Below are 57,478 nucleotides of genomic sequence, written 5' to 3' on the forward strand. Positions count from 1 at the left end.
AAGGAGGCAGCCGACGAGCGCGAAGTGCCCGAGGTGGTTGGTGCCGAACTGCAGCTCGAATCCATCGGCGGTCCGCTGCCGGTTCGGGGGGGTCATCACGCCGGCGTTGTTGATGAGGACGTGGATGGGCTGACCCTCCGCGCGGAGGGTCTCGCCAAGGGCGGCGACCGATTCCAAGGAGGAGAGGTCGAGGTTGCGCAGCGAGACCTTCGCGTTCGGCACTCTCGCCCGGATCTCCGCGATCGCGCTCTCGCCCTTGCCGAGGTTGCGGACAGGCATGATCACCTCCGCGCCGGCCGCGGCCAGTCGCGTGGCCATCACCAGGCCCATCCCGTCGCTCGCGCCTGTGACGATCGCACGCTTTCCGGACAGGTTCGGAACCGTGATGTCGATTGTTCTGCGTGGCACTGTTCTGCTCCTCTTTCGTCGGTGAATCCACGGTCTCCTGCGCCGCTGGGGTCATCCAGGGACTTCTGATCCACGGTTCGGGCGGCCCCCTTAAACCGGAGGGTGGGACCAGCGATCCGTGGTTGCCGTCGGGCACGGACGGTAGAAACGGAGCAGCATCGCGAGAAGAGGGAAGGCCATGATCGATCGCGCAGGGCTGGCGGAGTTCCTCCGAAGTCGTCGAGAAGCGCTGCAGCCTGAAGACGTGGGCCTCCCACGCGGTCCCCGTAGGAGGACCAACGGGCTACGTCGCGAGGAGGTCGCGGCACTGTGCCATATGTCGACTGACTATTACTCCCGCCTCGAGCGGGAACGCGGACCACAGCCGTCGAGCCAGATGCTCGCCTCGATGGCCCAGGGCCTGCACCTCTCGCTCGACGAACGAGACCATCTGTTCCGCCTCGCGGGACACAACCCGCCCGCCCGCGGCGGAGCCACCGAGCACATCAGCCCCGGCCTGCTGCGCATTCTCGACCGCCTGAACGACACTCCCGCGGAAATCGTCACCGAACTCGGCGAGACCCTGCGGCAGACCCCGATGGGCATCGCGCTCACCGGCGACACGACCAAGTACACCGGACCCGCCCGCAGCACGGGGTACCGGTGGTTCACCGATCCAGCCGCCCGGCAGCTCTACGCGCCGGAAGAACATCCGTTCCTCACCCGGATGTACGCCTCGGGGCTGCGCGAGATCGTCACCCTCCGCGGCCCCGAATCCCGAGCCGCGCATCTCGCGGACCTACTCCTCGCCCGTAGCGAGGAGTTCCGGCGAGTATGGGACGCCCACGAGATCGGGATACGCCCCCATGAGGTCAAGCACTTCGTCCACCCCGAAGTCGGAGCCCTGGAACTGACGTGCCAACGACTGGTCGACCCCGGCCAAGCCCACTCGCTACTCGTCTACACCGCCATTCCCGGCAGCGAGAGCCACGACAAGCTGGACCTCCTGTCCGTCATCGGAACACAGGCTCTTGGCTGAGGGACACACCCCCGCGGGTCGGCGACCCCCGGGAGGACCGCGTCAGGCTGTGATGCCGGCCAGACGGGGGATAACGCGGTCTCCGAGTCGCGCGGCGAACCCCACGGGGTCGGGGGTCTGCGGCGCGAGCTGGACGTGGTCAATGCCGATCGCGGCATAGCGTTCCATCTCGGCCAGGAACGCGTCAGTGTCGGCGAGGGGGTCGGGACCGCCGAGGATGGTCTTCTGGATGGTCGAGTAGTCGCGGCCCTCAATTTCGCAGTGCTGGGCGAGCACGTCGAGCTTGCTTTTCACGACCTCGGGTCCCATCGCGAAGATGTTGCACGCGTCGGCGTACTTCGCGACCAGCCGAAGGGTCTTCTTCTCGCCGGCCCCGCCGATGAGGATCGGAGGCCGGGGCCGCTGCAGCGGCTGAGGGACGTTGATGGTCTCAGCCAGTCGGTAGTGGGCACCGTCGTAAGGCCCGTCGTTCTCGCTCCACATCTGCCGCACGATCTGGATTGTCTCTTCCAGCCGTTCGAACCTCTCCGCCAGCGGCGGGTACGGCACGCCGAGACCTTCGTGCTCGCGGTCGTACCAGGCCGCTCCGATACCGAACATCGCGCGGCCGCCGGAGAGCACGTCGAGCGTGGTGACGATCTTGGCGAGCAGACCGGGGTGACGGTAGGTGACGCCGGAGACCAGCAGGCCGAGGCGGAGGTTGCGGGTCTGTCCCGCGACGAAGCCGAGGCAGGCGTAGCCCTCCAGCATCGGCGCGGCGGCACCGCGTGGTCTTCTTCTGGATACTCTCCGGGCTCGACGAAACGGGAGCCAGGGAGCGTGAGTCCATGGATAGGCCAGGCGAGCCTGGCAGGACCACGTGCCGCGACAACCAGGAGGCATAGATGCACCACCCGGATCCGCTGCACGCGGCACGCCTGCTCGCATACGGGTCTGTGTCCACGCGACTGGCCATGCTGAGTGATCGCAAGCTCGGTGATCTCGTGGCCGCGGCAACCTCTCCGGGGTCCGGCATCGGTGGCCGGTCAGCGGAACTGGACGTTCATGGGACCCGGGTATTCGTCAAGCGTGTTCCCCTGACGGACGTCGAGACGCGGCCGGGGAACACGCGATCGACAGCCAATGTCTTCGGTCTGCCGACTTTCTACCAGTACGGGGTCGGGTCGGCCGGGTTCGGGGCCTGGCGCGAGCTGGCTGTTCACGTCATGACCACCAACTGGGTTCTCGCGAACGAGTACGAAGGCTTTCCGCTGATGTACCACTGGCGGGTCATACCGGATTCCCCTCCCGAAGGATTCGCCGACGAGTTCGGCGGCATCGATGGAGCCGTCGCGTACTGGGAGGGCTCACCGGCCGTACGCGAACGGCTGGAGGCCATCGGCCGGTCCTCGCTCAGCCTCGTGCTGTTCCTGGAATATCTCCCGCAAACGTTGGCGGCATGGCTGGCCGACCGCCACGGCGCGGACGTCGCAGCACAGGTGTGGGCACACGAGGCCCTAGCGCGGGGAACCACCTTCATGAGCTCCCGCGGGCTGGTTCATTTCGACGCCCATTTCCAGAACGTGCTCACCGACGGGCGACTGCTCTACTTCGCGGACTTCGGACTCGCCCTGAGCTCCCAGTTCGACCTTTCCACGGACGAGACCGAATTCCTCAACTGCCATCTCACCTACGATCGCCACTACACGGCGAACCATCTGCTCCGCTTCCACCTCCCTGGCGGTGTGCGCGAAGAGACGCGCCACGAGGCGTTCCTTCGCGGGTGGATCGCGGACGACGCCAACCATGAGGGCGTCGCGCCGGCACTCGCCGCGATCATCAGTCGCCATGCCGGAAATGCCCTCGTCCTGAACGAGTTCCATCGTCGCCTGATCACCGAAACCAAGCGGACGCGTTATCCGGTCGACGCGCTTGTATGAGGCCGGATAGCGGGCTTCGCTCTGCCCGGAGATTCACTGCGGAGGTTCGGGCTCAAGGGTGAGCGTCCCGGTAGGCCGCCCAGATCGCCGGGCCGAGTCGTCCTTTGTCGGGCACCTCCAGGCCATGGGTGCGGGCCCAGACGCGGACATCGGCAGTGGACGGTTCCTGTGCCGGTGCCGCGGTTTCCGCAGCCGGAGGATGGTCGGTGGCCGCGTAGGCGGCGGCCAGGAACCGGTAGGTCCACTCCTCGGCCAGCTGCCGGGTTTCGCAGAACACGATTGGCACGCCAGGAAAGGCCACCTGCAGTTCGGCGATCCCGTCGGCGACCACCGATGGGCGGACGTGCTCCAGTTTGAACACCTGGCTGTAGCGGTCTTCGATCACCACCGCCGCGTGCGGGAGTGCGGCGAGCTCGGTCAGCTGGTACTTCAGGCGGGTGTTGAGCAGGGATGACACCAGGTCGTTCAGGCTCTTGCGCTCGACCGCCGCAGTCAGCCGTCCGCCAGCCTCGACGCCGTAGTCGCCGCAGGCCAGCCGCCGTTTGACCAGCTCGACCTGCTGGCGGGGGAACTTGTAGGCATAGCGTTCGCCGCTGTCCACGACGATGGGCAGCGCGGTGATGCCCGCGGCGCGGGCAGTCGGTGTCGAGACGTTGGGCCGGGCCTGTTTGCGGACCCGGGCGGTCTGCCAGAAGATCGCATCCCGGCCGCGTGCCTTGGTGAAGACGATCTGCGATCGGTTCTCCCTCGCCCGATCCAAGACCAGATCGATCGCCGCGCCCCGCCGTACACACGAGCGAACCGGCACCCGCTCGACCACCTCCGGCTCCTCCGGCCACTCCGTTGGCTCGACGGGGAAGCAGTAGATCGCCTTCTCCCGAGGCCATGTCCCACCCGCCCGCAGGAACAACCCGTCGCCCAGCGGCAACCGGATCAGGTACGGCAGGCGTGACTCAGGGTCCGGGTTGCGGACGATGACCAGCTCAGGCACCCCACCAGTGTGCTCGATACCGCGTCACCGGTCGCGGATCTCCCCGGGAATGTACGCCGGTGCGCGACCAAGATGCCCGTCTTCCGCGTGGCAGGGCTATCCGTGTCCGGTCTTGTCCTGAGCTTGTCCTGTGCTGTCCATAGTTGCCCGTTGGACCTGGACCTCCAGCTCACGGCCATCTCAGTGTGGGGCTCAAGTACGACGCCGGACCGTCCGCGGATGTGCGGCCCGGCGGGGCTGACGTGACCTCACCTGGGGAGTGGACCTGTGACGCATCCCTACCTGAGCAAGCTCAAGGGGCCTGGGTTCTACGGGCCCATGGCGCGGTTGCTCGACATGCTCAACGGACGCCGGGACGGAGAGCTCGAAACCCCGATGCTGCCCGACCCGCGGCATATTCGCGTGGGGCCGACCGCGTGGCCCGCTCCCGGTATCGAGCTCGGCGCTCCGGAGACGGCCGAAGTCGATCCGCCCTACGACAGGCAGCAACTCGGCACCGGCCTGAGCGCGGACGATCAGGCGGGGCAGCGTGAGGACACCGGCGGCGCGGGACCTGACAACACGAACACTGACCCTGCGGAATCTCATGACGTGGTCCACGAAGACACGGAGAACGACGCCGAACCGGAAAGCGGTGCTCGGGATGACGCCGAGCCGGAAAGCACGGCTCCGATCACCAGAATCGAAAGCCCGGCCGACCTGCACATCCTCGTGGACGCCGCCTCTGTGAATGGCTCCGACTGCGGGCCTGCCGGAGACTTCGACCTGCGCACATTCTGGATCGGCTATCTGCGTTCCCGTGCTGACGAGCGGGCCACCAACGAGTGGATCGCCTGCCAGATTCGCTGCGACAAGCTCCGGGAAGATCTCGCCGAAATCCAGGGGGAAATCGAAGAGGCCGTGGCGAAAGAGGCCTTCCTCGAGTCTCAGCTCAACTTCATCAGAAAGCGGATCGAGATCCTGACTGACGACATCGCGCTGGGCGTGTTTCCCCCGCGCCGAGTCGGCGAGAACAGGCTGCCCGATGAACTCATCGTCCGGCGTCGGCAGCGAGAGCTCGCGAACGAACTGAAGAAAGCTCAGGGGCCTTTCAACGAGGTGCGCCGGAGTCTGAATAAATCGCGCGGCAAAATTCGGCGGCTGGCGGAGCAGATCAGAACCTGCCAGGAGGCATATCAGCTGCGCCTCCTCCGTATTTACGCGCACGCGCGAACACGCGAGAACGTCTACTGGCTCTATCTGACCAGGTCTCATCCGTACGGCGCCGCGCTGAATTACTACCGTCCCCCACCGCCCGAAGTGCCCAGCTGGGTGCTGGAACCGCAGCGAGCGGTCGAGAAGAGGGTGATTTGATGGAAGTCTCACTGAGCCAAACAAAGCCGCGTCGGCGTGCGGCTTCCTGGTGGCGCAAGCCTGGATGGTTCAGCTGGGGCCGTCGCTCCAAGCCCGGTGCCGGCTCGCAGGAAGTGCCGCTGTTCCAGGCTCCCCCCATCGATGCGGCCAGCCTGCACACCTACCTCGCGAAACTCATCGAGAGCCTGGCCCCGGATGGGGTGGACGAGGGCATCGGCCCAATCTTCGACACCTTCATCGACGCGTTGACCGACCAGCTGATCACCGAACTCCAGGTCAGCTACCAGCTCTATCTCGGACAATCCGCAGCGCTCGACAAGGCAGGCGCCGCGGTGGCCGATCTCGCGTGGTGGAGCGCAATTCACGAACACAACGTGCGGAACCTCCAGCAGATAAACCAGGCGACCGAAATCGTCGTGCGCCGCCTGCTCGGCGACGGCGCTTCAGATCGCTGAAAGGAGATCGAGAATGACGACAGACCCGCCGAATCCAGGCGAGCCGGAGCGGGGAATGCTCCCCAGCAGATTTCCCGAACGCCCGCCCCGGCGGGGCACGGGCTACGAGGATCCCGCCCTGCTCGCGGGCCGTTCACAGGCGACTCTCCGCTACTTGATCGCCATCTTCCTTGCCGCGCTGGCCGATCTCGGGCAGTTCCTCCCTGTCGTGGAGCGCGCGCAGCCGGAGCTGACGGACTGGCAGGCGGGCATCCTCGTCACCGGGTTCATCGCGATGGCGCTGTTCGTCACCCACATGGCCGGGGTCCTGTTCCGCGAGGTCAAGGCGAGGAACCCGATAGCCAGGCGGATGGCCGCGTACTTCTGCCTGATGGCCTGGGCGGGGCTTGGCCTGACCGCGTTCCTCGTGCGGCTCTGGGTGCCGCAGACGGCCGGGAGCTCTCCCCTGTTGCTGGACACCGCGCCAACGACCGACTCAGATCACGACACCGCTGTCGCGAGCGCCGTGTTCTTCTTGGCGCTCTACCTGGTCACCGGAATCGTCGCGATCATTGGCGCCTACCTGACCCACAATCCTTACCGCGCGGACGCGCGCGAGACGCTGCGGGCCCGGCGCAGGCGTACGCGGGAGGCCGCGAGTTCAGCGGCCAGTCTCGCGCTGGCCAATGAGCGAATGCTGGCCATCGGCACGCAGCAGGCGGCCAGCCTGGCGATCTACGAGCAGGCCCTGGAGTCGCGCCGTGCCTACGGGCGGCAGCTCAAAGAGCTGGCCAAGCTGCTCGTGGCGATCCGCGCGCAAGATCCGGTGGTCACCGGATCTCTGTTCCAGAACCGTCCCCCCACCGGCCCGTGACAAGGGGAAAAGGGAAATGAAGACGCCTCAGCTGCTGGCAGTGGCCGCCATATCGATGGTGGCTACCAGTTGCACGCAAAGTGTGGCTTCCCCCAACCCGGAGGCCGCCGGCTATCAGTGCGCCTACAACAAAAACGCGCCGGTCGCCCTAGTTATCGGAGCTCGGGCCAACAGCCCCGCGCCACAGTTACCCGAGAAAGCGCAAGAACTCGTCTCCGCTGCCGCGGACAACGGTCAGCTCGTCACAATCGTACGGATCGATGGAAACCCGAGGGTCGTCTTCAAGAAACAGCTCAAACACATCGCCCAAAATGACGAGGGCCGCAAGGACGAGTCAAACCGTTTCCTAGGGGATATCCGCTCGGTGCTGCTGCCTGGTGGCACGCCCCCTTCCCCGTGGGAGCCGGTGGGCGCGGTGCAGCCCGAGGCCGACGTTTTATCGGCGTTCCGGCTGGGTGTGCGTGCGGTGCCCGCGAAAGGCACGGTCATCGTGGTCGATTCAGGTGTGCAAACCGTGGAGCCGCTCGATTTCCGGGGGGATGGCATGCTGACCATAGAGCCGGCTGATCTGGTGGATTACGTCAAGCAACTCAAATTGTTGCCTGACGCCAGGGGACGCCAGGTGCTGTTCTCCGGCTTGGGCGACACTGCCCTCCCGCAAGCCAAACTCGAGGCGTACCGATCCAACATCGTGGCTCTCTGGCGGGGGATCGCGAAAGCGGGAGGCGCTTGCGTAGACGTCGATTCCCAGGCCACGACGTTGGACGCGCGGGCTGGAGTCCCATCGGTCAGCGTGGTCAATCCGCCACCTCTGCCGCCTCCGCCGACCCAGCCGCCCACGTGTTCCACGGTCGATCTGGCGGACAGCAACAATGTCGGCTTCCTGCCGGACCAGGATGTGTTCCGGAATCCGAGGGGTGCCAGGGCCACCTTGAAGGAGCTGGCCGCGGCTCTTCTCAGCGACCCTCGGCAGCATCTTCGCCTCACGGGAACGTCGGCCAACTTCGGTACCGAAGCCGGCCGGATCCAGCTCTCATATGCTCGCGCGAAAGCGGTGGAGAACGCCCTCGTCGACATGGGCGTGCCCAGGGAGAGGATCTCCTCAACGGGTGTGGGCACCCATTTCCCCGACTTCCAGGAGGACCACGGGCCCAACGGCGAGATGCTGTCCGCCGCGGCCGAGCAGAACCGCAAGGTCATCGCCGAACTGGTCTGCGAGCCCTGATGATCCCGCGCCGGATGCCGACGATCGGCTATGGGCCGTTCGCCCGGATGTCTGATTGGTATCAGGGGTGGCGGGATGGCCGGGCGGGCATTCCCGCCCGCCCTCCGCAGGGCGCTCCCCTCCGCCCGGTCAGCACAGGACACATGGACATGCTGGTCCATCGCGCGCAGGACGCGTTCCACCACGAGCACCTCCACCTGCTCGCGGCGTGGGATGAGGACCCCGGCCAGGGCAACGGCCGGGGCCTCGGCGCCGCCCAGATGAGGGCTTTGCGGATCTACGAACACACGAGCATGCGCATAGCCGCCTACCGCCGTTCGCTGGTGCGCTGGCACCGGCACGGCGTGTGGGTCAACGACGCCATGACGAAGGACCGGCTGGACCGGCCCAGCTGGGCGTTTCCGCTCCCTCCCGCCCTCTATGACGACCCGTCCCACACAGCTGCGGGCCCGGCCGGACCTGGATCGGGAAAGGTCACGCTACGCGGGCGCGTGATCTCTCTCAGGCCGGTGACCGTGTTCGGGTCCGCAGCTCCCCCCGCCGACGAGGTCCTCCCCACCCCCGGGCTCGCGCTCCGTCACTTCCGGCTGGAGCGCGCGGCGGACGGGGTGCGCGTGCGTGGCCTCGGATATGGTCACGGGCCTTACATCGATGGGCGGATCGCGCGGAACGCACTTTTGCGGCCAGGCGGGCACTTCGATGTGGGTGCGTTCCGCTACTGGCTGCTGGACGGCGGGGACGCCTTGCGGGAGATCCCGCTGGGCGCGGTGCCCGCGCGGGACGCCGACGATGTCACGCTGACCGCGCGCCGCTGCGACCTGGTCGTGTCCGAGGTGGACGCCAAGTTCAAGGACAAGCCCCGGCTGACGAGAATGTCGTTCGTTCAGCACGCCGGGGACCTGCTGGCGATCGTGGGGCCGTCGGGAGCCGGGAAAACGTCGCTGTTCTGGGCTCTGCTGGGAGAGCTGCCCATCTCCTCAGGGGAGGTCTACTTCCGCGGCCTGGATCTTCGTAAGCACAGCGACCAGATCCGCGAGCAGCTCGGCTTCGTGCCACAGCATGACGACGTGCACATGACGTTGAGCACCCGCAGCCTGCTGCGCTACGCCTACCGGCTCCGCGCCGCCGGACGCGCGGGCCGGGACGCGCGCATCGCCGAGGTCTGCCGACAGCTTCGCATCGAGAAGGAGCTCGACAAGCCGCCCAGCCAGCTGTCGGGCGGACAGCGGAAACGTGTGTCCATCGCCCTGGAGCTGCTGGCGGAGCCTTCGCTGCTCATGCTGGACGAGCCGACCTCGGGACTGGACGTCGGTCTGGATCGCGAGGTCATGGCGGCGCTGCGGGACTACGCGGCGGCGGACCACGCGGTGATCATCATCACGCACTGGCCCAACCATTTGTCCATGGCCCAGCAGGTGCTGGCGGTGGCCGAGGAGGGACGCCCCGTCTATTCCGGGCCCCCGGACGGATTGTGCCCTGCGCTGGGTGGAGCCGATCATGCCGACGTCATGGACGGCATTCGGGCCGACCCTCGGCCCAAGGCGGACGCGTACGCGGCGAGTTCGGCGGCGACGGCCCGTGCCGCGGCCCGGCAGGCCCGAGCGGGCTCCGCTGCCGCCGCCTTGGTCCGCCGGAAGCGCGGTGCGCCGGCGGTGCTCGCCCATCAGCTGCCGGTGCTGATCGCCAGGCAGGCCGCGCTCGTGGCGGCCCGCGGCACCACCAGGAGCCGCGAGACGCCGACGATCTCCGACTGGGTCAGGAGCGTATGGAGCCGCGTCTGGCTGTGGGCGGTGCCGTTCGGCGGCGCGGTGCTCACCGCGCTGGCGGGCGACGCGGCGGGACTGGGCGCGGGCGCGACGGCCAGCGCCGGGTCGCTGAACCTGCTCGTCACGTTCAGCATGCTGACGGGACAGGCGTTGACCTACAGCGACCTGGTCACCGAGTTTCCGATCCTCCGCCGCGAGCATCGGACCGGCGTGCGGACCGCATCGGTCACGCTGTCCAAGTGGCTGGTCTACGCGGTGATCGCCATGGCGCAAGCACTGGTGATCGTGTGGGGGTTCACCCGGATACGGCCAGGTCCGGTCCACTCCGTGATGTTCAGTCCCGCGGTCGAACTGTGGTGCGATCTCGGGGCGATGACGATCACGGCCATGTCGCTCGGGCTGCTGATCTCCGCGGCGGTGAAAACGCTGAAGCAGGCCGTCAATGTGGTCACGTTCATCACCATCGCGCAGATCGTGTTCAACGGGGTCACGAAGAACCTCTCGGATGAGCCGGTAGCGAGCGTGTTCGCCGCGTTGCTCCCCGCTCGCTGGGGCTTGGCCGCGGCCGCCGCCTCAATCGACCTGCGCGGAATGGGGCCCTCCGCCCCCGACGCGCTGTGGCGGCACACCACCGGCCAGTGGCTTTTCGACCTGGCCATGCTGGGCGTCATGTCCGCGGTCTTCCTCGCGATCGCGACAGTGTTGCTGCGGCACCGCCTCACCACGCCGGACCGATGAGTTTCCTGGTTTCCGCACCAGATAGGCAACAAGGCAACCATCCGGACGGTCTCCCCGGGCACCAAGATGACGCCAGAAAGCGATCTGGCGTGACAGGGCTGATTGCGGGAGTCCTGAAGGACGGGGCGGGTGCGCATGCGAGCGAACGATGTTGATCTCGACACCCTGAACACGATCAAGACTAGGCCGGATTTCGGCGCCGCGCTACGTCGGCTGATTCCGGAGGGCATGACGCTGCGGGCAATCGCAGACGACCTCATGAAGCGGGACATCGTCAACGGCCGGACGAAAACAGCCATCGACAATTGGCTCAAGGGGATATCCGTCCCCAAATCCCAGGCACTCGACGTGATCCTGGACACATACCACGTCACCGATCCTGAGCTTCGGACCGCATGGAAGAACGCCCGGCAACGCGCCTCTCGATGGAATCCGGTGCCCTGCCCCTTTCCAGGGTTCACGAGCTTCGCAGAGGCGGACGCCGAGCTATTCATGGGCCGGGCGAAACTCACGCAAGAGCTGGTCACGCGAATCACCGGACTGCGGGCGGCGGGCGGCGGGCTGATTCCAGTGGTGGGGCCGTCCGGGTCGGGGAAATCCTCCCTGCTGCACGCGGGTCTGATTCCCGCGCTCGGGCCTTCATGGACCGTGACATCCCACACGCCGAGCGAACAGTTGGTCGCGGAGCTGGCCAGGCTGCCCCGTGCGGCGGGAGGCAAGGCGTACGAAAATCTGCTGCTGATCATCGATCAGTTCGAGGACGTCTACGCCACCGGAATCGCGGACCCCAATCGGGCAACCCTCATCAACCGGCTCAGCGATATGGCCAGGGACGGGGCCGTGATCGCGCTGGGGGTGCGGTCTGACTTCCTGCCCCACCTGTTCTGGCCGGACGCGATGCTGCCTCTGCTGAACGGCCCGCTGTTCGGCATGGTGCCGATGAACCGGGACGAACTCCGCGAGGCGATCGTAGAGCCCGCCCGGAAGGCGGGACGCAGGATCCAGCCCGAACTGATCACCATGCTTCTCGACGAACTCGCGCATCCAACCAACACCGAGGCGGGGCACGAGGACGGCACGCTGCCGCTGCTGTCGCACGCGCTCCGCATGGCGTGGAACCGCAACCCCTCACCAGGGGAAGTGACCGTGACCGATTACCTCGCCGCCGGAGGTCTCGCCGGGGCGGTCAAGGACGCGGCCGACCAAGCCTACGATCAGCTGAACGCCGACCAGCAGGCCGTGATCCGGGATCTTTTCCTCCGCATGGTTCATGTCACGAGCGAAGGCCCGGTAGTCCGGCGCAGGCTCCTACTCAACGAGGTTCCCAGCTATCCGGGAGTGACCCCGGACGAACTCAAGGACGCCCTGGAGGAGTTCGTCGATCAGCGTTTCGTCACGCGGGACGACAAGGGCATGCAGATCAGCCATGACGCGCTGATCAGGGAGTGGCCGCGACTGCGGGCGTGGATCGACAGCGACCGGATCGGCCTGATCATCGCCCAGGACCTCGGCGTGGCCACGCAGAAATGGGCACAGCACGATCATGCGTCGGACGCGCTGTATCAGGGCGTCGTCCTGCGCGGCGCCCTGGAATGGGCGGAGGCGCGCGGCCATGCGCTCACCCCGCTGGAGCGGGAGTTCCTGCGCGCGAGCTCCCGCAAGGAGCGGTCGCGGCGGCGCGTTCTGCGTTCGGCGGTGGGCCTGCTCACCACCCTCTCCATCGTCGCCACCAGCGCGGGATGGTTCGCCTTCCGCGAGCGGAATGAGGCGATCGCGCAAGGCGCGCAGGCCAGCCACAAAGGCGCGCTCGCGGAGTCACAGCTGATGGCGACACGCGCCGGGGCCCTGTACGGCACGGATCTCGCGCTGGCGGCGCAGTTCAGCCTCGTCTCCCGGCAAATCGCCGACACCGAGGCTGCCAGATCTCGCGTGCTGGACGCGTCCGCCGCCCCGGCGGTGACGCGGATGGTGGGCCCTGACGGGCTCACCCACGCGGTCGCGCTCGGGCGCGGCCTGGTCGCCGCCGGCGGGGAAGACGGCAAGATCTGGCTGTGGGACCTGGCCCAACCCGGACGTCCGGTCCTGATCGGCACGCCCATCGACAACGGCACACCCAACGTGACCACCCTCGCCTTCGACCCCGCCAAGCGCTATCTGGCCAGCGGCAGCGGAGACGGAACGGTCCGGCTATGGGACCTCCAGGATCCAGCGCATCCCGTCGCCGCGGGAACGGCTCAGACCGGGTCACCGGTCAACTCGGTCGCGTTCGGCCCGCGCCTGCTCGCGGCCGCCGGCTCCGACGGCCAGGTACGGCTCTGGCCGCGGGATCGACTCGACCGGCCCATGACGCTGCGCAGACCGGCGAGTGGCATGCCGGCGGACGCGACGCGCGTCGCGCTGAACTCCGTCCGGTTCAGCCCGGACGGCCACACAGTGGCGGCGGTTGGGGAAGACGGGCTGGTCTGGCGCTGGGATATCTCCGGCGACCAGCCCGCCCAGGTCGGATCCGCCCTGGGCGGACCGGGCACAGCGCTCTGGTCGGTCGCGTTCAGCAAGGACGGGCGGATGCTCGCCGTAGGAGGGACGGACGACAAGATCTGGCTGTGGGATCTCACCGGCCCCACGCCGGCGCCCAGGCGCGAGCCGTTGACCGGTCCGACGAGTTGGGTGTACTCCGTGTCCTTCACCCCGGACGGCCGCGGCCTGATCGCCGGATCCGCCGACACGCACGTCTACATGTGGGACCTCGCGACCCGGCGGATCGTCGCCGAACTGCCCCACCCCGACGTCGTCACCTCCGTCGCGCAAGAGGTGAACGGCCGGCTGGCCTCGGGCGGCGCGGACGGCGTGGTGCGGCTCTGGTCGCTGCCCGGTCCCGTGCTGACCGGGTCGAGCCCGATCTTCACGCTCGCCTTCAACCCCAGCGGTGACTCACTCGCGGCCGCGTCCGGCGACACGAACGTGCGCCTGTGGCGGACGGCGAAGCCGGGAGAGCCGATCCGGCTCTGGGATCCCGCGACTGCCGGAAGCCCGGCTCAAGGGCCTGCGGCGCAAGGCCCGCCGCTGTCTGATCCGCATCTGGTGGGCACACTCGCCTACAGCTCGACCGGGTGGCTCGCGGCCGGCCGCGATGACGGGACCGTCGCGTTGTGGAACGCGAATCACCCCGGCGATCCGGTGGTCCCGGCGAGCGATCTGACCGGCATCATCGACGCGGTGGCCTTCAACGCGGAGGGCACGGTCCTGGCCGCGGGCAGCCGGAAGGGCGGCGTGCAACTGTGGGACGCCCGTGATCCCGCGAACATCCGGCTTCTCGGCAAGCTGGAGGCTCCGGCTGGGGTGATGTCCCTCGCCTTCACCCCGGACGGCCGTACTCTGGCCGCGGCGTCCCATCAGAGCATTCTCGTGTGGGATGTGCGGGATCCCGCGAAACCCGGAGCCATCGCCGTCGTGCCGAGCAACTCGAAGTACACCTTCAACCACGTGGCCTTCAGCGACGACGGGCGGGTGATGGCGGCACCGCTCAACCACTGGGTGCGGCTGTGGGACGTCACGGATCCCGGCTCTCCGCGCCAGTTCGGCAAGGACCTCTCCATCGGGCCCAAGGGGCAGGTGCAAGCCGTGGCGTTCGGCCCGGATCGCCTGCTCGCCGGGGCCGCCTCCGACGGAACCGTGCCGGTCTGGCAGGTGCCCGCCGGCGGGGCTCCCAGCACGATCGCGGTGCTGTCCGGACCGAGCGGCACCGTCTTCTCCGTGGCCTTCGCCCCGCGGGGCAGAGCGCTGGCCGCTGCGGGGATGGACGGCACCGTGCGGTTGTACAACCTCGATTTCGACGCCGTCACCGCGTACATCTGCGCGATCAGCGGTGATCCGATCACCGTGCGCGAATGGCAGGAGTACGTGTCGGACCCGTCGTCCCCCGACGCCCCCGGTCTGGCGTACAACCCGCCGTGCGGCCTGGGAGGCTGACGTTCGCTCACTCCGAGGACCCGCCCAGCTTCCGCCACATCCAGGTGGGCAGGTGGACCAGAGCCGTGGAGATGCCCGCCCGCATGTAGAGGTCGGTGAAACGGCCGACGGCGTCAGCCGCTGCCCGCCGGCTCGCGGCGAACATCTCCGCCGCGGCTCGGGTGTCGCCCGTCAGCTTGAGGGCCACGCCGTACTCCTGGCGGGTCTCGGCCGTGTGCGGATGCCCGGGACCGAGCACGGACAGCTGTCCGTCCAGCGCCTGGGCGAAAAGGCCACGCGCCGATTCCCAGTCGCCGGTCTGCTCGAACGTCTGTCCCAGCAGGAACATGGCGCGCAGGAGCAGGGGATGCCGGTCGCCCGCGTGCCGCCGGAGCAGCGCGATCGTGCGGGTGAGTTCAGCGCGTCCCCGCTCTGGCTCGCCGCGCGAGACCAGCGCGTATCCCAGGCCCACGGCCGCGCCCAGGGTCACCAGGTGATATTCGCCGTGGCTGCCGCGATACTCGTCGCGAAGCCGGCGGAGCGACCGCTCCGCGCGTTCCCAGCCGCCGTGATCGGGACGCAGGTCGGTCAGGTGCGGGGTGAGCAGCGCCTCGGCCAGGACCTCCTGGGCCTCCGAGCACCGGATGTGGTGCGGCAGATCCAGGTCCCGGTAGTGCCCGATCACGGACTCCGCCAGCGCACGGGCGCCGGGCGAGTCGCCGAGCGGCAGCCGTATCCGAGCCAGTTCCAGCCGCGCCTGCTGGAGCCCGTCCGCCTCGACCGAATGCCGGGCCAGCAGGTTCCGGGCCTCGCGTTCGGCCTCGCGGAGCCGCCCGCGCAGCCGCAGACCGCGCAGATGGGCCAGTGCGGTCGCGGTCTCGGGCGGGGCGCTGAGCAGTTCAGCCCAGTACGGCTCGGCTTCGGCGAACCGGCCCAGGGCGTCCAGGGACGCGGCGTGGATGAGCAGGGCCCGACGCGCGAGGTGGCCCCGCACGCGCGTGGCGCGGGCGATCGCCGTGTCGTAGGCGCCCGCCTCGTAGTGCGCGCGAGCCGCGGCCAGGACGAGGTCCGGATCTTCCGGCCGGACCTCGACCAGCCGGTCACGGTACCGCGCGGAGGTCACCACCTCCCCACCCGACTCGTAGTGGCCGGTGAGCAGCCGCAGGAGCGCTTCCGTCAGTTCAGCGGGTAGTTCGGCGCGTGCGGCCAAGACGTCCGCGTGCGGCACCAACTCGCTCCGCTCCGCATGATCGGTCTCGGCCGCCAGCGTGGTCAGCGCGCCCGCCATCGCGGGCGCGAGCTCGGCTTGGGGCTGAAGCGGCTGGAGGTAGCGCCGCGCCGCGTCCAGCACCAGCGGATGGATCTGCCAGGAGGCGCCCGTGCGGGTGGCGAGCAAGCGCCGCCGCAGACCTTCCAACGCGGTGGCCACCGTCGCATCGGGGCGCAGCGCACGGGCCGCCAGGTCGATCAAGCGGGCCGGCAGCGGGGCCGGCGCGACCGTCAGCGCGACCTCGAGGATGAGCCGCTGCGTGTCGTCCAGGGCGAGCACGGCGTCATGGAACATGGCTGTCACCGGCTCCAGCACCGTATGGTCGGTCGTCAGCCGGTCGGCGTAGTCCTGATAGGAAATCAGCCCTTGCCGATCGCGGAGCTCCAGCCCGGCCAGCGCGGCGGCGTAGGCGTTGCCGCCCAGGCGTCCCACGATCCGGTCCAGGGCCTCGATCTCGCCGGAATCCGTGGCGGGGCGGTAGCCGCTCAGCAGCAGGCGCCCGTCGGCCAAGGTCAGCGGGCCGACTTCGATGCTTTTGACAGCTCTCCCGTACGGATTCTCGCGCGTGGTCAGCCCGTAGGCGAGGCTACGCGAGATGAGCACGGTACGGATCTGCCGCTCGGCCGGGATGAGCAGCTGGTCGGCCACGTCCGGATCCAGATCGGGCGGAACGTCGTCGATCACCCACAGGCTCGGCTCCGGCTGGGCGGCGAGATGCTCGGCGAAGATGTGCGGCAGCCGGCTCTCACCGGCTCCGGCGTAGTCGAGTCCCAGCATGCCGGCGATCATCCGCAGCTCATCGGCGTATCTGGCGAGCACGTCCCGCTCGGTGGCGCCCGCCAGGCGCAGCCAGTAGACACCGCCCCGGAAGGCGGCGCCGTACTGCCAGGCGTACGCGGCGACCAGCGCGGTCTTTCCCATGCCCGCGGCTCCGGCCACAGCCGCGACAGGACCGCAGGTGGGTTCGGTGATCGCGAGATCGCTGCCGTGCAGGGCGCTGTGCAGCAGCCATTGTTCCCGGTAACGGCCGTGAAAGCCGGCCTGGCCCGGGGGCCTGCCGTACCAGCGCGGGCGGTCGTGAAAGGGGACGTCGCCGATGCGCCCGGAGATCGTGGCGACCCAGGACCGGATGCGATCCGCGAGCCGGCTCACGTCTTCCGCCGTGGTCGGCGCGAGCGCGAACCGGGCGTCCGAGACTTCCACCGGCAGAAGGTGATCGGTCTCCTCCTCGGGATTGATCACGATGATCCGGCCGACGGGGTTTCCCTCCCGCTGACCCGCGAGGAACGCCGACGTGAGTTCCCATTGGCAGGCTGGTCTGACCGCGTAGGCCGCCGAGTAGTACGCCACCAAAACCGTGGACGAACGCAGCGCCTCCTCGAGTCCGGCCGAGATGCTGGCGAAATACCCCAAGCCGTCTTCGTCGATGAAGACGCTGAGATCCTTTTCCAGCTCGCGGCAGAGCGCTCGAACGGGCTCCCGATCACAACCCGCCAGAGACATGAAGACGTCGTACGGCGGCTTACTGCCTTTTGGGGTCATAATCTATTTTAAGAGGATTTTTCGGTCTGCACGGTGGCGGTGGAAGGCCCACTATGGGTGGTCATCCGGCATTCGGTAATGAGTTGCGGCGAGTGCGGGAGGCCGCGAGCTTGTCACTGGCCGAACTGGGGAAATTGATCCACTACAGCAAGGGATATCTGAGCAAGATTGAATCCGGCGCCAGGCCGGCCAATCTTAAGCTGGCCTGGGCCTGCGACAACGCGCTGGGCGCGAACGGCGCGCTGGCCGCGCTCGTCGATCTCCAACCGGCCAGGGAGAATCCTAAAGATCCAAAGCCTTTCTCCGGGCTACCTCCGGATTCCGTCCACTTCACCGGACGGGCCGACGAGCTTCGGCGGGTCATTTCGATCCTCCGCCATGAGCAGAAAGCGTTGATTATCCCAAACATGGTGGTTGTGTCCGGTATGGCGGGCGTCGGCAAAACCGCGTTCGTGACCCGTGTGGCGTATCAGATCGAGCGGAGCTTCCCCGGCGGATTCCTGTTCCTCGACCTGCACGGCTACAGCCCGACAATTCCTCCGGTGACCCCCGCGGACGCCCTCGACCGGCTGCTTCGCCGCCTGGGCGTACCCGGCGAGCAGATCCCCGATCACGTCGACGACCGCGCCGCGCAGTACCGCGACCGTCTCATCGGAAAAAATATGATCATCGTGCTCGACAACGCCGGGAGCGCGGACCAGGTACGCCCCTTGCTGCCGGCCACGCCGGACTGCCGCGTGCTGATCACCAGCCGGGACCGCCTCACCTCGCTGGACGACGCGTGCCATCTCACCCTTGACACGCTCCCCACGGCCGAGGCCACGGCTCTGTTCCGTTCGGTGGCCGGTCAGGATGCGCCGGACCGGGAGGAGATGATCGGGAAGATCGTCGAAGCCTGCGGGCGCCTGCCCCTCGCTGTCCGCATCATCGCGGCTCGATGCCGCGGTGGCGGCACGCGGAGGCTGGCGGACCTGAGCGCTCGCGTCGCCGACCGGCACAGCCGGCTCGACGAGCTCGATGACGGCGAGCGCAGTGTCACGTCCGCTTTCACGGTCTCCCATGAGGGCCTGCCCGCCCGGCCCCGGCGCGTCTTCGCGCTGCTCGGCCTGCATCCTGCCGCGGATTGGGACGCGTACGCCGTAGCGGCCCTCGCCGACCTGAGCGTGCACGAGGCGGAACGCGACCTTGACCGGCTGCTCCGGGCCAACCTGGTGATCGAGGACTCGGCCGGCCGCTACCACTTTCACGATCTCGTCGGCCTCCATGCCCGCAGGCTCGCCCGATCGGCGATCCCCGAGCAGGAGCAACGGGCGGCGGTCCAACGGCTGCTCGTCTTCTCCCTGGCGACATTGGTCCAGGCTGACCGGGTCATCACACCCCATCGCTACCTGCCGCCCTCGGCCATCGTCGACAAGCCACCGGTGACCCCGGCCCTGACCGGGTATCGGCAGGCCCTGGCGTGGGCCGAGACGGAACGGACGAACCTGGTCGCGCTCTGCCGCGCGGCGGTCGAGCTGAACCTCGACGCCTTCTGCTGGGAGATCGCATACCTGCTGCGTGGCTATTTCTTCCTCACCAAGCAGTGGGACGACTGGATCCAGACGCATACCCTCGCGATCGTCGCGGCGAGACACTCGGGAAACCGGCACGCCGAGGCCAGGACCCTCAACAATCTGGGTCTCGCGCTGCTGGAGCGGGGCTCATTCGACGCCGCGGAACAGCACTACCAGAGCGCGCTGGAGATCTTCCGCGAGCTCGGCGACGAGTTCGGGGAGAGCAACGCGCTGGCCAACCATGCCGCCGTGCTCTACTACCGCGGTGACCACGGCGCGGCGCTGCTGGAGAACAAGCACGCCCTGGCCTTCTACGAACGGATGAAAATGCTCAGGAACGTGGCGATCACCCTGCGCAGTATCGCCTTGGTCGAGGTGGAGCTGGCGCGTTTCGCTGAGGCGATCGAGCACCTTCATCGGGCCCTGCGCGTGTTCACCGAACTCGGTCTCCATCTGGACGCCGCCATGGCGGAGAACTGCCTGGGCGAGACCTACCACCGCCTGGGCGACCTGAAGAACGCCCGGCGCTGGCATCTCCAGGGTCTTGAGCACAGCCAGTCCTGTGGCAGTTCGTACGAGGAGGCGCGCGCGCACGGGCAACTCGGCAACCTCGCCGCGGAACAGGGGGATCGCGACACCGCGACACACCACTGGGAGCGGGCATTGCGCCACTACGCGGCTCTCCAGGCCCCGGAGGCCGAGAAGATCCGTCGCCGTCTCTCCGCCGGCAACCGTTCGCTGGAAGCGGGGCCCGTCAGTCTGACGGGCCCCGTTCCGGGTGATCAGTAGCCGTCTGCTACCCGGCGTAAGTCTCGAACTCGGCGACCCTCGGTGCGCCGGTCGAGCTGGTGATCTTGAAGGTGATCTTGCTCAGTGAGGTGGAGGCGAAGGTGATGGTGCCCGCCCCGCTGCCGGATTTCAGGACGGCGCCGGTGGTGCCGTTGGTGACCTGCCAGGATCCGATGCTGCCCGCGGAGCCTGACGCCTCACGGATGATGATCCTGGACACGGTCTTGGCGGAATCCCACTTGATCGAGATGTCACCGGTCGAGCCGGCCGGTGACCAGTAGGTGCTCATGTTGCCGTCCCGCACGTTGCCGTAGCTCGTCCCGTCGGCCTTGCTGGAGCCGTCGGAGCCGGCCCCGATGCTGAGGTTGGTTCCGCTGGGCGGCGGGCTGGTCGACGGTGAAGGGCTGGCTGACGGTGAGGGGCTGGTGGGCGGCGTGGGGCTCGGTGTCTGTGGTGAGCAGCTGCCGTTCGACACCTGCAGGCCCTTGTTGGCCCCGGCGGTCTGGCGGACGATGTTCGGCACGCAGCTGGCCCCGTCGAGGCTGTAGGAGTACGGGACGCTGACGGAGGTGTTGGACTGCGGGTTGGGGCCGGCGGGGTTGTTCTCGCTGCCGGGGCTGGACCAGGTCACGTTGTCGAAGATGTTGCCGCTGACCTGCCAGTAGCCGGCCTCGCTGGTGTAGAAGGTGCCCAGGACGTCCTTGGAGTCCTTGAAGTAGTTGTTCTCCACCTTGGCGCGAGCCCCGGCTCGGGAATTGATGCCGGACTCGTGGAGGCTTACGTACGAGTTGTTGTAGATGTGAGCGATTCCGCCGCGCAGCAGGGGCGTACGAGAGTCGATGTTCTCGTACAGGTTGTGGTGGTACGTGATGAAGCCGTTCGAGCGGTCGCTCTCGCTGGACCCGACGAGCCCGCCGCGGCCGGAGTTGCGCAGGATGCTGTAGGACAGGGTCACGTACTGGGTGTCGTCCTTCATGTCGAAGAGGCCGTCGAAGCCCTCCGACTCTCCACCCGAGGCCTCCAGGGTGACGTGATCGACCCAGACGTTGCGGACGCCGCTCTCCATGCCGATAGCGTCGCCGCCGTTGGACGTGGGCGAACCCGACTTCTTGACGTTCCGGATGGTCACGTTCTGGATGATGATGTTCCTGGCTTCGCGGATGTGGATGCCCAGCTGGTCGAAGACGGCCCCGTTGCCGACCCCGATGATCGTGACGTTGCTGATTTGCTTGAGCTCGATCAGGCCGGCGGCGGTGTTGCAGCTCGTGCCCGACACCTTGGTGGTGTTGCCGTGATTGATGGTCCCCTCGACCTCGATGGTGATCGGGGTGCTGCTGCTGGCCCGACTGCACAGGGCCGCATGGATCGCGGTCCCCGTGGTGGCCCGCACCGTCTGCCCGCCCGCGCCGCCGGTGGTCCCGCCGTTGGCGGTCGCGTAGCCGGTGGCGCTGCCGGCCGCTGCCGACGCCTGGAACGCCGGTAAGGCCACACCGGCCGCGGCCGCGATGGCCGCCGTGGCCAGCGCCGCCTGGAGTCGCAATGCGACTGCTCGTCTCATCCTCGTCTCACCTTCGTCTTCGAATGCCGGGTGCGTTCTTCGCTGTCCGGTCGGCGCTGCGGGCCTGCTGCCGGGTGGCTATGCCGTGGAAGTGCTGAACACCCAGGTGGGTCAGGGGCACCTGGGGGATGGTCTTGGCGTGGGGCGGCGCGGAGACCGGTGCAGTAGTACGGAAAGCGCTTTCCGTTTAGCCGGACCATAACGGCGGCTGTCAAAAGGCGTCAATGGAAAGTGCGAATCCTGCAACAAACCTGCAACAGGCATCGCCGACGACCGTCAGCACCCGTCGAGAATGGGCCCGTTACATTCGGCCGAGGCTCCAGGTTCGGAGAATTCCGTCCTCGCCGGCCGTCACGACGATGGGGCGACCGGCGAACTCGGTCAGTGCCAGCGTGCCGGTCGCGCCGTTGGAACCCAGCGTCCCGATGGTCTCGCCGTCGTCGAGGTTCCAGATCCGTACGGTGATGTCGTCGCCCGCCGGGTTGTGAGCGACGACCGCGATGGGCACGTCGCCGAATTGGCCGGCGGTGAGGGCTGCGGTCCCCCGGTCGTCGGGGCTCCGGTCGCTGAAGTTCCACTGCTTCCTGCGCTTGCCGGTGGCCAGGTCATAGACGCGCAGGGTGGCGTCCAGGTGGGTGGAGACGAGGACGGGTCTGCCGTTCATCTGGCCGCAGGCCAGCAGCTCGATGCCGCCGATCTCGCCGGTACGGAACGAGCGCGTCAGCCTTCCCGTCGACAGGTTCCACACCCGGATTCGTTCCCCGCCATCTCCCGTGATGAGCACGTCGTCCTGACCGAGCCTGCCGAAGGTCAGGCCCCTGATGCCCTGGAAGTGCTCTTTGATCGTGGCGCCGATCTGCTTGCCGGTGGCGATGTCCCAGAGCCGTACAACGCTGTAGAGGTCGGTCAGGCCGTCGTACTTTTGCGAGACCGCGACCGCCCGGTCGCCGATCGAGACGGCGATGATCGGGGCGCTGGCCCGGTGCGAGGCGTGTTCCTCACCCGTCAGGGTCCACAGCCGCATCCTGCCGTCGGCGTGGCCGGAGGCCGTCACCGGCGTCCCGCTGACGACGCCGGACGCCATCGAGGTCACCGAGGCTCCCCCGTCGCCGAGCTCGGTCACCGCCGTGGCCGTGTTCATGTCCCATAACAGTGCCGTTCCCTTGGCCGTACCGCAGACGACGGTGCCCCCGGCGGCGGCGAGCGCGGTCGGCGCGCCGCTGCCCGCGGTCAGGGAGACAGGGTCCTTGACCTGCGCGCCGAAGGGCTCGGGCGAGGCGGCCGGGGTCGGCGAGGAGCTAGGGGACGCGGACTGGGAGGGATTGCTGGCCTGCGTCGTGCTCCCTGGCGGGTCGACCTGTTCGCCGCCCGGCGAGAAGAGACCACTTCCTGGCCGGAGAACGGCGAAAGCGGAGACCGCCGCCGCGGCGACCGCGGCGCCGCCACCGATCAGGACCCGGCGACTGATCTGCCTGGGCGAGCGTGGCGGCACCTCCGCGTCCAGCGCGGGAGGACGGCCCGCATCAGGCTCCGGGAACGCCCCGGCTGTCGGCCCCGTGCGCCTGATCAGCTGCCGCATCAGATCAGCCGCGACCGGCCGGGCCGCCGGATCCTTGGCCAGGCACGCCTGGATCGAGGCCACCAGATGAGAAGGCACACCGGACAAATCGGGAGAACCGCTCAGGACGCCGTTCACGATGGCGGGAACCGTGTCCCCCGGGAAAGGCTGGCGGCCGGTGGCGGCGAACACCATCGTCCCCGCCCAGCTGAACATATCGGACGCGGGTCCGACGCGCTCGCCCCTGAACTGCTCGGGCGACATGTAGGTGGGCGTGCCGATCGGCCCCGATGCCTGCGTGGTGGAGTCGAACGCCTTGGCGATGCCGAAATCAATCACGATCGGACCTTCCGGTCCTATCAGGATGTTGCCCGGCTTGAAGTCGCGATGCACGATCCCGGCCTCATGGATGGCGACCAGCGCCGCCAGCGTGGAGATCGCGAGCCGGTCCAGCGCACCGCCCGTGCGCGGCCCCGAAGACTGCACGTGCGCCTGCAGCGTGTCCCCCGGCACATACTCGCTCACGATGTACGGACGCTCGTCCAACATCCCGACATCCAGCACGACGGCCGTACAGAACGCACCCACCCTGCGCGCCGCCTCCACCTCGCGCAGGAACCCCTTCCGCACATCGGCATCACGGCTCAGATGACTGTGGATCAGCTTGACGGCGACCTCACGCCCGGCCTCACCGACCCCGTGGTAAACCACTCCCTGCCCACCGGAACCGAGCACACCGACAAGCCGGTAGCCGCCGATCCGCTCGGGATCACCCGGCCGGAGCGGGCGAACATCCGGCATCCGGCTCCCTCCCTCACTGCGTCGGCGATCCACACGATACTTCCGCAGACCCTCAACCGCCGAACCACCATCGTCGGCGGCCTGCCCCAAAGTCGAGCGCCAGGCCGGGGCACGTGGTCTGCGGATCAGCTGCCGCGTAGGTAGGACACGATCATCTCGCCGAGCATTCGGCGCTGCTTGGCGCGATGCTGGGGTGCGGTCATCTCGCGGCCGAACAGGGCTCCGAAGGTGTGCTGGTTGGCGACGCGGAAGACGCAGAAAGCGCTGATCATCATGTGGACGTCGATGGCGTCGGCCTCGGTGTCGAATTCGCCGCTGACGCGGCCCGCTTCCAGGATGCGGGTGATGAGGTCCAGGACCGGGGTGCCGAGGTTGGCGAGGACCTCGGATTTACGGATGTGCTCGCCTCGGTGAATGTTCTCGATGGCGACCAGTTTGATGAACTCGCGGTGGGCGTCATGGTGGTCGAAGGTGAGTTCGGCGAGGGTGCGGATGGCCGCGGTGGGGGCCAGGTGGGCCACGTCCACGGTTCGTTCGACCGTGCGGACTTCGGTGTACACCTTTTCCAGGACCGCGATGTAGAGCTGCTCCTTGCTGCCGAAATAGTAGTAGATCATGCGTTTGGTGGTGCGGGTCAGATCGGCGATCTCGTCTACCCGGGCTCCGGCGTAGCCGTCGCGCGCGAAGACCCGCTGAGCGACCTCCAGGATTTCGGCGCGGGTCCGGTCGGCGTCGCGTTGACGGGCCGCGCTGGGGCGAGTGCCAGGCGGAGAGGTCATGGCGCCCATCCTACTGAGGTGTCATCGATCCCCTGGAGTGCTGGACGGCCAGGCGGACGGGGGCGTTGACGGCGCCGTAGCCCTGGTAGCCGCCGACGCGCTGGACGAGTTCGAAGAAGACCCGGCCGATGGTGATCGTGTAGAGGTGCAGGAATTCGCCGTGGTCGTCGCGGTCGTACATGATGCCGAGGGCGCGATGGTCGAACGGGAGGTCGTAGCGGGCGTCGAGGTCGTCGTGGTAGTTGGCGGGAATCTCCAGGAGCAGGTCGGGGGGCAGGGCGCGGGCGGTGGCGACGAGGTCGTCGCAGGCCAGGGCGATGTGCTGGGTGGGGATGCCCTGGACCTGGGTGATGTTGAGGACCATGCGCACCGGGCCGGCGTTCATGGCGCGGCTGCGGAGCAGGCCGTATGGGTCGGGGACTTCGAGGCTCGGTTGCGGGCACAGGGCGAGGACGCTGCGGTAGAAGAGGACGGCCTCGTCGAAGTGGTGCCAGGGCTGGGTGAGGGCGACATGATCGATATGGGTGATATGCCCGGAACGCGGAACGGTGGTCGGAGGGCAGAAGACGATCTGGGTTCCGTCGGGGGCGGCGATGGCGTGTTCGCCGGGGAGGACGGTGGCCCGCAGCGTTCGGGCGCGCGTCAGGGCGGCATCCGGGTCGGGGCTGCCCAGGCCGATCGCCGCGAGCTCGGGTTCTCCGGAGGCGTCTGTCGTGCGCAGGACGATACGAGCGGCGCCCTGTTCCCAGCACTGAGCGTCCGTGCGGACAAAACCGAGCGCGGCCAGCAACTCGCCCAGCCGGGCCGGATCCGCGGCGGCCAGCTCGGCGAAGGCGAACCCGGTCGGGCCGACCGGTTCGGGAAGCCCCAGAGCGATCAGTGATCGCATCCCGTCCAGGGCGGTACGCCCCGCGTCGGCGTGCCGGAACACGTCGTTGAAGACCTCCAGCGACAGCGGCCCCGAATACCCGGCGCGGAGCACGTGACCGACCAGGCCGCTCACGTCGAGCATGCCCTGACCAGGGAAGCAACGGTAGTGCCTGCTCCACTGCAGAACGTCCATGGCGAGCAATGGCGCGTCCGCGAGTTGCACGAAGAAGATCTTTTCGCCGGGGATGGCCTCGATGCCGATCGGGTCCGAGCCGCGGGACAAGATGTGGAAGCTGTCCAGGCAGGTGCCCAGGTTGGGGTGGTCGGCCAGGTGCACGATGCGCCAGGCGTGCAGGTAGTCGTCGACGTGACGCCCCCAGGCCAGGGCCTCGTACGCGATCCGGATGCCGTACTCGGCGGCCAGGGACGCCAGCGACCGCAACTGCTCGGCGGCCAGCTCGTCGGAACCGATCGCGGCGGGGGACACGTTCGAGCAGACCAGCAGCAGATCGGCCCCGAGCTGCCGCATGAGGCGGAACTTGTGGTCGGCCCGGCGGAGATTCGCGGCCAGGAGGTCGGCCGGCATGGCTTCGAAGTCGCGGAACGGCTGGTAGAGATCGATGCTCAAGCCGAGATCGGCGGCCCGCGCCCGGACCTCGGCGGGCGACATCGGCGACGCGAGCAGATCGTTCTCGAAGATCTCGACGCCGTCGAATCCGGCGGCGGCGATCGCGGTGAGCTTCTCCGCCAGTGTGCCGCCGACCGACACGGTCGCGATGGACGTCCGCATCTCAGGCCGTTACCAGGCTGGTGAGGTGGGCGAACATGCGCTCGGCGTCCGGTTCGCGGCCGGTGAACAGGCGGAAGGCCTGCGCGGCCTGGAAGACGACCATGCCGCCGCCGTTCAGCGTCCGGCAGCCGCGCACCTCGGCCTCGCGAAGCAGCTCGGTCCGCAGCGGGCGGTAGACGATGTCGGCCACCCACAGATCGGGATGCAGCAGCTCGGCGGGGAGTGGCAGGCCGGGATGGTGGGCCATACCGGTCGGAGTCGCGTGCACGAGCCCGTCCGCGTCCGGCATCAGCCGGGGCAGATCAGCGGGAAGGGCCGCTCCGACTCGGCCCTCACCGAACCTTGCCGCCAGCGCTCGCGCCCGCGCGGGTTCGGCGTCGACCAGGGTGATGTGATCAGCGCCAAGGGTGAGCAGCGCGTACGCGACCGCGGCCCCCGCGCCGCCGGCGCCGAGCTGGACGATCCGCCGGGTGCGCGCATCGGGCAGCCCCCGGGCGAATGCCTGCGCGAAGCCGGTCCAATCGGTGTTGTGCCCGATCCCCCGGTCTCCTTCGAAGATCACGGTGTTGACCGCGCCCAGCGTGGCCGCGTCCGGGGACAGCCCATCCAGGTGCTCGATCACGGCCTGTTTGCATGGATGCGTGACGTTGAGCCCGTCGAACCCGAACCTCCGCGCGGTACGCACCAGCTCCCCCACCGCATCCCCGCTCACCCCCAGCTCATCGATGTCGATCAGCCGATACAGGTAGCGCAGTCCGAGGAAGGCGGCCTCCCGCTCGTGCAGCGGCGGGCTCAGGGACGGTCCGATGCCCGAGCCGATCAGCCCGATCAGGTAGGAGGTCATCAGTCCAGCCTTCCAAATGTACGAACCAGTGAGTTAGTTATAACCCGCCGACCCCACCTCATCCAAGAGGTCGGCATATATCCAGTTCAACCACAAATTTCGCCTCTTGACACTAGAAGACGTCGCCTGCACCATGCAGGCATCGAACCCGTTAATGAACTATCCAGTTCGTAACAACGCCAGACCACACCCCCCAGGGAGCAGTCGTGACTGATCACTCACCCGGCGTCCGGCAAGGCACGCCGCGCAAGGCGGCCGTCGCCGCCTGGATCGGTAGCGCACTGGAGTACTACGACTTCTTCATCTACGGCAGCGCCGCCGCCCTGATCTTCTCGGACGTCTTCTTCGACACCTCCGACCCCGCGACCGCGACGCTGCAATCCCTGGCCACGTTCGGGGTGGCCTACGCCGCCAGGCCGGTGGGCGCGTTCATTCTCGGCCACGTGGGCGACCGCTTCGGCCGCAAGAAGATCATGGTCTTCACCCTCATCCTGATGGGCGTCTCGACCTTTCTCATCGGCTGCCTGCCCACCCGCGACCAGATCGGCGGCCTGGCCCCCGCCCTCCTGGTCGTCCTGCGCATCCTGCAAGGCCTGTCCGCGGCCGGAGAGCAGGCCAGCGCCAACTCGATGACGCTGGAACACGCCCCCGCGAACCGCCGCGGTTACTACACCAGCTTCACCCTCAACGGCACCCAGTTCGGCCAGATCCTGGCCACTCTGGTCTTCATCCCGGTGGCCGCCCTCCCCGAGGACCAGTTACTCAGCTGGGGCTGGCGCGTCCCGTTCTGGCTGAGCGTCGCGGTCGCCATCGCCGGGTACGTCATTCGCCGCCGCGTCGAGGAAACCCCCGCCTTCACCCAGTCGGTGGCCGAGGGAACCGTCGCGAGGATGCCGCTCTCCCTGCTCTTCCGCGACCACTGGACCAGCGTGCTCCGCGTCGTCTGCGCCGCCCTCATCGCCACCGTCAGCACGATCTTCACGGTCTGGGCGCTGAACTACGCCACCAGCGACGAGATCGGCCTGGACCGCGCGACCATGCTCTGGGTCAGCAGCGCCGCCAACGCGATCGCCCTGATCGCCATCCCGCTGTGGGCCAGGCTCTCCGACCGGATTGGCCGCAAGCCGGTCTTCCTGGTCGGTGCGATCGGCAGCCCCATCATGATCTTCGCCTACCTGGCCGCGATCAACTCGGGCAACTACCCGTTGATCTTCCTGGTCGGAATGATCACGCTCGGCGTTGTCTACAGCGCCTCCAACGGCATCTGGCCCTCCCTGTACGGCGAGATGTTCACCACCGGGGTCCGCCTCTCGGGCATGGCCATCGGCACCCAGATCGGTTTCGCGGTCGCCGGTTTCGCGGTCGCGTCGGCCGCGGGCATCGTCTCCCCGGAGGGCTGGCTGGGCCTGCAGGGGTGGGTGGGAGTCGGGATCTTCACCGCGGTCCTGTGCGCCATCAGCGCGATCGCGGTGGCCTCGGCCCGGGAGACGTACCAGATTCCGACCGAAGATCTGGGCCGCGCCCCTGTCACCGCCTCGGTCGCTTAGGACACGCGAACCAGGGCCGGTGTGGTGCCGGCCCTGTTCCTCTCAGGTGACCTTGCTGTTCCTGAAGACCCGGAGGGCCACACGTGGACGCAGTAGCGCCGGGGTCGGGTCGAGATAGCCGGTCACGCGCCAGAAGGCGTCGGCCACCGCGATGTCGGTGGCGCCGACGCGGTGCAGTCTGGCCACGTAGCGGTTGATCAGCCGGGTGGCGAGCGGGCGGGGGCCTTTGATCTCCGGGAGTGCGAGGTCGCCGGCGGCGGAGAGTTGCCAGGCGGGGTCGATGGCTTTGGCGGCGGCCTTGTAGAAGCGGCGGGCGAGGTTGTGCTCTCCGGCTTCCAGGCAGGTACGGAGGGCTTCCGCTTGCAGGGAGGCGACCGTCATCCCCTGGCCGTAGATCGGATTGAAGCTACACAGACCGTCCGCGAAGACGAGCAGGCCTTCCGGGTACGCGCGAAGCTTCTCGTAGCGGCGGCGCAGGCTCGCCGGGAAGGTGTGAACGACCGGGTCAGAGAGGCGTTCGGACTTGGCGATGACCTCGTGGAAGTCCGGCGGGGTCATCTTCTGGATGAAGGCGATGAGGGCGTCCACATCGGTGGGCGGCTGGGTGCCCGCCATCCCCGCGACGGTGAGCAGCCAGCGGTCGCCCTCGCAGGCCATGAACGCCATCCCGCTGGGACGTCCGGGGACGGGACCGACGAGAATGCCCTGTTCGGGAGCGAGCGCGTCGGGCGGAGTGCGCATGAAACAACTGACATAACGGATGCCGACCTGGATGCGCTCCTCGGGGGGACGGGCGTAGCCGAGTTGGGAGAGCCAGTCGAGGGAGCGGCCGGATCGGCCCAGCGCGTCGATGACCAGGTCGGCTCCGACGGTCTCCTCGGGGCCGCCGTCGGCGCGGCGGGCGAAGCGCGCTCCGGTGATCCGGCCCGCCGTGGCAGTCAAGCCGGTGACATCACATCCCTGGACGAACTCCACGCCCGGCAGGGCGGCGACCCGACGGCGTACGACATGCTCGAGGGTAGGCCGGGTCGGCTGGAGCATCACGGGCCCGGGATGGCCACGGGCGAGGCGGTGGCCGGAGACGACGAAACGGATCTGCCGCGCCAACTGGGTGCGCGGGACGCCGAGCGCGCCCAGCTCGTCGGCGAGGCCGGGGAAGAACGAGCCGAGGATCTGGGAGCCGCGCGGGAGCAGGACGTGCACGTGCCGCCCCTGCGGCACGCCGCGACGATCGCGGGGTTCCGCGGGGAGCTCGTCGCGTTCGAGCAGCGTCACCCGATCGAACGTCTCGCTGAGCGCTCGCGCGGCGAGCAGGCCGCCCATGCTCGCGCCGAGGACGACGGCGTGACCACGCCCCATGGTGCACCTCCTCCGGACAAATAACATGACAGTGTTATTGTGCGAAGGGCGTCAGAGGGCGTACATCCCGAAATGTGCTGTCTTAGAAGCGTGCGGCGGCGCCGTCGAGCACGAGGGCCAGCTTGCGCCGGAACCACACGTGCGGGTCGCCGTCGATGACCTGCCGCACCACGGCGGCGAAGGCGGCGGCGCCCGGATCGGCCTGCTCGGCGGCCCAGGACGCGCGGAGCCGGTCCCGCGCGGTCAGCGGATCCCCGTCGCGTACGCGGACGAGGCGCTCCCACCCGGCGTACACATCGGCGGCCAGGTCGGTGAGCGTGTCGACGATGAGCACCGCGTCGTCGTCCCCGAACCCGAACTCCGTGAGCGCCCGCGCGGTGCGGTAGAAGACCCGGGTGACGCTCGGCGGGGTCCGGGGCAGGTCCCGGATCAGCTCCGCCATTCCCGGATACGCGGCGAACACGCCCCAGACGACATCGGCCGTTTCCTCCAGGTAGGCCCGCCAATCCGTCCCCGGCCCCGGCCAGTCCGCCCGCTGGACGGCCAGATCCATCGCCGCGATCACCAGGTCGTCCCGGCTGGGCACCCGGCGGTAGAGCGAGGAGTGCCGGACCCCCAGCCGGTCGGCCACCGACGTCATGGTCAGGTCGCGGAACCCCACCGCCAGCGCGGCCTCGGAGATGTCGTCAAGGCTGAAGCTGGGACGTCGTCCCGGACGAGGGCTCGGACGCGGCGTGGTCATGCCGCCCATCTTCGCGCGAGATCAGCCGCCATCCGGCCGCGCGGGTGCGCTCCCGCCAGAACGCGGCATATCGGCCGCCCGCCGCCAGCAACCGATCATGATCGCCTGTTTCGGCCACCCGGCCGCCGTCCAGAACGACGATCTGGTCGGCGGCCCGGACCGTGGCGAGCCGATGCGCGATCACCAGCAGCGTCCTGTCCTCGGTCAGCGCGTGCAGCGCCTCGATGACGGCGGCCTCGTTGTCGGAGTCGAGCGCGGCCGTGGCCTCGTCGAGCAGCACGATGGGCGCGTCCTTGAGGATCGCCCGCGCGATGGAGACCCGCTGCCGCTCGCCGCCGGACAGCGCGGCGCCGCTCTCGCCGACCCTGGTCGCCCAGCCGTCGGGCAGCCGGTCCACGATCGTGTCCACCCTGGCCAGCGTGGCGGCCCGCCTGACCTCCTCGTCGGTGGCGCCGGGACGGCCGAGCCTGATGTTCTCCTCGATCGTGTCGTCGAAGAGGTAGACGTCCTGGAAGACCAGCGACAGCCGCGACATCAGGTCCTCGGTGCCGAGCTCGCGCACGTCGTGTCCGTCCACCCGGACGGCGCCCGACTGGACGTCGAAGAAGCGGGCGATCAGCCGGGTGACGGTGGTCTTGCCCGAACCGGACGGCCCGACCAGCGCGGTCATCGTGCGCGGCGGGACGGTCAGCGAGACGTCGTGCAGGACGAGGGTGTCGTCGTAGCCGAAATCGACGTGGTCCAGCTGGATGGCGGGGGCGTCGGAGGGCGGCTGCCGTACCGGCTCCGCGGGTTCCGGGAGGGTGGGGGTGGCGAGGATCTCGGCGAAGCGGGCCAGGTTGTTGCGGCCCATCCGGAGCGCGCCGCCCAGTTCGGCGGCCAGGAGCAGCGGCTCGGTGAAGCGGGTGGCCAGCGCGAGCAGCACGATCAGCCCGGCCGGATCCAGCGACCCGCCCAGCGTCAGGTAGGTGCCGAGCGCGATCAGCGCCGTGTAGAGGACCTGCACGGCCAGCGCGTTGAGGCCCAGCCCTGGAATCGCGCTCGTGACCGAACGCCGCCCAGCCCGATACTGCTGGACAAGTGCAGATTCCAGTTCGGTGTACGCCGGACCTGTCCTGCCGAAGCCCCGCAGTACGGCCTGAGCCTGGGCGAACTCCACCACCCTGCTGCCCGCCTCGGCACTGGCCGCGTCCACAGAATGGTCCATTCGCCCCATCAGGCCCGCCGTGTACCGATGCGTCCCGGCGAGCACCAGGCCACCCACCGCGAGCGCCAGCCCCAGCCGCCAATCGAGGAAGAGGCTCGCCACGACCACCGTCGCCGGAGTCAGGTACGCGGTGACCACCGGTTGCAGCAGATGGGCCGGCACGCCCATCACCGCGCGCACGCCCTGCACCACCAGACGCCCGATCCGTCCCACCCGGTCGGCCTGGAACCAGCCGAGTGGCAGCGCGGACAGGTGGTCGCCCAGCTGGTGGTAGAGGCTGCGCGACAGGTCGAGCCCGACCGAGAAGCCCAGCACGGCCTGCCGATACTGCAGGATCCCGCACCCCAGCACCGCGACGGCGAGCCCGCCCAGCCACGGCCACGCCGCCGCCGGATCACCCGCGAACAGGGCCCGCAGCACCGGCACGATCAGCACGAAGGCCAGACCCTGCACGATGGCGAAAGCCCCGAGCGTCAGCAGGTATCCCCGAATCCGGGCGGCCCCGGTCAGCATCATCAACTGCCTGATCATCGTGACCTCTCCCAGAGCGTGCGATAGATCCCGTCCTCGGCGAGCAGCTGCGGATGCGTGCCACGCTGCGCGATCCGGCCCCGATCCAGCACGACGATCTGATCGGCGCCGACGATCGTCGGCAGGCGATGCGCGATGACCAGGACCGTACGGCCCGCCGCCAAGGTCGACAGCGCGTCCTGGATGGCGGCCTCCGATTCCGGATCGGCGAACGCGGTGGCCTCGTCCAGCACGAGCACGGGCGTGTCGGCCAGCAGCGCCCGCGCGATGCTCACCCGCTGCGCCTCCCCGCCCGACAGGTCGGCCTCCGCGTCGTAGCCTCCGGGCAGGGCGAGGATGCGGTCGTGGATCTGGGCGGCTTTGGCGGCGGCGTAGATCTCGTCGTCTGTCGCGTGGGGGCGAGCGAGGGCGATGTTGTCGCGGACGCTCATCCTCAGCAGCCGGACGTCCTGGAAGACCGTCGCGACCAGCTCGCCCGGGGGGATGTCGCGAACGTCGGCGCCGCCGATGCGGACGACGCCGGACGTCGGATCCCAGTAGCGGGCGAGCAGGCGCGCCAGCGTCGACTTCCCCGAGCCCGAATGCCCGACCAGCGCGGTCACCGTGCCCGGCGCCAAGGTCAGGGTGATGTCGCTCAGCACCTCGTTGACCCCGTCGTAGGAGAAACCGACCTGGTCGAACTCGACGAGGTGCCCGTCCGGCACCGCTTTGACCTGCGACTGGGGTAGTTCGGGTGCGGCGAGCACGCCCGCCAACCGCCCGGCGGCCTCCCGCGCCTCCTGCAAGGCCCCCATCCCGAAACCCAGCGTGACCATCGGCTGCCCCAGCCCGAGCCCCAGCAGCGCGAACGGCAGAATGTCCACCGCGGCCAGCGAGCCCGCCGACACCAGCGCCGTACCCGTCACCAGGACCACGAGCAGCACGGTCACCGGCATGATCGCGCCCTGCGCCGCCGCCTCGATCCTCGTCATCGGCTCCACCCAGCTCCGGAACCGCGCCGAGAAATCATCCGCCGCCCGCGCGAACCGCTGATACGCCCGCCGGGCCTGGCCGAAGGTCTTCACCACGGCGATCCCGTGCACGAACTCCACCGCCGTGCTGTTGATCCGCGCGGTGGCCTCGGCGACCTCGCCGAGTTTGGCCTGGTAGCCGCGCATCATCACCGCGTACGCGAGCAGGTAGATGGGCAACGTGCCCACCGTCGCCAGCGCCATCCGCCAATCCACCCAGAGCAGATAGGCCAGCGACAGCACCGGGACCACCACCGCCGACACCAGATCGAGCACCGCGTGACCGACCAGGTGGTGCAAGCTGTTCACATCATCCTGAACCGCCGTCTTCACCGCGCCCGAACTCCGGGCGGTGAACCACCCCAGCGGCACCGTCCCCAGCTTCGCCACGATCCCCCGCCGCAACCGCAGCTGAAGCCCCGCATCGGCCAGGTGCGTCACCGTGACCGCCGCCCCCATGGTCACGATCCGCACCACCACCGCCACGACCGCCACCCCGACGATCGCCCAGGCCCGCCCCGCGTCGCCCGCTCCCAGCAGCTCGCGAGCCAGTTCCGCCACCATCACGTACGGCACCAGCCCCGCCACGGCCGCGACGACCTGTAACCCCGCCGCCGCCCAGAGCCGCCCCCGCACCGGCGCGAGCAGCTGCCCCAGCACTACAACCCCTTCTTCCCGGTCGCCCAGTACGGCTTGGTGACGACGTCCTTCCGCCGCATGCCCACCCGCTCCGCACAGAGCAGCCCGCGCACCTCCTGAACGCTCCGCGCGTGCCCCGCCACGTAGGCGGCGTCAGGCCGCTCGACCGCCATCTCCCGCAGCCGCGCCAGCATCGCCTCCCCCGGCTGTTCCCCCTCGGCCACGACTTCCAGCCTCGGCAGCAACGCCCCCGCCGCCTCCGCGTCCTCCGGCGCCACCTCTACCACGCCCGAAACCTTCGCTTCCGCCCCCAGCCCGGCGATCAGCGCCTCGAACAACCCCAGCGTGCTGGCGTCCCCCGCCATGAAGTGCGTCGCCCCATCCCGCACCCACGACTTGCCCCCCGGCCCCAGCACCAGCGTCTCGTCCCCCACCGTGAGGCCGCGCGCCCAGTGGCTTCCCGGGCCCGCGCCGTACAGCTGGAAGACCACGTCGATCCACCCGGCCACCCCGTCGAACGCGGCCGGCGTGTAGTGCCGCAACTCCCGCTCCCCCACCCGGAACTCGATCTCACACCCCGGCTGCCACCCCCTCCCCCGCAACGCCTCCCCAGCGAACCGAACCCGCACCAACCCCGCGGACAGCACCTCCACCCCCACCACCGCAGCCCGCCGCCCCATCCACCGCGTCATCGGCTCAGCAATCAACGCCGGCACCGTAGGCATACACCCTCCTCAATTGGATTAGGCCAATTAGGTAAGCCTTACCTATACGCGACAGGATGTTGCAATCACTGCCCACCCGTCAAGACCGGATGAGTCGCCACCCTGGTTGTGGGGAAGAGGGCATGTCGAAGACACCTGCGACCAGGCGTGAGAGGGTGTAGATCATGCTGACGATCGAGCGGGACATCCGGTTGGCCGGGGTCGGATACGAAGGCCTCGCACTCGACGAGTTCATCCGGCACCTTCAGCTCGCTGGCGTGACTTTGCTGGTGGACGTCCGGCTCAATCCGATCTCCCGCAAGCGTGGATTCAGCAAGACGGCCCTGGCCGGCGCGCTGGGAGACGCCGGGATCGCCTATGAACACCTGCGCGAACTCGGCAACCCCAAATGGAACCGAGCAGGGTTCGGCGGCAGCGCAGGTGAACTGGCCAATGCCCGGGAGACGTACGCTGAAGGACTCCGGAGCCCTTCAGCCAGCGAATGCCTCGACCGGATCGCTGCGGCCGCACAGCTGCGCAGTGTCGCATTGATGTGCTTCGAAGCCGACGAACAGCGATGCCACCGCGACGTCGTGCTGAACGCCGTGCGCGGCCGGCTCAGTTTCGCCATGTCGGCTTGACGCGTTCGGGGTAGACGACCCCCCACGCACGGCCGCAACCAGGTCGCACATTGAGCCCTCGATGTAGTCATCAAGGTACGCCATCCGCTTTGGCCAGCCATTGAGATGCGTCTCGACCACAACACTATCGATTCGAGGCCGCCAGCTTTCGGCCCGCGGGTCGTTGGGGTTGGGCCGAGCTTCGAGAGTGACGACGTCGTACTTACGAAACCGATTGGGACTGTCAAGCTCGCGAAAATTGATCGGATAGAGACGTACCCATCCGGGGTAGTCGAGATCGAGACGTAGGCCGGCAACACATACCGTTTCGCCGTAAGTCTCGGATGGGTTCGGAGCCGCCTTCGCAGTGATCAGAACACGCATACGCCGACTTTGGTTCCCGGGCGGCTTGGTCTGGATCGTTCCAAGATCAGGTCCAAACAAGGAAGACTGCTCGCCCATAAACCCTCCGCACTCCCTTACGGCCTAGATCGAGGTTATCTTTACTGATCTCTGACGGAAAGAGTTCGGAGAGAATCGCGCACTTCAGGTTGTCCCGGTGGTCGGTGCCCCCTGCTGGCGGAGGAGGAAGAAACCTCCCCTGGGAGGATGGCGAGGGCGAGAAGTTCGGCGAGTGTGGAGAGCATGGGTCGAATTCGGGGAATTCTGGTTCTGGTTGTGGTTGCCATGGTGGTTGTGGCATGCGGGGGGCAGGCTGCGGTCGTTTCCGGGCATGGGGGGCATGCGGGGACGTCGGTGGTGCAGCAGCCGTTGCGGGACGGGGAGAGGTTCGTCACGCTGAAGATGGCGGAGGCGTATACCCCGAAGGGGCCCAATGGGGGGACCGATGATTATCGGTGCTTTCTGATCGATCCGGCGCTCGGGGAGGGTTCGCGGTTCCTTACGGGGGCGCAGTTCATGCCGGAGAATTTGGCGATCGTGCATCATGCGATCTTCTTCAGGCTGAGTCCTGAACAGGCGGCGGAGGCCAAGGCGTTGGATGCGAGCACTCCCGGTCAGGGCTGGACGTGTTTCGCGGACGCGGGCGTACGGGAAGCCGGATGGGTTTCACACTGGGCGCCCGGGACCAACGAGACCCTGCTCGATCCCAAGTACGGGCATCCGATTCCCGGCGGAAGCCAACTGGTCATGCAGGTGCACTACAACACCCTCGGCGGGACCGGCTCCGACCAGTCCGGAATCCGATTGCGGGTCAGCGACAAGGCCCTCGAACCGCTCGGCACCGAGCTGTTCCCCGCCCAGGTCGAACTTCCCTGTACGGCCAAGGAATCAGGCCCACTCTGCGACCGCGCGGCAGCCGTCACCGACATCGGCCGCCGCTTCGGCCAAGACTCCATGGCCACCCCCGACCAGCTGAGCCAAAGGTGCGGCGCACCCGCCCCCGGCCCCACCCAGCACTGCGACATCCCCGTCGAACAACCCGGCCACCTGCACGCCCTGGCCGGCCACATGCACCTCCTGGGCCGCTCCATCAAAGTCGAACTCAACCCCGGCACCCCAACCGCCCAAACCCTCCTGGACGTCCCCAACTACGACTTCGACGACCAGGCCCTCCGCCCCCTGAAATCCCCCGTCGAAGTCAAACCCGGCGACACCATCCGCGTCACCTGCACCCACGACGCCTCCCTCCGCGCCCAGCTCCCCCAACTCCAGAACCAACCCCCGCGCTACGTCGTCTGGGGCGAAGGCACCAGCGACGAAATGTGCCTCGGCATCGCCATCATGTCCCGCTAAGGCCCATAAAGCCCTTAGTCCGTGATCACGAACTCGGCGTCGGCGGCCAGCGCCACCTCGGGGCCGAAGAGCCTGGCCGGGGTGAACGCGCCGGGGCGGCCCTCGCCCTTGGCCAGGCGCTGGGCCACCTCGGTGACGGCGCCGACCGTGAACGTCATGCCCTCGCCGGTGCGCAGCCAGCCCTCACGCACGCGACCGGACGGCCATTCGACTCGGGCGCGGCCCCAGGACGATCGGCGCGGGCGCTCCTTGGCCGTGGTCGTCGTGATGCGGGCGAGCCGCCGAGTGGCGAAGCCGGCCAGGCCGGGCAAACGCAGCACGCCACCGATCGCCGACAGAGCCGCTCGGACGGCCGGGTTGGCCGGGGCGAGAGCCGAGGCACCGATCACCGACGGGGCGCCGCTGGCCTGCCAGGCCGCGAAGAGTTCGCCGCTGCCCAGGGAAGCGGTGGTGACCACGTCGCCGTCGGGGGTGGTCAATCGCTCGGCGGCACCGCCGGCCCTGGCTCGTACCATCCGGCCCTGCCGCACCTCGCGGCCGCCGTCGAGCAACGCGTGCACGATGGTGGCGGCCAGGGCTTCGCCGAGGGCGCCGGGTTCGATCGCGACTGACGCGACGGCGTCGACGCGTACTCGCGAAGGCTTTTCCTCGGCCGCCAGCAGATGCAGCAGGATGCTCTCGGTCGCGAGCACGCCGAAGCCCGCCCCGGAGACCAGCGTGCGACCGGTCTCCACCGCCTCCCGGTCCATGCCGTGGAGCAGCTCGAACGCGCTCAGTTCGTTGGCGACATCGACGTAGTGGGTGCCTGGCGGGCAGGCCCGCGCGACCTGCGGCGCCGTGACCGCGAACGGGCCCACCGTGTTGATCACGACGGTCGGAGCCTCGGTGGCCAGCCGCGCGCAGACCTCGTCGAGCGAGCCGGTCACCGCCCGGGCGTCCGGACTCACCTGGGCCAGCCGCTCCCGATCGCGGCCGGCCACCACCACCTCGGCGCCCGCCTGCCGCAGACGCTCCACCGCCTCCCGGCCGACCCGTCCGGTCGCGCCGAGCACCCAGATCTCACCCGTCATGTTTGCCTCCAATAGTCATGGCACGTCGTGTCATCACTATCGCATGGCACGACACGACGTGTCATCAGTAGAATTCGCCACATGGGTCGATGGCAGCCGGGTGCGCGAGAACGGCTTGAGCAGGCCGCGCTCGATCTCTTCCTCGAGCAGGGCTTCACCGAGACCACCGTGCCGCAGATCACGGCGCGAGCCGGGCTCACGACCCGCACGTTCTTCCGGCACTTCGCCGACAAGCGTGAGGTGCTGTTCGCCGGCGAGGAGCTGGTGCCCGAGCAGGTGGCCCGCCTCATGGCCGAGGCCCCGCCGTCGCTCGGCCCGATGGAACTGATCACCGAGTGCCTGGCCCCCACCGCGGCCAAGATCTTCGAGGGCCGCAGCCTCGACTACCTGCTACGCCGACGGGCCGCGATCGACGCAGAACCCGCCCTGCATGAGCGCGAGCTGCGCAAGTTCTCGCTGATGTCGGAGGCCCTGGAGCGGGGCTTCCGCGACCGCGGCGTCGACAACCTGACCGCCCAACTGGCGGCCGAGATCGCCGTGACCACGTTCCGGATAGCGGCGACCCGCTGGCTCAACCAGCACGGCGACCCCGACCTCCCGGCCACCATCAACCAGACCCTGGCGGCGATGAGGCACCTGACGAATACGCCGTCGACTTAAGTCGCACGGCTCGATGGGGCGGCAAGCCTTGCCCGCCAGCTTTCCAAGGGAACGTTCGGCACCGTCCGCTACACGCTCGTGGTGGCCGTGGCCCTAGGACTACTCCTCTCGTACGCCGACACGTACTGGGGTCTCACGCCGGTATGGCTGGCCATCACGGTCACCGTCATCGTGACGCTGGCCCCCGCGCCGACACTCATCAGGCTCGTCTACGCAGTTCCGCGCATCTACGCGAAGGACGCCATGACCTCGCCGCAGGCCACGAGCCGCCCCATGCGCCTGGTTTCCATCGTCTTCATCGCCTGGGCCGTCCTCCAGCGCATCAAGTAGCCGTCCTCTGGCGCAAACCATGCCTTGACCAAGGGTTCATGAAATAGGGGCAGTAAGGTTTGGTGCCTATGAGACGTCCCGGCTGGTTGCTGCTGATTGCCGGGTTTGCGTTGGCTGCGTTGAATTTGCGGCCGGCGTTGGCGGGGTTGTCGCCGGTGCTTGGGGCGATCATGGACGATCTCGCGCTTGGGCCGGCGGCGGGTGGGGCGATCACCACGGTGATGGTGGTCTGTCTGGGGTTGCTTGGGCCGGCGGCGCCGCTTATTTCTACGCGGTTCGGGCTTGATCGGGCGCTCCTGGTGGGGTTGCTGGTGCTCGCCGTGGGTGCGGTGGTGCGTAGTTCGGATGGGTTGTTCGGGCTTTACGGCGGGGCCGTGCTGGTCGGGACGGCTATCGCGATCATGAATGTGGTGATGCCGGGGCTGGTCAAGCAGCACTTTCCCGAGAAGATCGGGCTGTTCACCGGGGTCTACGTTTCGTGTCTGGTCGCCGGTGCGGCGGGGGCCTCGGCGTTGGCGGTTCCGCTGGCTGACGCCTATGGGTGGCGGGTGGCAGCGGGGTCGGCCGCGCTGCTGGCCGTAGTCGCAGCGGTGGTCTGGATTCCGCAGGCGTGGCGGCCGGTTCCGGTGGCGAAGACCGGTCCGCGGCCGTTCCGGCGGTTGCTGCGCAGCCGGGTGACCTGGTTCGTGACCGCGTTCATGGGCCTGCAGTCCATGTCGTTCTACATCATGCTCGCCTGGCTGCCGACCATCTTCCAGGACGCCGGTCTCCCCGCCGACCAGGCCGGATACCTGCTCAGCCTGACCAACCTCATCCAGATCGCCGTCACCCTGTCGGTGCCGATCATCGCGGGGCGAGCCCGCTCCCAGGTCCCGCACGTGACCGGCGCGGCCGTCCTCACCTTCGCTGGATATCTCGCCGTATTGCTCGCCCCGGCCACGCTGCCCTGGCTCTGGATGATCATCCTCGGTGTCGGCCAGGGTGCCTCGATCGCGCTCGCCCTCCTGATCATCACGCTGCGCGCCCCCGACCCCACCTCGGTGACCGCCCTCTCGGCGATCGCCCAGTCCTTCGGCTACCTCCTGGCCGCCCTCGGTCCGTTCGTGATCGGCCTGCTCAACCAGCTCACCGGCGGCTGGACCTGGCCCCTGGTGGCCGGGCTGGCCGTCTGCGTGATCCAGCTGGTCTTCGGCCTGGTCGCCGCCCGCCCTGTCGTGATCACCAAGGAAGAGGCTACGATTAGGTAAGGCTAACCTAAAGGAGCGTCCCGTGCTGGCCGAGCTCAACGCGACCCTGGAGAAAGCCGCGGCCGAGCGGGACGGCATCCTCGGTGTGCTGCCGGGCCTGGTGGCGGAATCACCGGCGGGTGACGGCTGGATTCCGGCCCGGGAGCTGGTGCGGGAGCCGTACCAGGCGCTGGCCGGGTTCGTGGATGACACGGCCGAGCAGTGGAACGCGCCGCGGCACGTGGCGGCGGCCGTGTTCTGGAAGACCTACACGTATTGGCACACCTTTCCGATCGCGCTCGGGTGGGCGATCAACCGGCGTGTCCCGTTGATGCGGCTGGAGCACACGATGGTGCGCCCGTCCGACGCGGGAGTGACCATCGCGGCCACCGAGATCACGGTCGCCGTCGAACCCGGGGATCCCGTCGCGGGAACCCCGGGCACGGTGGTGAGCGACGACCTCGGCGCGACCATCAGGGAGGCGTTACTCGACGGGCAGCAGCCGCTGATCGAGGCGATCTCCAAGCTGACCCGGCTAGGGCGGCGCAACCTGTGGGGGTCGACCGCCGAGGCCTTCGCGGGCCCGCTCCTGGAAACCGGCCCCTACCAGCGGGCCGAAAAGCTACTGCGGGCGATCGGCCGCCCGGTGGACGGCCTGATCGAACCACATGAGGACGGCTACCGGCGGCGGACCTGCTGCCTGTGGGTCACCCTCCCCGACGAGGAAGCCTGCTCGACCTGCTGCATTCAGAGCGGGCGCAGCTCGTCGGCGTAGCTGACCGACTGGCGGCGCATCATGCCGTCGTCCCGGATCGAGTACTGCCCCAGACGCCATAACGGCGGCGAGTACGCGTGAATCGACACGCTGCCGTGCTCCGCGCCGGTTAGCCGGTGAATGTGGTCGGGGCCGAAGGTGAACGACTCGCCCGCGCTGACCATGGTCTCCAGGTGCTCGCCGCCGATCCGCGGGTTGCACTCGGTCAGCGCGCCGTTGACCACCCGGACCGCGCCCGAGGAGATGTCGTGGTCGTGCCAGCCGGTGTCGTCCTCGGGCCGCCAGCAGAGCAGCCAGACATCCACGTACGCGTCCCGGTAGAGGGAGGCGTAATGCCGCCCCCCGTCCTCCGCGCCGTCGAAGCCGAGGTGTTCCTGCCACAGCTCGGGCTGGGCGGCCAGCTCGTTGACGAGCGCGGAGAGTTCGCGCCGATCCAGCGCTCGCGCGGGCAGCTCGTCCAGGGGAGTCGTACATGTCTGACGAACCGGGATAGTGGGCGTGCTCATGAGGGCGACTCCTTTCGGGACAGCAGTCGGGCCGGATTGGCCACCTGGATGGCGTTGCGGGCGGCGTCGCCGAAGTCCAGCGACGCCGATTCGGCATAGGGCTGGTCGGATCCGTTCACGACCACGTCGATGCCGAGCTCACGGATGACGGCGTCGATGGCGCGCGGGCCGTAGGAGGACGTCTCGACGTAGAGGCCGGAGTCCACCTGGCCGCGACTGGTGCCGCCGCGATTGATCTGCCGCTCAGAGTGCAGCGGGGCGAGCCCGGCCAGCAGCGAGAAGCAGACTTTGAGGTCCGGGTGGCGGGGCCGCCCGAAAGCTTGGAACGCGTACCAGGACGCGTGCATTTGCTGGACATACGGGACCACGGCGGGCCACCAGGCGGGGTCTGGCCGCTCTGGAGCGGCGAGACCCGCCGTGCCATGGACACAGCTCGTCGCCGGGCCGGGGTGCACGAACAGGGGGAGGCCGCGGGCGACCAGCTCGTCCAGCAGGGGTGCCACGTTCGCGAGTCCCGCCTGGTCGGAGATCGCCGTCGCCGGGAGTTGGAGCCCGGCGAAGCCCGCGTCGAGGGCGTGCGCGAGCCGTACCGAATCGATATCGGTTACCGGAGCCGACGCCCAGGCCTGGAACGGCGCGGGGAGAGCGGAGGCGCCGGTGTGGAAGGCGTCGATGAGTGGCCAGGCCTCGGCGGGCGGGAGGTGTTCGATGCCAAGCGGGCTGGACAGGGAGACGAGCGCGAGGTCCAGCCCGGCGTTGCGTTTCACCCGCAGGTCGACGTCGTGGTCGTCGGGATTGACCTGGTAGGGGGGCTCGCCGTCGAGGATGAGGGTCCAGCCGTCCAGGTAGGGGGGCGCGGTGCGGGCGCGCAGCGCGGCGACGAAAGAGGACGGCCAGATGTGCTGGTGCACGTCCACGCCCATGGCCCCTCCTCGATAACCCCTATTCCCGACTGATATTACAGGGTATTCGTACCGCAACGGAACACTCGTGAGGTGAAACGGTTCACTGATACGCTTCAGTGAAGCGTTTCACCCCATTTGTGTCAAGGAGCGGGCGTAGGCTGATTCGATGCCTCAGCGCAAGAGGGCGACGATTCGCGAGGTGGCCAAGGCGACCGGCCTGTCACCTGCGGCGGTCAGTTACGCCCTGCGGGGCATGCAGGTCTCGGAGGAGACCCAGCGGCGGGTGCGCCGGGCGGCGGCCGAGCTCGGCTATGAGGCCGACCCGATCGCGCGGGCTCTGGCCAGCGGCAGGACCGGCATGATCGGCGTGCTCTGCTCCTCGCTCGAAGATCTGTGGCAGCAGTCGCTGGCCGTCGGCATCGGGCGCACATTGCGGGAGAAGGATCACTACGCGCTGATCCTGGACGCGGCGGGCGACCCCGACCGGGAGAGCACGCTCGCCCGCCAGCTGCGCGGCGTGGACGGCCTGATCGTCCAGCCGGTGGACCCGGCCGCGGCCTTCTGGCCCGCCCTGGCCGAATCCCTGCCCGTCGTGGTGATCGGCGACGCGCTCAAGGACGCGCGCACCGCCGCCGAGGTCGTCTTCGACAACCACAGCGGGGTGACCATGGCACTGGAGTACCTGCGCGCCATGGGGCACCACCGCGTCGCCGTGCTCACCCCCACCCAGGCCAGCACGCCCGACCGGCCGGCCGACCGGCTCGTCAACGACGAGGCGCAGCGGCTCGGCCTCAACATCGAGGTGCTCACCTGCCCGCAGGGCCTGGCCCCGGCCACCGAGGTGGCCCGCTCCCTGCTGTCGGCCGCCGCCCGGCCGAGCGCCGTCTTCTGCTTCTCCGACTCCATCGCGTACGGCGTGCTGATGGCCGCCAACTCGCTGGGCCTGAAGGTGCCCGGGGAGGTGTCGGTGATGGGATACGACGATCATCCGATGTCGGAGCTTCTGGGGCTGACCAGCGTCAACTGGAACCTGGACGGGATCGTGCAGGCCGCCGTACGGCTGGTGCTCGGTGCCGCGGACGGGACGATCCGGAGGCGGCGGATCACGCAGGAGCCGTTTCTGCGGGATCGCACCTCAGTCGGGGCTGTTTAGCCGTCTCCTGGCTGCCTCGATGTCGATCGGCCGGTCGGGTTCCGGGCCGTTCAGGGCGCGGTCGGCCGCGATCAGCTCGCAGGCCAGGACGATCTCGTACGGCTCACGCGTGGCCAGACAAGCCCGCGCCGCCTGAGTGGCGAAACCGGCGTGATCCTCGACACCTCGGGATATGACGGCGCCGCCCGTCGTGACGGGGGTCGCGAGCTGGCGGAGGGTGGCCAGGGCGTCCTGAGCGACGTACTCCAGGATGAGCAGTCCGGAGGCGCCCTCGGTGGCCGCCAGGAACGGGAGCCTGCCGGTGTAGGCGGGTTCCATCAAGGTGGCGAGGCGGGCGGTGGACAGGGACGCGGTCTGGGTGAGGGCGGCGCGCAGGGTGTCGAGGGTGAGGGCGATCGGGCCGGTGTGGAAGTTGCCGTTGTGAAGGGCTTCGGTGGTGATGAGGGGATTTTCCAGGGCGGAGTTGATCGCGGTGGTGACCGAAATTTCGGCGTTTTGCAGGGCGGTGAAGGCGGCTTGGTGGACTTGGGGGAAGGCGCGGTAGCCGTACGGGTCCTGGATTCTGGTGGGGTTCGTGGCGGGGAGGAGAGCGCGGAGCGCGGTGGCGACGTCGGTGCGCTGGACGGAGTCGGCGAGAGGCTGCATCGACGCCTGGACCGCCTGCCAGGTGCGTGCGGTGACTCTTATCGACGCTTCCAGGAGTTCGCGCAGGTCGTGGAGGGCGAGGGCGGCGTCGGCCAGGGTGAGGGCGCTGGAGCTGATGAACGGGAGGGCATCGGTGGGTTCTAGGGGAAATGTCGGGCCGTTCCACGGAATTTCGCCCACGAGGCAGAGGGCGGTGGTCGACAGGGCGGTCAGGTCGCCGGTGCCGATCGCGCCGTATTCGCGGATCGGCGGGATCGCGCGAGAATTGATCGCGTCCGCGAGGACCGGGAGCAGGGCCGGGTCGAGGCCGGAGCCGCCGCGGAGCAGCTGGTTGAGGCGGACCGCCAGCATCGCCGTGGCCCGCTCGGGACCGATCAGCGGCCCGGCCCCGGCCGCGTGACTGCGCAGCAGGTCCAGCCCCTGTTGTCCGGGCACGTCCTTGTTCGCGCCCACGCCGGTGGTCCGGCCGTACACCGGTCCGGCCAGGGCCGTGGCGGCGCGCCGGGAACGGTCGGCGGCGGCGGTCGAGCCGAGCGTGACCGTGGCGCGGCCGGAGCCGATCGCGCTGACCTGCGCGCAGGTCAGCGAGGTTCCGTCGAGAGGGACCTTTAGGGGGACGACGCGGTCAGTCGTTGACACCGAGGATCAGATCGAGCAGCCAGGACACGATGCCGATGATGATCGCGCCCCAGAACGCCGCCCAGAAGCCGTCCACGTGGAACGGCAGGTCGATCTTCCCGGCGATCCAGCTCGTCAGGTAGAGCAGGCCGGCGTTGACGACCAGCGCGAACAGGCCGAGCGTGAGCACGTAGAACGCGCAGCCGACGACCTTGATGATCGGCTTCAGGAGCGTGTTGATGATTCCGAAGATCAGCGCGACCGCGAGGAGCGTGCCGATCTGCTTGGTGGTGTCGCCGCTGGCGACGGTGATGCCGTCCACCACCTGGGTGGCGACCCAGAGGGAGGCGGCGACTACCAAGATCTTGAGGATGACCTTAATCACAGCTGTGATCCTTCCACGCCCGCACCCCGTTTGCGCAGTGCGAATGTGGATGCGTCATAGCGCGAACACATCGTCACACTATGTTTGCATAAGTGGTGATCCTGGGGGAAATGTCCAATTGGGGGTGGGTGAGAGATGGACGTCGACCAGTTGGCGCAGCTGTCCGCCAAAGAATTGCACGACCGCGCCGTACGCTACGCGGTCCGGCACGGCGACTTCGGATTCCTGTGGGAGCTGCTGAAGGTGATCCCTGCCGCCGAAGCCGCGAGCGGACACTCCGACGAGACCGCGAACGATCTCAGCCGGGTGTCCGCGCTGCTCAGCGACGCGCTCGGATCCGGGGAGGGCGAACTCGGCGACGCCCTCCGCCCGATCTACATCGACTACCTGGCGCGGCATCCGGACGCGCTCAGGAACTTCACCGAGGACGCGTAACTCACCCCGCCATGCTCTCGGGGGCATACGCGAGGAAGCCCGGCGTGGTTATGCCCTGGCCGTCGGAGGTGATGATCAGCACGTCGTACGGGGTGGCCTGGGTGTCCTTGGGGAGGGCCAGCAGGCGGGCGACGTGTTTGGCGCGGGCCAGGCCCATGCCGTACAGGGCGGCGGCGTACGCGCCCGCGTCAGCCAGATCCGGCCCGACCACGGTCACCCCGGCGATCCCGCTCGCGCGCGGGCGGCCGTCGTGCGTGGCGACGGCCAGATCGTGGGCGAACAGGACGGTACGCATCGCGTGGCTGCCCTGGTCGCGCAGGCCGCGCAGCCGCTCCCGCGCGCTTCGGACCGGATCGCGCACCCCGATCCGCCACGGCACGCCCGGCCGCGCCGACCCGCGCACCCGCACGTTCCCGCCCGCGCTCACGCAGTGATCGACCGCGCCCGCCGCCGCCAGCGCCCGCGAGACCCGCTCCACCGCCCATCCCTTCACGTATCCGGCCGGCGCCGGCTCCTTGCCGATGGAGGCGCGCAACTCGCCGCGGCGCTTCAGCACCTCGGCCAGCTCCGGCGCGCACTCCGCCAGCGAGAGCTCGTCCCGCGCGAACCGGCTCACCTGGCTGCCCGCGTCGCTCCCGTCGAAGGTCTCATCCACCCAGCGCAGCCAGGTGAACGCGTCATCCAGCAGCGGCCGCAGCTCCCGCTGGGGCAGCGCCGTCCGGATATCTATGCCGACCGGGGTGCCCATCACCATCTCGACACGATGTGCCCCGGGGAAGCGGGCACTGCGGTGGGCCTGGTCTTCGTTGATGTTCATCGGTCTCCTTCGCTCTGCACCCTGAGGTACGCGGGAGCTCCCGATCCTGTTCACAACTTCCGGGAAAGATCTCAGAATGATCTCGGAGTAGTGTGCTGCGTATGGCGCCAGTACACGTGGAACGCACTCCCGACGGCTTCGTCGCCAGCAACGAACGAGGCGCGCAACTCAAGATCGGCAGCGTCACCGACGAGGGCGTCTTCAGCCCCGTCGAACTCCTGCTCATCGCCGTCGGAGCCTGCAACATCGTCACCGTCGAACCCCTCACCGCCCAACGCGGCCACCGCCTCCCCCGGCTGGCCGTGTCCATCACCGCCACCAAAGCCGAGCCGACGCTGCTGGACACGGTGACGGTCACGTACGAGGTCGAGCTTCCCGAAAGCCTCACGCCGGAGAAGTTCGCCGAGATCGCGGAACGCGTGCACCAGCGGCATTGCACGGTCAGCAGATCCTTGGAGCGTGGAACAGAGGTCAAGCTCAACCTGCCTCAGGCCTGAGATCCAGACCAACTATCCACCCGTTCATGACGACTTCCATAAAGTCGGTTCTGTAGCGTGGAAGCAGGTCAAGGGGGCTGGAAAGCCACCACACAGGCTATATGTCACAAGGATGCGGGAGGGGAACCGTATCCCAAGCGGGGGAACCCGCCCAGAGCGCCTTTGGGGGAGGGCGCCTCGGCGGTACCGCTTAGTGAAAGTCGGGGCCGGACAGTTGGGGGACTGTCCGGCCCCGACTGTGTTTATGGCCGATCCTCCGGATCGGCGGTCATCATGGCTAGGCCGATGACCGCGAGGAGCCCGAGCGCCGCTGGGATGAGGAACACCATGGGTAGTCCGATGACGGCGGCTCCGACGCCTCCGGCGGCTCCGCCCAGGGCGGACGCCAGAGAGGTGGAGCTCAGGAAGATGGCGGAGGCGGTGGCGACAGCCGTCGGGAGAAGGCGCTGAGCGACGATGATCCCGAGTGCGGCGAAGACTCCCCACACGCCGCCCATGAGGATCTGTCCGGCGAACAGCCCGGCGGCCGTGCCCGTCGTGGCGAAGCAGATGTTGGCGGCGACCCCGAAAGCCGCGCCGACCACCATCAGCCGCATCATCCCGACCCTGCGTGCCACGAGCACAGCCAGGGGCATCAGAACGATCTCGACCAGCGGCTGAATTCCAATGATCGCGCCACTGAGCCCGGCGGGGAAATCGAGTTGCCCGTTCATGTAGATCGGCAGATACGCGTACTTGATCGGCTCCCCGGCGTAGACGAGCACGTAGAGCGTCGTGAACGCGAGCAACGGCAGCATCGCCCGCACGCCGGGACCGCGTGTGCCGGATCCCGAAGTCTGCCCCGTCGAGGCTGCGGCGGGCGGTGTCCTGAGCGCCCCGAGCGGGACGACTTGGGCAAGGGTGCAGATCGCAGTCGCGAGAAGCATGGTACGCAGCGAGGTGTGGGCGGCCAGAAAAGCCCCGGCGACCGGACCGACCACCCAGCCGCCGGTGAGGGCCATCCGCACGACGGCGACCACGCCGTCGTTGCTCGGGTTCGGGTGCGCCTTCAGCTCATCGTGGATGGCGGCGAAGAGCTGCGACGTAGCGGCGCCGGCGAAGCCGAGCACGACTGCGCTGATGAGGTAGGGCATCCACAGCTGTGTCGAAAAGGCGATGCCCACCCAGCCCACGAACCCCGCGACGGTGCAGGCGCGGAACAGGCCCAGGCGTGCGCCGGTGCGGTCCGATCGCGCACCGACCAGATAACCGGCCACTGGCGCGGTCAGGCTCGTCAGATAGAACAGGCCTGCCGCGGTGAGTGTGGCACCGAGGTCATTGACCAGGAACGATGCGATCTGGGGTGCGGCTGCCGAGAACCCGAGACCGGACAGGAACAAAGCGATGGTCGCGCCTCGGTAGAGCGGCGAGGCGAGCGTCAACCGGAGCGCCGACGTGCGCATCACAGGTTCGTCGACCTGCTCGTGTAGTGCCATCCCTGCTGCCTCTAGTTTCGGGTGCTGTCGCGGATGACGAGGTCGACCGGGAACCGCTGTCGGTGGCCAGGTTCCGGATCACCCTCCAGGAGCAGGCGGGCAGCGGCTGCGGCCATTTCCTCGACGGGCAGGCGCATCGTGGTCAGCGGCGGGTTGGTGCATACGGCGGCGATGCTGTCGTCGAAGCCGATGATGCTCACGTCGTCGGGCACGCGTCTGCCGCCGGCGGTGATGGCCTGGACGGCTCCGGCGGCCATCAGGTCGCAGGCTATGAACATCGCGTCGATGTCCGGGTGTTGTTCGAGCAGCTGTCGCGCGGCGCGGTAACCGCCATCCCGGTGGAAGTCGCCGTCGGCGCTCACGTCGGTCAGGCCAAGGCTTCGCACCGCTCGCCGGTATCCGGTACGCCGGTCGATGGCGCAGGGATTGAGGGCGGGTCCGTGAATGGCGGCGATCCGGCGGCGGCCCCGCTCGTGGAGTTGCTTGACCGCGGTGTACGCACCGCCGATGTTGTCGGCTTCCATGCGGGGAACGGATGAGGCGGTGGGCACCATCGAGACGGTACGGCGGCACCGACGGTAAAACCGGGCCGCCAATACCGGAGTGATGTCGGCGAGAACGGCACCGAGGGTGGCATTCGCGGCGATCTCGTCGATCGCTTCGGCGGCTGTCTCCTGGGCCACGGCGTGCAATCGCAGTTGCGCGTTGACGCCTTCGAGGACGGGCATCATGCCTGCCAGGGCGCGGCTGAAGTACGGATGCGTCCCGAGCCAGCCGATGCCGGAGCCATAGGTCACCGCGATGACGTCGACGGCGCGTTGGCGGCCGGAGACCAGTGCTCTGGCAGTCTCGTTGGGCTGGTAGCCCAGCTCGGCCACGGCCGCGTGGACCCGCGCGCGCAGCGGTTCGGACGCGCCGGGCGCGTTGTTGATCACGCGGGAGGCGGTCGCGCGGGACACGCCGGCCACGCGCGCGACATCCTCGATCGTAGGCTTGAGTCTCATCGGGGCCTGCACTCTCCATCACAGCGCTTTCGAGTCGCCGCAGCGTTCTGGACAGTAGACCCGAGAGCGCTCTCAGGTGAAGCGGCCGTAGCAGAGGCGGCTGCCGGTCAGAACGGGTAGCCGGCGATGTCGCCCTGCATGGTCAGCCACTGGGTGTGGGTGAAGGCGTCGGCGTTGGCGTGGGTGCCGCCGAAGCGGGAGCCGGTGCCGGAGGCGGCGACGCCGCCGAAGGGGGCAACGGCTTCGTCGTCGACGGTTTGGTCGTTGATGTGGACGATGCCGGAGGGGATGCGTTCGGCCAGGTCGACGGCCTTCATGACGTCGCGGCTGAGGATGCCTAGGGATAGGCCGTATTCGCTGTTGCCGGCCAGGGCGGCGGCTTCTTCGGGGGTGGTGAAGGGCATGACGGGGGCGACTGGGCCGAAGACCTCGTTGGCGTAGGCGGGGCTGTCGGTGGTGACTCCGGTGAGGACGGTGGGGCGGTAGAAGAGGCCTTGGTAGGTGCCGCCGGCGGCTAGGCGGGCACCGTTGTCGACGCTGGCGGTGACCAGGGCGTGGACCTTGTCGCGCTGGCCGGTGGAGATGAGCGGGCCGAGGGCGACGCGCTCGGTGGCCGGGTCGCCGACCGGGAGGTGGTCGGCCTTCTCCGCGAGGCGGGCCACGTATTCGTCGGCGATCGAGGCGTGTACGAGGTGGCGGCCGGTGGTCATGCAGATCTGGCCCTGGTGCAGGAAGGAACCCCAGGCTCCGGCGGAGGCGGCCAGGTCCAGGTCGGCGTCCTCCAGGACGATCAGTGCCGAGTTGCCGCCCAGTTCCAGGTGGGCGCGCTTGAGCAGGCGTCCGCAGGCTTCGCCGACCTTGCGGCCGGCGGTGGTGGAGCCGGTGAAGGAGATCACCGGCACGTCCGGGTGGGCGACCAGGGCTTCGCCTGCTTCGGGTCCGCCGGGCAGGACGTGCAGCAGGCCTGCCGGGAGTCCCGCTTCCTCGAAGATCCGGGCGATGGCGACGCCGCCGCAGACGGCGGTGCGCGGGTCGGGCTTGAGTACGACGGCGTTGCCGAGCGCGAGCGCGGGGGCGACCGAGCGGGTGCCGAGGATGAGCGGGAAGTTGAACGGGGCGATCACGCCGACCACGCCGACCGGGATGCGCCGGGCCAGGCTCATCCGGCGTTTGGCGGTCGGGATGATCTCGCCGATCGGGGCTGAGGCGAGCGCGGCGGCCTCGTAGCACTCCTGCGAGGCGACATGGGTTTCCACACCCGCTTTGGGCGGGATCGACCCGGCCTCGCGGATGATCCAGTGGTGGATGTCCTCGGCGTGCTGCTCGAACAGGAGACCCGCCCGACGGAGCACGGCGGCGCGCTCCTCGAAGTTGGTGGCCGCCCACTCCCGCTGCGCGGCCTTGGCCACGGCCACGGCCGCCGCGATGTCCTCGGCGTCGGCGATGCCGGTCCGGCCGATCTCGTGACCGGTGGCGGGCTCGACGACGGCCGAGTCACCGGCGCGCGATCTCGTCCATCCGCCGCTGAAAACTTGGCCGGTCCAGATCTTGGGGTCCATGAGCGACATGTGATCCTCCACAGGGTCAGGGGTGGAATTCGGTGTCGGAGCCACAGCCACATCGAGCAGCAGGGGTTCCACAGGTTCAGGGATGGAATTCAGTGTCGGGAATCACGGCTACGTCGAGCAGCAGGGGCTCCTCCCGAGAGTGCAGCGTGGGCACGATCTCGTCCAGGGTGGCGATCAGGTCGTCGTAGCCGCTCACCCGGTGCGCCGGGCAGCCGAAGGACCTGGCGAGAGCGGCCAGGCTGACCTCGTCGAATGCCGGCCAGGGCGCCTTGCCTCGGCCGCTGCGTTCGGCGAGCCGGTCCATCACGGCATACCTGCCGTTGGCGAGGACGACGAAGAGCGCGCCGACGCGATAGTGGGCGGCGCTCCACAGGGCCTGGATGCCGTAAATGGCGGAACCGTCGCCGACGACCGCGACGACCGGCCGGTCGGGGAGCGCCATCCGCAGGCCGACAGCCGCCGGCAGGGCGAAGCCAAGCCCGCCCATCGCGGCCGACAGAAAGCCGAGCGGACGGCGCGCGGGCAGCAGTCGATGCAGGTCGGGCCGCGACGAAGGCGTCTCTTCGACCACGATCGTCTCGGGCGCCAGCCGTTTCGCCAGCTCCCGAAGAACATGCGCGGCTCGCAACGGCACCTGCGGCAAACCACCCGAATCATCCACAGCGCCCGAGCCACCTGTACCCGACACGCCCGAATCAACCGCACCCAACACGTTTGGGTCCACCACACCCGACATGCCCGAATCGGCCGGGCCTGACACACTTGGGTCAGCTACGGCAATAAGCACACCCGAAGACATGCCCGAAATTTCGGTGGGTGGTAGCGCAGCTCGTACCAGATCGGTGAGTCGAGCGCAGGCCCGCGCCGGGTCGGCGAGGAGAGCGACGGCGGCGGGGCTTCGATGGGCCTCGGCGGGGTCGTCGGTGATGACGGCCACCGTTGTGCGAAGTTCGACAAGTGGGCCCGGTTCGTAGGGGTATTGCCGGAAGACGGGAGCCCCAACCGCGAGCACGACATCATGCGGGGAGAGCGCCGCCCGCAGACGCGTACGATCAGCGGGCAGGATCCCCGCGAACCGGGGATGATCCTGCGGAAACCCGGCCCGAGCCCCGAACGACTCCTGCCAGACCGGACACTCCAGCAGCTCGGCCAGCCCGACCAGAGCGTCCCACGCGGCGGGCGAATCGGCCCCGGCCCCGACCACCAGCACCGGCGACGCGGCCCTGGCCAGCAACGCCACGAGCGGAGCGAGGTCCTCGTCGTCCACCTTGCTCCCCCGCAGCAGCACATCAGGCGCGGCCGGAGCAAGCTCGTCAGCGAGCGCGTCCCAGTCGTCCATCGGCACTATGACCAGTGCGGGACCCCGCCCGGTCACGGCCTCGTGCCGGGCCCGCGCGATCGCCCCAGGAACGTCCTGCGCCCGCACCGGCTGATTCGTCCAGACCGGATAGTCCCCAGCCAGCCCCTCCAGCCGCCCGGTCAGGAACGGCTCCAACGCCAGATGCCGCCGATCCTGCTGCCCGACCACGACCACCAGTGGCGCCCGGTTCACCCGCGCGGTCGCCAGCGCCCCGACCGCGTTCCCCAGGCCGGCCGTCGTGTGCAGCAACACCATCGCCGGAGCCTCATGCGCGATCGCCCAGCCGGTGGCCATCCCGACCACCGACCCCTCGTGCAGCGCCAGCACGAACCGGAGATCATCCGGCCACCCGCCCAGCAGCGGCACCTCGGTCGACCCCGGATTGGCGAACACCGTGGTCAGCCCGGTCCGCCGCAGCACCTCGAACGTCGCCTCGCGAACCGTGGTCATCGCGCCCCCTTCGCCCGCTGGATCTGCGCGTACACATGCCCGCGCAGGTCCGCGAACCGGGGCAGCGCCCGGGTGCTCAGCTGATCCCGCTCGGCCGGTAGGTCGATCTTGAGATCCTCCAGCACCACGGTCGGCGACGCGGACAGCACCACCACCCGCTGCCCCAGATAGACGGCCTCATCGATGTCATGCGTGACGAACAAGGTGGTCGTGCCCAGCCGCTGCCACAGCGCCAGGATCAGATCCTCCAGCTCGGCCCTGGTCTGCGCGTCCACGGCCGCGAACGGCTCGTCCATGAGCAGCACCTGCGGCTCGTACGCGATGGCCCGCGCGATCGCCACCCGCTGCTGCATGCCGCCGGACAGCTGCCACGGATACGCCCCCGGCACATCGTCCAGGCTCACCGCCGCCAGCGCATCGAAGACGAGCCGCTCCCGCCGCTCCCGGGGAACCCGGCGCTCCTTCAGCGGCAACTCGACGTTCTGCCGCACGGTCATCCACGGAAACAGGCTCCGCCCGTACTCCTGGAAGACGACGGCCATGTTCGGCGGCGGTCCGGTGACGCGCTCGCCCGCCACGGACACCGTGCCCGCCGTGGCGGGAAGCAGCCCGGCGACGCAGCGCAGCAGCGTGGTCTTGCCGCAGCCGGACGGCCCGACCACGCAGACCAGCTCGCCCCGGTCCAGCGAGAACGTGAGCTCCCTGACCGCCTCCCGGCCGCCGTACTCCTTCTTCAGACCGCTGATCTCAAGCACGGTTGCTCCAATGCCAGAACAGGATCCGGCGTTCGAGCCACCGGAAGGCCGTGGACAGCGCGAAGCCCAGCAGGCCGAGCAGGAGGATGCCGCTCCACATCTCGGCGATCTGGAAGCCCCGCTGGAACAGCACGATCGTGAAACCCAGCCCGCTGCTGCTGGCGAACATCTCACTGATGACCATGAGGATGATGCCGACCGAGAGGGCCTGCCGGAGCCCGGCCATGATCTGCGGGCTGGCGCCCCGCAGGATCAGGTGGCGGCGGGAGATCCCATACATCCGGCACGTGTCGGCCAGCACCTCGTCCAGGGCGCGTACGCCCTCGACCGTGTTGAGCAGGATCGGCCACACGCACCCGGAGACGATGACCAGCACCTTCATGCTGTCGTCGATGCCGACCAGCAGCATGATCAGCGGGACCAGCACGGGCGGCGGGATCGCCCGGAAGAACTCCAGCACCGGCTCCGCCGTGGCCCGCAGCCGCGCGGACAGCCCGATCGGCACACCGAGCCCGACCCCGATGACGGTGGCCACCACGTATCCGGCCGCCAGCCGCCCGACGCTCGGCAGCGCGTCGTCGAGCAGGCGCTGCCCGAACCAGGTGTCGGCGAAGGCCCGGACGACCCGGAGCGGATCCGGCACGTAGAAGTTGTCCGCCACCGCGCTGTACGCCCACCAGGCGAGAACCAGCAGCACGGGCAGCCCAAGCACCCGCACGATCCCTCTCATGTTCCCCTCACCGACGGATGCCAGGCCAGAACCCGGCGCTCCAGCATCCGTACGCCGGCGTTCACCGCGATCCCGATCAGGCCGGTCAGCACCACCAGCGCGTACACGGTCGGCACCGCGCCGCCGCTCTGCGCGGTCTGGATCTCCAGCCCGAGCCCGGGACTGCCGATCACCAGCTCCGCGGTGATCGCCAGGATGAACGCCACCGCCGCCGCCAGCCGCAACCCCGTCATGATGTACGGCAACGCGGTCGGCCACACCAGATGCCGGATGGCGGACCACCGGCCCAGGCCGTACGCGCGAGCGGTGTCCCTGGCCACGGTGTCCACGTCGGCGACGCCGTACAGGACCTGGATGAGGACCTGCCAGAAGGCCGCGTAGACGACCAGCAGCAGGGTGGAGCCGAGGGACGCGCCGAACAGCAGGGTGGCCAGCGGGATCAGCGCCACCGAGGGGATCGGCCGCAGGAACTCGATGGTCGAGTTGGACGCGGCCCGCAACCCGGGGATCAGGTCGATGACCACGCCCGCCGCGACCGCGGCCACGAACGCGATGGCCAGGCCAAGCGCCCAGCCGCGCAGGGTCTCGCCCAGCGCGATCCAGAGTTCGGCCGTGCCCAGCAGCCCGCCGAGTTCGGCCAGGATCTCCGAGGCGGGCGGCAGGAACCGGGCGTCCACCAGGCCGAGCCGGGGCACGGCCTCCAGCACGGCCAGCAGCGCGGCCAGACCGGCCGCGCCATAAGCGATCGCTCGGGTCACGGCAGGAGCGCCGCGATGTCGGCCTTGTTCTTGAGCACGCCGTCGCCGAGGGCCGCGTCCGCGATGGCCTGGACGGAGTCGCGGTTGACCTGCGCGGGCCACTTGGGCAGCGTGATCTGGGCGATCACCTCGGGGGCGATCTTCGTGTAGCTCTTGAGGATCTCCCTGGCCTCCTCGGGGTGGGCCTGGGCGTAGTCCAGCGACTCGTTCATCGCGGCGGTGAAGCGTTTGACCAGGTCGGGGTCGGTGTCACCGCCGGTGAAGTACATGGCCACGGTCAGGTCGGGAGTGGCCTCGGCGTAGTTCCAGGCGACGGCGCGGGCGCCCTGCGAGATGGCCTGGCTGACGAACGGCTCGACCACCCAGATGGCGTCGACCCGCCCGTTCTGCAGCGCGGCGGGGGCGTCGGGGAAGGCCAACTCGACGAACTCGATCGTGGCGGGATCGGCGCCGGCCTTGCGGACAGTGGCCCGGATCGTGGTGTCGCCGATGTTCTTGAGCTGGTTCACCGAGACGGTCTTGCCCGGCAGGTCGGCGGCGGACTGGATCGGGCTGTCGCCCTTGACCAGGACGGCGCTGAAGTCCTTGCCCGTCTCGCCGGTGGAGTTCACTCCGTTGGCCACGACCTTGAGCGGCAGTCCCTGCTCGCGGGCGGTGAGCAGCGAGGTGGTGTTGGCGAACGCGAACTGGAACTGGCCGCTGACCACGCCGGAGATGCTGGCCGCGCCGCCCTGCACGGCGGTGATGGTCAGGTCGATGTTCTGCTTGTCGAAGAAGCCCTTGGCCTTGCCCAGGTGGATGGGCGCGGTGTCCACGATCGCGATCACACCAGCGTTGACCTTGTCTTTTCCACCTTCCTGAGCGGCGGGCGCGGGATCGGTGGATCCGCAGGCGCTGACGAGGAGCAGGGCGGCGAGAAGGAGAGCACGTCCCATGGGTTCACTCCATGTGTTCGTTATACGAACGAGAGTTCTCTCAGAGAACGTAGGCTCCAGGGCTGTCACCGTCAACGACAAGCGCCCTATTTGTACGCATCATGAACACATGTCCGCTAAGGGGCTGAGAGGGAGGCGCTAGAGTTGCGGCATCATGGCTGAGGAGTACGTCCAGTCGCTGGCACGCGGCCTGGCGGTGATCCGCGCGTTCGACGCGGTCACGCCCGAGCTGACGCTGAGCGACGTCGCCCGCAAGACCGACCTCACCCGCGCCGCGGCGCGCCGATTCCTGCACACCCTCGTCGACCTGGGCTATGTCCGGACCGACGGCCGGCTGTTCTCGCTCTCCCCGCGCGTGCTCGAACTCGGGTACGCGTACCTGTCCAGCCTGTCGCTGCCCGAGGTCGCGCTGCCGCACCTGGAACGCCTGGTCGCCGAGGTGCACGAGTCGGCCTCGGTGTCGGTGCTGGACGAGGCCGACGTGGTCTACGTGGCGCGGGTGCCGACCACCCGGATCATGCGGGTGACCATCGCGATCGGCACCCGGTTCCCGGCGCACTGCACGTCCATGGGCCGGGTGCTGCTGGCCGGGCTCTCCCCCGCCGAGCTGGACGCGTTCCTGGCGGACAACCCGCTGGAGCGGCTCACCCCGCGCACGGTCACCTCGCCGGTCGCGCTCCGGAGCGAGCTGGACCGGGTGCGCGCGCAGGGCTGGGCGATGGTCGACCAGGAGCTGGAGGAGGGCCTGCGCTCGATCGCCGCGCCGATCAGGAACCGGGCCGGGCGCGCGGTGGCCGCGGTCAACCTGTCCTCGCACGCCAGCCGGACCACGCTGGAGTCGGCCCGCCGTGACCTGCTGCCGCCGCTGCTGGCCACCGCGGCCAGGATCGAAGCCGACCTGCACGCGGCCGCGAGCCGGGAGGCTACGCCCTGACTGGTGACAACGTCGAGTGTATGACAACGTTGTCAGCTAGGATCGGGGCGTGGGACGTCCGACGATGAACGACGTGGCCGCGGAGGCGGGCGTCGCGCTCAAGACGGTCTCCCGCGTGGTCAACGACGAGCCGGGCGTCAACCCGGCCACCGCCGACCGGGTCAGAGCCGCCATCGAACGGCTCGGCTACCGCCGCAACGACAGCGCCGCGACCCTGCGCAGCGGCAGGACGGCCAGCATCGGCCTGATCATCGAGGACGCCGCCGACCCGTTCTACTCCGGGCTCAGCCGGGCCGTCGAGGATGTCGCGCTCCGGCACGGCTACCTGATGTTCACGGGTTCCTC

The 57,478-nt window shown here is 68.8% G+C and carries 49 protein-coding genes and 2 pseudogenes (2 of these 51 running past the window's edge); 21 read left to right on the top strand and 30 right to left on the bottom strand.

The annotated features are described in order from the left end of the window. Positions 1–408 carry the beginning of an SDR family oxidoreductase gene (locus Aple_RS19950; RefSeq protein WP_155346144.1) on the bottom strand. Its footprint begins 537 nt before the window's first position, so 408 of the gene's 945 nt are visible here — the first part of the coding sequence; its start codon is at positions 406–408; its stop codon lies beyond the left edge, outside the window. A 178-nt stretch (positions 409–586) separates the two neighbouring features. Here Aple_RS19950 and Aple_RS19955 point away from each other — a divergent pair, with 178 nt between their 5' ends. Continuing rightward, a complete protein-coding gene (locus Aple_RS19955; protein ID WP_155346145.1) occupies positions 587–1,426 on the top strand; it encodes a helix-turn-helix transcriptional regulator in 840 nt (279 codons plus the stop codon). Positions 1,427–1,468: 42 nt separating this feature from the next. Here the strand turns inward: Aple_RS19955 and Aple_RS19960 are convergent, their stop codons facing one another. After that, positions 1,469–2,176, bottom strand: coding sequence for a TIGR03560 family F420-dependent LLM class oxidoreductase (locus Aple_RS19960; RefSeq protein WP_246264645.1), 708 nt, complete (start codon positions 2,174–2,176; stop codon positions 1,469–1,471). A 134-nt stretch (positions 2,177–2,310) separates the two neighbouring features. Between Aple_RS19960 and Aple_RS19965 the strand changes: the two genes are divergently transcribed. After that, the gene (locus tag Aple_RS19965) at positions 2,311–3,345 is read left to right on the top strand and encodes a protein kinase family protein (protein ID WP_155346147.1); all 1,035 of its coding nucleotides are present in this window, start codon (positions 2,311–2,313) and stop codon (positions 3,343–3,345) included. A 52-nt stretch (positions 3,346–3,397) separates the two neighbouring features. Here Aple_RS19965 and Aple_RS19970 read toward each other — a convergent pair whose 3' ends face one another. Continuing rightward, the gene (locus Aple_RS19970; protein ID WP_155346148.1) at positions 3,398–4,336 is read right to left on the bottom strand and encodes an ERCC4 domain-containing protein; all 939 of its coding nucleotides are present in this window, start codon (positions 4,334–4,336) and stop codon (positions 3,398–3,400) included. Positions 4,337–4,603: 267 nt separating this feature from the next. On the opposite strand from Aple_RS19970, the gene Aple_RS19975 reads away from it, so the two are divergent. From Aple_RS19975 to Aple_RS19995, 6 genes are all read left to right on the top strand, one after another. Further along, entirely contained in the window at positions 4,604–5,689 is a 1,086-nt protein-coding gene (locus Aple_RS19975) for a hypothetical protein (RefSeq protein WP_155346149.1), read from the top strand. Then, the gene (locus Aple_RS19980) at positions 5,689–6,144 is read left to right on the top strand and encodes a hypothetical protein (RefSeq protein ID WP_155346150.1); all 456 of its coding nucleotides are present in this window, start codon (positions 5,689–5,691) and stop codon (positions 6,142–6,144) included. Before Aple_RS19975 ends, Aple_RS19980 begins: the two co-directional genes overlap by 1 nt. 13 nt (positions 6,145–6,157) lie before the next feature. Beyond that, positions 6,158–6,997: a hypothetical protein gene (locus Aple_RS52125; RefSeq protein WP_170321573.1), complete on the top strand. Its 840-nt coding sequence runs from the start codon at positions 6,158–6,160 to the stop codon at positions 6,995–6,997. A gap of 16 nt (positions 6,998–7,013) precedes the next feature. Next, a complete protein-coding gene (locus tag Aple_RS19985; protein WP_170321574.1) occupies positions 7,014–8,222 on the top strand; it encodes an OmpA family protein in 1,209 nt (402 codons plus the stop codon). A gap of 143 nt (positions 8,223–8,365) precedes the next feature. After that, positions 8,366–10,726 carry an ATP-binding cassette domain-containing protein gene (locus tag Aple_RS19990; protein ID WP_170321575.1) on the top strand — a complete coding sequence of 787 codons (2,361 nt, stop codon included), beginning with the start codon at positions 8,366–8,368 and terminating at the stop codon, positions 10,724–10,726. Between the two features lie 135 nt (positions 10,727–10,861). Beyond that, a complete protein-coding gene (locus Aple_RS19995) occupies positions 10,862–14,695 on the top strand; it encodes a WD40 repeat domain-containing protein (RefSeq protein WP_246264661.1) in 3,834 nt (1,277 codons plus the stop codon). Between the two features lie 7 nt (positions 14,696–14,702). Here Aple_RS19995 and Aple_RS20000 read toward each other — a convergent pair whose 3' ends face one another. Further along, complete coding sequence (locus Aple_RS20000) at positions 14,703–17,447, bottom strand: tetratricopeptide repeat protein (RefSeq protein WP_170321576.1); 2,745 nt, start codon at positions 17,445–17,447, stop codon at positions 14,703–14,705. A gap of 92 nt (positions 17,448–17,539) precedes the next feature. Here Aple_RS20000 and Aple_RS20005 point away from each other — a divergent pair, with 92 nt between their 5' ends. After that, a complete protein-coding gene (locus tag Aple_RS20005; RefSeq protein WP_155346155.1) occupies positions 17,540–19,828 on the top strand; it encodes a helix-turn-helix domain-containing protein in 2,289 nt (762 codons plus the stop codon). Positions 19,829–19,835: 7 nt separating this feature from the next. Here Aple_RS20005 and Aple_RS20010 read toward each other — a convergent pair whose 3' ends face one another. From Aple_RS20010 to Aple_RS20030, 5 genes are all read right to left on the bottom strand, one after another. After that, complete coding sequence (locus tag Aple_RS20010) at positions 19,836–21,386, bottom strand: pectate lyase family protein (RefSeq protein WP_155346156.1); 1,551 nt, start codon at positions 21,384–21,386, stop codon at positions 19,836–19,838. A gap of 301 nt (positions 21,387–21,687) precedes the next feature. Continuing rightward, positions 21,688–23,745: a WD40 repeat domain-containing serine/threonine protein kinase gene (locus Aple_RS20015; protein ID WP_155346157.1), complete on the bottom strand. Its 2,058-nt coding sequence runs from the start codon at positions 23,743–23,745 to the stop codon at positions 21,688–21,690. 125 nt (positions 23,746–23,870) lie between these two features. Continuing rightward, the gene (locus Aple_RS20020) at positions 23,871–24,524 is read right to left on the bottom strand and encodes a TetR/AcrR family transcriptional regulator (protein ID WP_218038422.1); all 654 of its coding nucleotides are present in this window, start codon (positions 24,522–24,524) and stop codon (positions 23,871–23,873) included. Between the two features lie 10 nt (positions 24,525–24,534). After that, entirely contained in the window at positions 24,535–26,184 is a 1,650-nt protein-coding gene (locus Aple_RS20025; protein ID WP_155346159.1) for a sugar phosphate isomerase/epimerase and 4-hydroxyphenylpyruvate domain-containing protein, read from the bottom strand. A gap of 1 nt (position 26,185) precedes the next feature. After that, positions 26,186–27,028 (bottom strand): shikimate dehydrogenase, encoded by an 843-nt coding sequence (locus Aple_RS20030; protein ID WP_155346160.1) that lies wholly within the window; start codon positions 27,026–27,028, stop codon positions 26,186–26,188. Between the two features lie 206 nt (positions 27,029–27,234). Here Aple_RS20030 and Aple_RS20035 point away from each other — a divergent pair, with 206 nt between their 5' ends. Then, complete coding sequence (locus tag Aple_RS20035) at positions 27,235–28,575, top strand: MFS transporter (protein WP_155346161.1); 1,341 nt, start codon at positions 27,235–27,237, stop codon at positions 28,573–28,575. A gap of 42 nt (positions 28,576–28,617) precedes the next feature. Here Aple_RS20035 and Aple_RS20040 read toward each other — a convergent pair whose 3' ends face one another. From Aple_RS20040 to Aple_RS20060, 6 genes and pseudogenes are all read right to left on the bottom strand, one after another. Beyond that, entirely contained in the window at positions 28,618–29,934 is a 1,317-nt protein-coding gene (locus Aple_RS20040; RefSeq protein ID WP_155346162.1) for an FAD-dependent oxidoreductase, read from the bottom strand. Positions 29,935–30,016: 82 nt separating this feature from the next. Continuing rightward, positions 30,017–30,676 (bottom strand): TetR/AcrR family transcriptional regulator, encoded by a 660-nt coding sequence (locus Aple_RS20045; RefSeq protein WP_170321578.1) that lies wholly within the window; start codon positions 30,674–30,676, stop codon positions 30,017–30,019. Then, positions 30,621–31,529 carry an ABC transporter ATP-binding protein gene (locus Aple_RS56330; protein ID WP_373869604.1) on the bottom strand — a complete coding sequence of 303 codons (909 nt, stop codon included), beginning with the start codon at positions 31,527–31,529 and terminating at the stop codon, positions 30,621–30,623. Before Aple_RS56330 ends, Aple_RS20045 begins: the two co-directional genes overlap by 56 nt. Positions 31,530–31,577: 48 nt before the next feature. Beyond that, positions 31,578–32,357, bottom strand: a pseudogene (locus Aple_RS56335) (ABC transporter transmembrane domain-containing protein); the annotation flags it as partial. 53 nt (positions 32,358–32,410) lie between these two features. Continuing rightward, positions 32,411–34,084, bottom strand: a complete 1,674-nt coding sequence (locus Aple_RS20055) for an ABC transporter ATP-binding protein (protein ID WP_246264648.1) — start codon at positions 34,082–34,084, stop codon at positions 32,411–32,413. Beyond that, positions 34,084–34,788, bottom strand: coding sequence for a siderophore-interacting protein (locus Aple_RS20060; RefSeq protein ID WP_155346165.1), 705 nt, complete (start codon positions 34,786–34,788; stop codon positions 34,084–34,086). The genes Aple_RS20055 and Aple_RS20060 overlap by 1 nt, the downstream gene beginning before the upstream one ends. Before the next feature lie 164 nt (positions 34,789–34,952). On the opposite strand from Aple_RS20060, the gene Aple_RS20065 reads away from it, so the two are divergent. Continuing rightward, positions 34,953–35,408 (top strand): DUF488 domain-containing protein, encoded by a 456-nt coding sequence (locus Aple_RS20065; protein ID WP_155346166.1) that lies wholly within the window; start codon positions 34,953–34,955, stop codon positions 35,406–35,408. An 81-nt stretch (positions 35,409–35,489) separates the two neighbouring features. Here the strand turns inward: Aple_RS20065 and Aple_RS56725 are convergent. Beyond that, positions 35,490–35,849, bottom strand: a pseudogene (locus Aple_RS56725) (DUF8758 domain-containing protein); the annotation flags it as partial. 225 nt (positions 35,850–36,074) lie between these two features. Between Aple_RS56725 and Aple_RS20070 the strand changes: the two are divergent. Next, a complete protein-coding gene (locus Aple_RS20070) occupies positions 36,075–37,142 on the top strand; it encodes a monooxygenase (RefSeq protein WP_246264650.1) in 1,068 nt (355 codons plus the stop codon). A gap of 14 nt (positions 37,143–37,156) precedes the next feature. Here the strand turns inward: Aple_RS20070 and Aple_RS20075 are convergent, their stop codons facing one another. Next, on the bottom strand, positions 37,157–38,212 hold the full coding sequence (locus tag Aple_RS20075) for a saccharopine dehydrogenase NADP-binding domain-containing protein (protein ID WP_155346168.1): 1,056 nt from the start codon (positions 38,210–38,212) through the stop codon (positions 37,157–37,159). Between the two features lie 81 nt (positions 38,213–38,293). Between Aple_RS20075 and Aple_RS20080 the strand changes: the two genes are divergently transcribed. The 4 genes from Aple_RS20080 to Aple_RS20095 all read left to right on the top strand — a co-directional run bounded on the left by Aple_RS20080 (position 38,294) and on the right by Aple_RS20095 (position 41,203). Further along, positions 38,294–38,872 carry a TetR/AcrR family transcriptional regulator gene (locus Aple_RS20080; protein ID WP_155346169.1) on the top strand — a complete coding sequence of 193 codons (579 nt, stop codon included), beginning with the start codon at positions 38,294–38,296 and terminating at the stop codon, positions 38,870–38,872. 81 nt (positions 38,873–38,953) lie between these two features. Further along, a complete protein-coding gene (locus Aple_RS20085) occupies positions 38,954–39,202 on the top strand; it encodes a hypothetical protein (protein ID WP_155346170.1) in 249 nt (82 codons plus the stop codon). 68 nt (positions 39,203–39,270) lie between these two features. Next, the gene (locus Aple_RS20090; protein WP_155346171.1) at positions 39,271–40,449 is read left to right on the top strand and encodes a CynX/NimT family MFS transporter; all 1,179 of its coding nucleotides are present in this window, start codon (positions 39,271–39,273) and stop codon (positions 40,447–40,449) included. 22 nt (positions 40,450–40,471) lie between these two features. Then, a complete protein-coding gene (locus Aple_RS20095) occupies positions 40,472–41,203 on the top strand; it encodes a (2Fe-2S)-binding protein (protein ID WP_155346172.1) in 732 nt (243 codons plus the stop codon). Here the strand turns inward: Aple_RS20095 and Aple_RS20100 are convergent. Both Aple_RS20100 and Aple_RS20105 read right to left on the bottom strand, forming a co-directional pair. Further along, entirely contained in the window at positions 41,176–41,709 is a 534-nt protein-coding gene (locus tag Aple_RS20100; protein WP_155346173.1) for a cysteine dioxygenase, read from the bottom strand. The genes Aple_RS20095 and Aple_RS20100 overlap by 28 nt on opposite strands. After that, complete coding sequence (locus tag Aple_RS20105) at positions 41,706–42,632, bottom strand: amidohydrolase family protein (protein WP_155346174.1); 927 nt, start codon at positions 42,630–42,632, stop codon at positions 41,706–41,708. Before Aple_RS20105 ends, Aple_RS20100 begins: the two co-directional genes overlap by 4 nt. Positions 42,633–42,780: 148 nt before the next feature. Here Aple_RS20105 and Aple_RS20110 point away from each other — a divergent pair, with 148 nt between their 5' ends. Next, positions 42,781–43,767: a LacI family DNA-binding transcriptional regulator gene (locus Aple_RS20110; protein WP_155346175.1), complete on the top strand. Its 987-nt coding sequence runs from the start codon at positions 42,781–42,783 to the stop codon at positions 43,765–43,767. Here the strand turns inward: Aple_RS20110 and Aple_RS20115 are convergent. Continuing rightward, positions 43,750–45,051 carry an aromatic amino acid lyase gene (locus Aple_RS20115; protein ID WP_155346176.1) on the bottom strand — a complete coding sequence of 434 codons (1,302 nt, stop codon included), beginning with the start codon at positions 45,049–45,051 and terminating at the stop codon, positions 43,750–43,752. The two genes, Aple_RS20110 and Aple_RS20115, sit on opposite strands and share 18 nt — an antisense overlap. Beyond that, positions 45,038–45,412 (bottom strand): phage holin family protein, encoded by a 375-nt coding sequence (locus tag Aple_RS20120; RefSeq protein WP_155346229.1) that lies wholly within the window; start codon positions 45,410–45,412, stop codon positions 45,038–45,040. The genes Aple_RS20115 and Aple_RS20120 overlap by 14 nt, the downstream gene beginning before the upstream one ends. A gap of 138 nt (positions 45,413–45,550) precedes the next feature. Between Aple_RS20120 and Aple_RS20125 the strand changes: the two genes are divergently transcribed. Next, positions 45,551–45,850 carry a hypothetical protein gene (locus Aple_RS20125; protein WP_155346177.1) on the top strand — a complete coding sequence of 100 codons (300 nt, stop codon included), beginning with the start codon at positions 45,551–45,553 and terminating at the stop codon, positions 45,848–45,850. A 1-nt stretch (position 45,851) separates the two neighbouring features. Here Aple_RS20125 and Aple_RS20130 read toward each other — a convergent pair whose 3' ends face one another. Then, on the bottom strand, positions 45,852–46,667 hold the full coding sequence (locus tag Aple_RS20130; protein ID WP_155346178.1) for an FAD:protein FMN transferase: 816 nt from the start codon (positions 46,665–46,667) through the stop codon (positions 45,852–45,854). 101 nt (positions 46,668–46,768) lie between these two features. On the opposite strand from Aple_RS20130, the gene Aple_RS20135 reads away from it, so the two are divergent. Beyond that, complete coding sequence (locus tag Aple_RS20135) at positions 46,769–47,164, top strand: OsmC family protein (protein ID WP_155346179.1); 396 nt, start codon at positions 46,769–46,771, stop codon at positions 47,162–47,164. Between the two features lie 242 nt (positions 47,165–47,406). On the opposite strand, the gene Aple_RS20140 is transcribed toward Aple_RS20135, so the two are convergent. The 8 genes from Aple_RS20140 to Aple_RS20175 all read right to left on the bottom strand — a co-directional run bounded on the left by Aple_RS20140 (position 47,407) and on the right by Aple_RS20175 (position 56,199). After that, positions 47,407–48,639 (bottom strand): MFS transporter, encoded by a 1,233-nt coding sequence (locus Aple_RS20140; RefSeq protein WP_155346180.1) that lies wholly within the window; start codon positions 48,637–48,639, stop codon positions 47,407–47,409. 11 nt (positions 48,640–48,650) lie between these two features. Then, on the bottom strand, positions 48,651–49,643 hold the full coding sequence (locus Aple_RS20145) for a LacI family DNA-binding transcriptional regulator (RefSeq protein ID WP_155346181.1): 993 nt from the start codon (positions 49,641–49,643) through the stop codon (positions 48,651–48,653). A 107-nt stretch (positions 49,644–49,750) separates the two neighbouring features. After that, positions 49,751–51,211, bottom strand: a complete 1,461-nt coding sequence (locus tag Aple_RS20150) for a benzaldehyde dehydrogenase (RefSeq protein WP_155346182.1) — start codon at positions 51,209–51,211, stop codon at positions 49,751–49,753. A 76-nt stretch (positions 51,212–51,287) separates the two neighbouring features. Continuing rightward, positions 51,288–53,021: a thiamine pyrophosphate-dependent enzyme gene (locus tag Aple_RS20155; protein WP_155346183.1), complete on the bottom strand. Its 1,734-nt coding sequence runs from the start codon at positions 53,019–53,021 to the stop codon at positions 51,288–51,290. Continuing rightward, entirely contained in the window at positions 53,018–53,776 is a 759-nt protein-coding gene (locus Aple_RS20160; protein ID WP_155346184.1) for an ABC transporter ATP-binding protein, read from the bottom strand. Before Aple_RS20160 ends, Aple_RS20155 begins: the two co-directional genes overlap by 4 nt. Beyond that, entirely contained in the window at positions 53,769–54,506 is a 738-nt protein-coding gene (locus Aple_RS20165; protein WP_155346185.1) for an ABC transporter permease, read from the bottom strand. Before Aple_RS20165 ends, Aple_RS20160 begins: the two co-directional genes overlap by 8 nt. After that, complete coding sequence (locus Aple_RS20170; RefSeq protein ID WP_155346186.1) at positions 54,503–55,264, bottom strand: ABC transporter permease; 762 nt, start codon at positions 55,262–55,264, stop codon at positions 54,503–54,505. Before Aple_RS20170 ends, Aple_RS20165 begins: the two co-directional genes overlap by 4 nt. Next, positions 55,261–56,199: an ABC transporter substrate-binding protein gene (locus Aple_RS20175; RefSeq protein ID WP_155346187.1), complete on the bottom strand. Its 939-nt coding sequence runs from the start codon at positions 56,197–56,199 to the stop codon at positions 55,261–55,263. The genes Aple_RS20170 and Aple_RS20175 overlap by 4 nt, the downstream gene beginning before the upstream one ends. Before the next feature lie 154 nt (positions 56,200–56,353). On the opposite strand from Aple_RS20175, the gene Aple_RS20180 reads away from it, so the two are divergent. Both Aple_RS20180 and Aple_RS20185 read left to right on the top strand, forming a co-directional pair. Then, complete coding sequence (locus Aple_RS20180) at positions 56,354–57,133, top strand: IclR family transcriptional regulator domain-containing protein (protein ID WP_155346188.1); 780 nt, start codon at positions 56,354–56,356, stop codon at positions 57,131–57,133. Between the two features lie 49 nt (positions 57,134–57,182). Continuing rightward, positions 57,183–57,478 carry the start of a LacI family DNA-binding transcriptional regulator gene (locus Aple_RS20185; protein WP_246264653.1) on the top strand. The gene runs 697 nt beyond the window's last position, so the window shows 296 of its 993 coding nt (coding positions 1–296); the start codon lies at positions 57,183–57,185; its stop codon lies off the right edge, out of view.

The organism is Acrocarpospora pleiomorpha, from assembly GCF_009687885.1.
In the GTDB taxonomy this organism is placed as follows: Bacteria; Actinomycetota; Actinomycetes; order Streptosporangiales; family Streptosporangiaceae; genus Acrocarpospora; species Acrocarpospora pleiomorpha.

Bases quoted from the DNA above. Each gene is read 5' to 3' on its own strand.
- Aple_RS20135 (WP_155346179.1), top strand. From the start codon at position 46,769: ATGGCGCCAGTACACGTGGAACGCACTCCCGACGGCTTCGTCGCCAGC.
- Aple_RS20080 (WP_155346169.1), top strand. From the start codon at position 38,294: ATGGGTCGATGGCAGCCGGGTGCGCGAGAACGGCTTGAGCAGGCCGCG.
- Aple_RS19960 (WP_246264645.1), bottom strand. From the start codon at position 2,176: ATGCTGGAGGGCTACGCCTGCCTCGGCTTCGTCGCGGGACAGACCCGC.
- Aple_RS52125 (WP_170321573.1), top strand. From the start codon at position 6,158: ATGACGACAGACCCGCCGAATCCAGGCGAGCCGGAGCGGGGAATGCTC.
- Aple_RS20180 (WP_155346188.1), top strand. From the start codon at position 56,354: ATGGCTGAGGAGTACGTCCAGTCGCTGGCACGCGGCCTGGCGGTGATC.
- Aple_RS20065 (WP_155346166.1), top strand. From the start codon at position 34,953: ATGCTGACGATCGAGCGGGACATCCGGTTGGCCGGGGTCGGATACGAA.
- Aple_RS20175 (WP_155346187.1), bottom strand. From the start codon at position 56,199: ATGGGACGTGCTCTCCTTCTCGCCGCCCTGCTCCTCGTCAGCGCCTGC.
- Aple_RS20150 (WP_155346182.1), bottom strand. From the start codon at position 51,211: ATGTCGCTCATGGACCCCAAGATCTGGACCGGCCAAGTTTTCAGCGGC.
- Aple_RS20105 (WP_155346174.1), bottom strand. From the start codon at position 42,632: ATGGGCGTGGACGTGCACCAGCACATCTGGCCGTCCTCTTTCGTCGCC.
- Aple_RS20100 (WP_155346173.1), bottom strand. From the start codon at position 41,709: ATGAGCACGCCCACTATCCCGGTTCGTCAGACATGTACGACTCCCCTG.
- Aple_RS19985 (WP_170321574.1), top strand. From the start codon at position 7,014: ATGAAGACGCCTCAGCTGCTGGCAGTGGCCGCCATATCGATGGTGGCT.
- Aple_RS20070 (WP_246264650.1), top strand. From the start codon at position 36,075: ATGGTGGTTGTGGCATGCGGGGGGCAGGCTGCGGTCGTTTCCGGGCAT.
- Aple_RS20130 (WP_155346178.1), bottom strand. From the start codon at position 46,667: ATGAACATCAACGAAGACCAGGCCCACCGCAGTGCCCGCTTCCCCGGG.
- Aple_RS20145 (WP_155346181.1), bottom strand. From the start codon at position 49,643: ATGAGACTCAAGCCTACGATCGAGGATGTCGCGCGCGTGGCCGGCGTG.
- Aple_RS19995 (WP_246264661.1), top strand. From the start codon at position 10,862: ATGCGAGCGAACGATGTTGATCTCGACACCCTGAACACGATCAAGACT.
- Aple_RS20000 (WP_170321576.1), bottom strand. From the start codon at position 17,447: ATGTCTCTGGCGGGTTGTGATCGGGAGCCCGTTCGAGCGCTCTGCCGC.
- Aple_RS20045 (WP_170321578.1), bottom strand. From the start codon at position 30,676: ATGACCACGCCGCGTCCGAGCCCTCGTCCGGGACGACGTCCCAGCTTC.
- Aple_RS20025 (WP_155346159.1), bottom strand. From the start codon at position 26,184: ATGCGGACGTCCATCGCGACCGTGTCGGTCGGCGGCACACTGGCGGAG.
- Aple_RS19965 (WP_155346147.1), top strand. From the start codon at position 2,311: ATGCACCACCCGGATCCGCTGCACGCGGCACGCCTGCTCGCATACGGG.
- Aple_RS56330 (WP_373869604.1), bottom strand. From the start codon at position 31,529: ATGGGCCGCAACAACCTGGCCCGCTTCGCCGAGATCCTCGCCACCCCC.
- Aple_RS20075 (WP_155346168.1), bottom strand. From the start codon at position 38,212: ATGACGGGTGAGATCTGGGTGCTCGGCGCGACCGGACGGGTCGGCCGG.
- Aple_RS20155 (WP_155346183.1), bottom strand. From the start codon at position 53,021: ATGACCACGGTTCGCGAGGCGACGTTCGAGGTGCTGCGGCGGACCGGG.
- Aple_RS20060 (WP_155346165.1), bottom strand. From the start codon at position 34,788: ATGCCTACGGTGCCGGCGTTGATTGCTGAGCCGATGACGCGGTGGATG.
- Aple_RS19990 (WP_170321575.1), top strand. From the start codon at position 8,366: ATGGACATGCTGGTCCATCGCGCGCAGGACGCGTTCCACCACGAGCAC.
- Aple_RS20090 (WP_155346171.1), top strand. From the start codon at position 39,271: ATGAGACGTCCCGGCTGGTTGCTGCTGATTGCCGGGTTTGCGTTGGCT.
- Aple_RS19980 (WP_155346150.1), top strand. From the start codon at position 5,689: ATGGAAGTCTCACTGAGCCAAACAAAGCCGCGTCGGCGTGCGGCTTCC.
- Aple_RS20110 (WP_155346175.1), top strand. From the start codon at position 42,781: ATGCCTCAGCGCAAGAGGGCGACGATTCGCGAGGTGGCCAAGGCGACC.
- Aple_RS20010 (WP_155346156.1), bottom strand. From the start codon at position 21,386: ATGAGACGAGCAGTCGCATTGCGACTCCAGGCGGCGCTGGCCACGGCG.
- Aple_RS20020 (WP_218038422.1), bottom strand. From the start codon at position 24,524: ATGACCTCTCCGCCTGGCACTCGCCCCAGCGCGGCCCGTCAACGCGAC.
- Aple_RS20125 (WP_155346177.1), top strand. From the start codon at position 45,551: ATGGACGTCGACCAGTTGGCGCAGCTGTCCGCCAAAGAATTGCACGAC.
- Aple_RS20140 (WP_155346180.1), bottom strand. From the start codon at position 48,639: ATGGCACTACACGAGCAGGTCGACGAACCTGTGATGCGCACGTCGGCG.
- Aple_RS20015 (WP_155346157.1), bottom strand. From the start codon at position 23,745: ATGCCGGATGTTCGCCCGCTCCGGCCGGGTGATCCCGAGCGGATCGGC.
- Aple_RS20005 (WP_155346155.1), top strand. From the start codon at position 17,540: ATGGGTGGTCATCCGGCATTCGGTAATGAGTTGCGGCGAGTGCGGGAG.
- Aple_RS20165 (WP_155346185.1), bottom strand. From the start codon at position 54,506: ATGAGAGGGATCGTGCGGGTGCTTGGGCTGCCCGTGCTGCTGGTTCTC.
- Aple_RS19955 (WP_155346145.1), top strand. From the start codon at position 587: ATGATCGATCGCGCAGGGCTGGCGGAGTTCCTCCGAAGTCGTCGAGAA.
- Aple_RS20030 (WP_155346160.1), bottom strand. From the start codon at position 27,028: ATGACCTCCTACCTGATCGGGCTGATCGGCTCGGGCATCGGACCGTCC.
- Aple_RS20040 (WP_155346162.1), bottom strand. From the start codon at position 29,934: ATGGGGCGTGGTCACGCCGTCGTCCTCGGCGCGAGCATGGGCGGCCTG.